Genomic DNA, 52,323 nt, shown 5'->3' on the forward strand with positions numbered 1-52,323 from the left:
CCGGCGCAACGATGGAGCGAGGGAAGTTTGGCGAAGCCAAACCCGGATGCAGGGGCAAGCGTTCTTGGTTACTTCTTTGGCGTTTGAAAGAAGTGACTCGCCGGGAGGCGAAACAGAGATTCGAAGCCCGCTCGATAAGCAGCTTGGCTCAGGACGTTCTAGCAACACTTAATGCAGACATAGCCAATTCATTCGCTGAGGGTTGCGAAGCAGCCCCATTCGAGCTCCGTAGGGCAGACCTGCGGCCTGCTTAGCGAATGAATTCGCCCCCACAGGAGAAGCCCAAGCTGAGTGGCTCGGGCAGGTAAACGATCAGAGACCGTCCTTCTCCAGATGGTCTAGGTTCACCGCTTCGCCTGGCTTGGCGCCGAGTACGCGACGGATGTCCTCGAAGATCAGGTCGTACTCCTTGTGGTTTCGCATGATCAGCGTCTGGTTGGGATTCAGCCCGTTCTTCGCGGCGACCTTGGAGACCACGGCGGCGAAGTTGAACGCCGTGTCGCGGTGCATCTCGAATTCCTCCTCGAAATGCTTGCCGCCGATCTCGCCCACCATGCGGAAGTGCAGCATGGTCCCCTCCTTGGCGTCGGGGCGGGCCTGGTAATAAAGGTCGATGGAGAATTCCTGCTGCCCCGGAATTCCGGGCACATTGGCCCGATGTACATGGCCTGGCTCGAACATGATGGCGCTCCCTGTTGATGAACAACGTAAAAGAAGGTGGATTCAGTCTAGCTCGCCCCACCGCCTTTGCCGTTGCCCGGGATCAGTGCCAGCCCGGACCGGCGGCACGCAACTGGATCAGTTCCCTGGCGCTCTGGGGCGCCTCTTTCAATGCCGGGTCGGCGCTTCGTCCCGCTCCTGGATAAGCACCCAGGGCGCCACCACCACCGCCCAGAGTTTCGGGTCGCGGGCCAGCAGGTCCTGGGCGCGATCCTCCTCCACCTTGCCGAGCGTGCCGGCGGCCAGCAGGGCCGCGACCTGGGCCTTGTCGTCCTCGGCCACGGCCAGGGCCACGCCCACCAGGTCGGCGGCGCCGTCCACCCAGAGCAGGGCGCCACGGGCGAAGAAGGGCTGCAGCTCCTCCCAGGAAATTGCGGCGGTTTCGCCGAGCAGCTTGGCATAGAGGGTGCTAGCGTTATCGTTCATGGCCTGTTTCGTGTTGGTTGGTAACAAAGGGATTGGGGGGCGCAATGATAGCGTCGGTCAACATTCAGACAAGCCCGGCTCGACGACGCCTGCCACGCCCGAGACACGCCGTATTTCTGTACGTTTGTTTCGATTTAGCGACACAAGATCATTCCGCCATCAAAACCCGACTTTTCAAGCCGCAAACCGGCAATCTACACTGTTCCGGTACAGTTGCCGGGGGGTGTTGGCGGGGTGCAATTCCCTGTCCCGTAGCTTCGGCAAACAGGACAACAACAATGAAAAACACAAGAGTGGAGCACTATGAATAAGGCTACCAAGCAGATTTCCAAACTGTTCGCCGCCATGGCTCTCGCCGGTGTCGCCAGCTATTCCGTAGCGGCCGATACCATCAAGATCGCCCTGGCCGGCCCGGTGACCGGTGCGGTTGCCCAGTACGGCGAGATGCAGTTCATCGGCGCCAAGATGGCGATCGAGCAGATCAACAAGGCCGGCGGGGTGAACGGCGCTCAGCTCGAAGGCGTGGTCTACGACGACGCGTGCGACCCGAAACAGGCCGTTGCCGTAGCCAACAAGATCGTCAACGACGGTATTCACTACGTGGTTGGCCACCTCTGCTCCAGCTCCACCCAGCCCGCGTCCGACATCTATGAAGACGAAGGCATCCTGATGATCACCGCGGCTTCCACCAGCCCGGACATCACCTCCCGTGGCTACCAGCTGGTCTTCCGCACCATCGGCCTGGACAGCCTGCAAGGCCCGACCGCCGGCAACTTCATCGCTGACCACATCAAGCCGAAAAGCGTAGCGGTCATCCACGACAAGCAGCAGTACGGCGAAGGCATCGCCACTGCCGTGAAGCAGACCCTGGAAGGCAAGGGCGTCAAGGTGCCGCTGTTCGAAGGCATCAACGCCGGCGACAAGGACTTCTCCACCATCGTCGCCAAGATCAAACAGTCGGGCGTGGACTTCGTCTACTACGGCGGCTACCACCCGGAACTCGGCCTGCTGCTGCGCCAGTCGGCTGAGAAAGGCCTGAAAGTCCGCTTCATGGGCCCGGAAGGCGTGGGCAACAAAGAGCTCTCCGCCATCGCTGGCCCGGCTTCCGAAGGCCTGCTGGTAACCCTGCCGAAGTCCTTCGACCAGGATCCGAAGAACCAGGCCCTGGTAGACGCCTTCAAGGCCAAGAACGAAGACCCGAGCGGTCCGTTCGTGTTCCCGGCCTACGCCGCTGTGCAAGTCATCGCCGAAGGCATCAAGAAAGCCGGCGAAGACGACACCGCCAAGGTTGCTGCCGCCCTGCGCGCCAACAGCTTCCCCACCCCGACCGGCAACCTGGCCTTCGACGAGAAGGGCGATCTGAAGGACTTCAGCTTCGTGGTGTACGAGTGGCACAAGGACGGCACCAAGACCGAAGCTAAATAAGCTTCCCGCCTGAACGCAAAGCCCACTGCACACGCAGTGGGCTTTGTTTATCCGTGTTTTACGGGCTCCGCTGCGCCACAAGCGCCGCTTTTCGTGATGCCCGAGGAGTTAGGGAATGCCTGATCTCTACCACTATCTGCAACAGCTGGTTAACGGGCTGACCGTTGGCAGCACTTATGCCCTGATCGCCATCGGCTACACCATGGTCTACGGCATCATCGGCATGATCAACTTCGCCCACGGCGAGGTTTACATGCTTGGCTCGTACGTAGCCTTCATCGTAATCGCCGGGCTTACCATGCTCGGTCTGGAAAGCCTGCCGATCGTCATAGTCGCGGCCTTCGCCGCGAGCATCATCGTTGCAAGCGCGTACGGTTACAGCATCGAGCGGGTCGCCTATCGTCCCCTTCGCGGCAGCAACCGTCTGATCCCGCTGATCTCCGCGATCGGCATGTCGATCTTCCTGCAGAACGAAGTACTGCTGACCCAGGACTCCAAGGACAAGGCCATCCCCAACCTGATCCCGGGGAACTTCATCCTGGGTGAAAGCAGCATGAACGGCGTCGTGATCTCCTACATGCAGATCCTCATCTTCGTCGTCACCTTCCTGGTCATGTACGGCCTCACCCTGTTCATCTCCCGCTCGCGCCTGGGCCGTGCCTGCCGCGCCTGCGCCGAAGATATCCGGATGGCGAACCTGCTGGGCATCAACACCAACAACATCATCGCCCTGACCTTCGTCATCGGCGCCACCCTGGCCGCCGTGGCCGCGGTGCTGCTGGGCATGCAATACGGCGTGATCAACCCGCATATCGGCTTCCTCGCCGGTATCAAGGCCTTCACCGCGGCCGTGCTCGGCGGCATCGGCAGCATTCCGGGCGCCATGCTCGGCGGCCTGGTGCTGGGCGTGGCCGAAGCCATCGGCGCCGACGTCTTCGGCGACCAGTACAAGGACGTCGTGGCCTTCAGCCTGCTGGTTCTGGTCCTGTTGTTCCGGCCGACCGGCATCCTTGGCCGTCCGGAGGTGGAGAAGGTATGAACACTCGACTCAAAACGGCGTTCTTCAGCGCCCTCCTGGTGCTGGCCGTCGCCTACCCCGTGCTCGGCCTGAAACTCAGCGTGGTTGGCGTAGGCCTGGTGGTCACCGGCGCCAACACCCCCACGCTGCTGGCCATCGCAGCCTGCGCCGTGGCCATGTTCATCTGGCAGATGTTCCGTGAGCAGGTCAGCAGTGCCTGGGCCGGTGCGCCCAAGGTGCCGCACCTGTCGAGCAAGACCAGCCACTTCCTCACCCTGCCCTCGACTCAGCGCTGGGCCGTGATGGGGCTGATCGTGGTCGCCCTGGTCTGGCCGTTCTTCGGCTCGCGTGGGGCGGTGGACATCGCCACCCTGATCCTGATCTACGTGCTGCTCGGCCTCGGCCTGAACATCGTGGTCGGCCTGGCGGGCCTGCTGGACCTGGGTTACGTCGGCTTCTACGCCGTCGGCGCCTACAGCTACGCCTTGCTCTCGCACTACTACGGCCTGGGTTTCTGGATCTGCCTGCCGATCGCCGGCCTGATGGCGGCCTTCTTCGGCTTCATCCTCGGCTTCCCGGTGCTGCGCCTGCGCGGTGACTACCTGGCCATCGTGACCCTGGGCTTCGGCGAGATCATCCGCATCCTGCTGCGCAACCTCACCTGGCTCACCGGCGGCCCCAACGGCATCAGCAACATCGACAAGCCGACCCTGTTCGGACTGACCTTCGAGCGCCGCGCCGAAGAAGGCATGCAGACCTTCCACGAGTACTTCGGCATCGCCTACAACTCGGTGAACAAGGTGGTCTTCCTCTACCTGGTCGCCCTGTTGCTGGCCCTGCTCGCCCTGTTCGTGATCAACCGCCTGCTGCGCATGCCGCTGGGTCGCGCCTGGGAAGCCCTGCGCGAAGACGAGATCGCCTGCCGCGCCCTGGGCCTCAACCCGACCATCATCAAGCTCTCCGCCTTCACCCTGGGCGCCTGCTTCGCGGGTTTTGCCGGCAGCTTCTTCGCCGCGCGCCAGGGCCTGGTGACGCCCGAGTCCTTCACCTTCATCGAGTCGGCGACCATTCTCGCCATCGTCGTGCTGGGTGGCCTGGGCTCGCAGCTGGGCGTGATCCTCGCCGCGGTGGTGATGATCCTGCTGCCCGAACTCATGCGTGAGTTCAGCGAGTACCGCATGCTGATGTTCGGCGCCCTGATGGTGCTGATGATGATCTGGCGTCCGCAGGGCCTGATGCCGATGCAACGTCCCCACCTGGAGCTGAAACAATGAGCCGCGCGATCCTCGAAGTAAGCGGTCTCTCCATGCGCTTCGGCGGCCTGCTGGCCGTCAACGGGGTGGGGCTGACCGTGCATGAAAAGCAAGTGGTCTCCATGATCGGCCCGAACGGCGCCGGCAAGACCACCGTGTTCAACTGCCTGACCGGCTTCTACCAGCCGACTTCGGGCAGCATCCGCCTGGATGGCGAGCAGATCGAGGCCCTGCCCGGCCACAAGATCGCTCACCGCGGCGTGGTCCGGACCTTCCAGAACGTCCGTCTGTTCAAGGAAATGACTGCGGTGGAAAACCTGCTGGTCGCCCAGCATCGCCACCTCAATACCAACTTCCTCGCCGGCCTGCTGAAGACCCCGGGCTTCCGCAAGAGTGAACGCGAGGCCATGGAATACGCCGCCCACTGGCTGGAGAAGGTCAACCTCTCCGACTTCGCCAACCGTCCCGCCGGCACCCTGGCCTATGGTCAGCAGCGTCGCCTGGAGATCGCCCGCTGCATGATGACGCGCCCGCGCATCCTCATGCTCGACGAGCCGGCCGCCGGCCTCAACCCGCGTGAGACCGACGACCTCAAGGCGCTGATCGCCATGCTGCGCAACGAGCACAACGTGACCGTGCTGCTGATCGAACACGACATGAAGCTGGTGATGAGCATTTCCGACCACATCTATGTGATCAACCAGGGCACTCCCCTGGCCGACGGCACGCCGGAGCAGATCCGCAGCAACCCCGACGTGATCAAAGCCTATCTGGGGGAGGCCTGAGCCATGCTTAGTTTCGACAAGGTTTCCACCTTCTACGGCAAGATCCAGGCGCTGCACGGCGTCAGCATGGAAGTCAAGAAAGGCGAGATCGTCACCCTCATCGGTGCCAACGGCGCCGGCAAGTCGACCCTGCTGATGACCCTCTGCGGCTCGCCGCGGGCGGCCAGCGGCAGCATTCGCTATGAGGGTGACGAGCTGGTGGGCCAGGAGTCCTGCGACATCATGCGCAAGAGCATCGCCGTCGTGCCGGAAGGCCGTCGCGTGTTCTCCCGCCTGACCGTCGAAGAGAACCTGGCCATGGGCGGTTTCTTCACCGACAAGGGCGACTACCAGGAGCAGATGGACAAGGTGCTGCACCTGTTCCCCCGCCTGAAGGAGCGTTTCGAGCAGCGCGCCGGCACCATGTCCGGCGGCGAACAGCAGATGCTCGCCATCGGCCGCGCGCTGATGAGCAAGCCCAAGCTGCTGCTGCTCGACGAACCGTCCCTGGGTCTCGCGCCCATCATCATCCAGCAGATCTTCGACATCATCGAACAGCTGCGCAGGGACGGCGTGACCGTGTTCCTGGTGGAGCAGAACGCCAACCAGGCGCTCAAGCTGGCCGACCGCGGCTACGTGCTGGAGAACGGACGGATCGTCATGCAAGGCACCGGCGACGACCTGCTCAACGACCCGAAGGTGCGTGACGCCTACCTCGGCGGCTAAGCGCCCCGCTCCAAAAGAAACGGCCCTCGCGGGCCGTTTTTTTTGGTTCCCTGTGGGATGGGTCGGGCCCTTTCGTAGGATGGGTCGGGCGGCGTTCCGCGAGCTTGCGATACCCATCGACCATCGCTGATGGGTATCGCTTCGCTCCACGCCATCCTACGTAACCGTCGCTCGAACTGGGCCAGCTCCTACAGCCCGGTCTTGAGCCATCGCAAGGCAATTCCTGCGTACAGGCACTACCCTATGCCGGTACCTGCAAACAAGGAGTCCGCATGAGCCTTTCACTGTTGAGCCGCTACGCCTTCTTCGCCTTCTGCGTGCTGTTCACCCTCTTCAGCCTGCCCTTCACCGGTCACGACTGGATCTGGCCCTTTACCCTGCTCACCGGAGCGCTGAGCCTGCTGGGTCTCTTCGACCTGCTGCAGGAGCCTCACGCGGTGCGGCGGAACTACCCCATACTCGGCAACATCCGCTACCTGGTGGAAGGCATCCGCCCGGAGATCCGCCAGTACCTGCTGGAGGCCGACGACGACCGCCTGCCCTTCTCCCGCGCCCAGCGCTCGCTGGTCTACGCACGGGCCAAGAACGAGGGCGGCGACAAGCCCTTCGGCACCCTGATCGACGTCTACAGGGCCGGCTACGAATTCATCGGCCACTCCATGCGCCCGGCGCCGCTCAGCGACCCGTGCAGCTTCCGCGTGGTGGTGGGCGGACCGCAGTGCACCCAGCCCTACTCGGCCTCGGTGTTCAACGTCTCGGCCATGAGCTTCGGCTCCCTCAGCGCCAACGCCATCCGCGCGCTGAACCGCGGCGCCAAGCTCGGCAACTTCTATCACGACACCGGCGAAGGCAGCATCAGCCCCTACCACCGCGAAAACGGCGGCGACCTGGTCTGGGAACTGGGCAGCGGCTACTTCGGCTGCCGCACCAGCGACGGCCAGTTCGACCCGGAGCGCTTCGCCACCCAGGCGCGCAGCCCGCAGATGCGGATGATCGAAATCAAGCTCAGCCAGGGCGCCAAGCCCGGGCACGGCGGCATCCTGCCCAAGCACAAGGTCACCGAGGAAATCTCCCTCACCCGTGGCGTGCCCATGGGCGAGGACTGCATCTCCCCTTCTCGCCACAGCGCTTTCTCCACGCCCATCGAGATGCTGCAGTTCATCGCCAGGCTGCGTACGCTTTCCGGCGGCAAGCCGGTGGGCTTCAAATTCTGCCTGGGCCACCCCTGGGAGTTCATGGGCATCGCCAAGGCCATGCTGGAAACCGGCATCCTCCCCGACTTCATAGTCATCGACGGCAAGGAAGGCGGCACCGGTGCGGCGCCGCTGGAGTTCACCGACCATATCGGCGTGCCCCTGCGCGAAGGCCTGCTGTTCGTGCACAACACCCTGGTAGGCCTGAACCTGCGGGACAAGATCAAGCTCGGCGCCAGCGGCAAGATCATCAGCGCCTTCGACATCGCCAGCGTGCTGGCCATCGGCGCCGACTGGGCCAACTCCGCGCGCGGTTTCATGTTCGCCATCGGCTGCATCCAGTCCCAGTCGTGCCACACCAACAAGTGCCCGACCGGTGTCGCCACCCAGGACAAACTGCGCCAGCGCGCCTTGGTAGTGCCGGACAAGGCCCAACGGGTGCAGATGTTCCACCGCAACACCCTCAAGGCGCTGGCGGAAATGCTCGCCGCCGCCGGCCTCGAGCATCCCAACCAGCTGGAACCCCGGCACGTGGTGAGGCGCGTCTCGGACAAGGAAATCCGCCTGTTCTCGCAGATCCACGTCTTCCTCAAGCCGGGGGATCTGCTCAAGGACAAGATCGAGGCGGACTTCTACGAGCGCATGTGGGCAATGGCGCGGGCGGACAGCTTCGAGCCGTCGTGCGCGTGGTGAACCCTTAGGGGCCGCTGCGCGGCCCTTCGCGATTGAAATCGCCCCCACAGGAGCCGCACGAACCGCTCTTGTGGGGGCGAATTCATTCGCGAAGCAGCCCGCAGGGCTGCCCTACCGAATTCAGCCCTTTAACACCCCACCATCCACCGGAATCAGCGCCCCGGTAACGTAGCTCGCCAGCGGGCTGGCCAGGAAGGCCGCCACCGCGCCGAACTCCTCGGTCGCGCCGTAGCGCCCCACCGGAATCGCCGCCTGCTCCTTGGCCATCAGGCTCGCCACCGGCGTGCCGCTGCGTTCGGCGGCGCGCAGCGTCAGGGTTTCGGTGCGCTCGGTCCAGAAGGAGCCGGGCATCAGGGTATTCACCGTCACCCCGTCGGCGGCCACTTCGGCCGAGAGCGTCTTGGCCCAGTTGGCCAGGGCCGCGCGCAGGGCGCTGGAAAGCACCAGGCCGGGGATCGGCTCCACCACGCTGGTGGACGAAATCATCAGGATGCGGCCGAAGCGGCGCTGGCGCATGCCGGGCAGGAAGGCATTGGTCAGGGCCATGGTGCCGAGCAGCATGGCGTCCAGCTGGCGGTGCCAGAGCTGTGGGTCGAAGTCCACCGCGTTGATCGGCGGCGGCCCACCATTGTTCGCGACCAGAATGTCCGGCGCGCCGATTGCCGCGACCACCTGCTCGATGACCATGTCCACCGCGCCCAGGTCGCTCAGGTCCACCGCCACCGCCTGGGCCTCGCCGCCCTCGCGGCGAATGCGCTCCACCGCCAGATCCAGCTTCGACAGGTTGCGCGCCAGCAGGCAGACCCGCACACCTTCCCTGGCCAAGGCTTCGGCCACGCCGAAACCCAACCCGGAGCTGCCGCCGCACACCAGGGCACTGCGGTTTTCAAGTTGAAGGTCCATGATCAGCACTCCATTTCCATGTTCACCCGCCAGTGTGCGCCTGGCGGGAGAGAAGGCCAATGTGCAATCGGCCCGTCATCGTCACGCCGAGAGCACCCGGCAGGCATGTTCCGGAATGGTCACCGACACCGGGTTGCCGATGGCCAGGCCGATGTCCTGGCTGGGCGTGGTCAGCGCGGTGAGGGAAACGCCTGAGCACTCCACCGTGGTCTCGATGGTGGCGCCGATATCCCGCACGAAGGTCACCGTGCCCGGCACGCTGTTGGCGCCGCCGGCCTGGGGCGCGGACAGCTGCAGGTCCTCCGGACGCACCAGCAGCTTGATCGGCTTGCCGGCCTGGATGCTGGAGCAGATCGGCGCCTGGATCGCCGCGCCGCCGGGCAGGCCCACACGGCCACTGCCCAGGGCGGTGGCCGGGAAGATATTGCCGGTGCCGATGAAGTCGGCGACGAACTCGTTGGCCGGATTGCGGTAGATCTCGATCGGCGTGCCAACCTGCTGCACCCGGTGCTCGCCCAGCACCACCACTATGTCGGCCATGGTCATGGCCTCGCGCTGGTCATGGGTGACCATGATGGTGGTGATGTTCAGGCGCTGCTGCAGCTGGCGGATCTCGATCTGCATCGACTCGCGCAGCTTGGCATCCAGCGCCGACAGTGGCTCGTCCAGCAACAGCAGCTTGGGGTGCGAGGCGATGGCGCGGGCAATGGCCACGCGCTGGCGCTGGCCACCGGAAAGCCGTGACACCGGCCGGTCGACCATTTCCTGCAGCTGGATCAGCTGCAGCAGCTCGGCCACCCGCGCCTGCTGCTCGGCCTTGCCCACGTTACGCAGGCGCAACGGATAGGCGATGTTCTCGCCCACTGTCATGTGCGGGAACAGCGCCAGCGACTGGAACACCATGCCGAAGTTGCGCTGGTGCGCCGGGGTGTAGCTGATGTTCTTGCCATCCAGGAGGATCTGCCCGGAGCTCAGGCTCTCCAGGCCGGCGATCATCCGCAGCAGGGTGGTCTTGCCGCAGCCCGAAGGGCCGAGGAAGCACACCAGCTTGCCCTCCGGCAGATGCAGGTTGACGTCCGTCACGGCGCAGATGGAGCCGTAGCGTTTTTCGACATTTTGCAGAATCAGTCCAGACATGCTTCACCTCGAATCAGAAGGACACGCCGCCATCGCCCACCAGCTTCTCCAGCGCCCAGATCAGGGCGAAGTCGATCAGCACGATCAGCACGGCAAAGGAAAATACGGTGGGATCGAGGGACGACACGGTGCGGCTGTACATCCAGATCGGCACGGTCATCACATCGATGTTGTAGAGGAAGTAGGTAACGGTGAACTCGTTGAACGAGACGATGAAAGCCAGCAGCATCCCGGCCAGGATGCCCGAGCGCATCAGCGGCACCACCACATCCAGGATCGCCCTCGTCGGCGAAGCGCCGAGCATCTGCGCGGCCTCCTCCACCTCGGTGCCGATGGACACCATGGCCGCCGTGCAGTTCTTCACCACGAAGGGCAGCGCCAGGATCACGTGGGCGATCACCAGGCGCGAGGTGTCCATGTGGAACGGCAGGCTGTCGAACACCAGCAACAGCGCCAGGCCCAGCACCACCATGGGAAACACCAGCGGCAGCGACATCAGTTGCAGCGCCACCGCCTTGCCCCGGAACTCGCAACGGGTCAGCGCGTAGGACGCCGGCACCGCCACCAGGGTGGCCAGCACCATGGTCAGGCAGGACACCAGCAGGCTAGTGCCCAGCGCCTGGCCCAGGCTCAGCACATCGCTGGCGTCCGGCGAGACGAAGGTGCGCCAGGCCGCCTCGTACCACTGCAGGCTGAAGCTCGACGGCGGGAAATCGAGGTTCGATGCACCGCTGAAGGACATCACGATCATGGTCAGGATCGGCAGCACCGCCAGCAGCAGGATCACCCCGGAGAGGATCATCGCGAAGCGGCCGGTTTCCCCTGGCAGGGCCGCGTGGGAACGGAACGGATTGCTCATTGCGAAGCCTCCAGCATGCGGCGGCGACGGCCGGTGACGTATTCGGAGAAGGCCATGATCGCCAGGGTGGTGACGATCAGCACCACGCCGGCGGCGGAAGCCGCGGGCCAGTTCATCAGCGGGGCGATCTGGTCATGCACCATCACCGCCAGCATCGGCACGCGCCGGCCACCGAGCAGCAGCGGCACCACGAAGCTGCTGGCGTTGTAGGCGAACACCAGGGTCGCGCCGGTGAAGATGCCCGGCAGGCTCATCGGCAGCACCACCTGGCGGAACACCTGCAAGCGGCTGGCGCCCAGGGTGGCGGCGGCTTCTTCATAGGTGCGCGCCACGCCGCGCATGGCACTGGCGATCGGCAGCACCGCCAGGGGGAAGGCCGTCTGCACCAGGCCCATCAGCACGCCGGTCTGGTTGTAGAGCAGCATCACCGGCCGGTCGATCAGCCCCAGCCCCATCAGGGCCTGGTTGAGCATGCCCGCAGGACCGAGGATCACCAGCCAGCCATAGCTTTGCAGCAGCAGGTTGACCAACAGCGGCAACAGCACGGCGGCCAGGAACACCCGGCGCAGGAAGGGCGACTGCAGGCGTGACATGCAATACCCCACCGGGATCGCCAGGGCCACTGCGATCAGCGCGCTGAAGAAGGCCAGGCGCAAGGTCAGCAGCAGGGATTTCAGGTAATAGGGCTCGGCCAGTTGGGCATAGCTGGCCAGGCTGAAGCCGCTCCACTCGGCGCCCTTCTCGCCGATGCTCATGCGCAGCACCAGCAGGCTGGCGGCCACCAGCACGGCGAGGAAAAGCATCGACGGGGTGAGGAAGAGCCAGGCGCGCGCGGTGGGGGACACCGCCCGGGCCGGGCGCAGGGGCGCCTCGCCGACCGGCTGGGTCAGATCAATGTGTTCCATATCGCTCGTCTCGTCAGAACAGGGAAACCACGCGCCGGACGGCCAACCGCCCGGCGCGAATCACGGCAAGCGCCGTGGCTGCATCAGGAAGAGAAGATTTCCGTGTAGCGGCGAATCCACTGGTCGTGGACCGTGGCGAGGAAGGCGTTGTCGTGCATGATCGCCTTCTCCGCGATCTGCTCCGGCGTGAGGATGAAGGGGCTCTTGCGCGCCTCGGCGGAGATGATCGCCTTGGCGTTGACCGGACCGTTGAAGATGTCTTCGGCCATCTTGCCCTGCACCAGCGGGTCCAGCGAATGGTCGAGGAAGGCGTAGGCCAGGTCGGTGTCGCCCGGACGGTGCTTGGGCATGACCGAGAGCATCAGGTCGGTGTAGAAGCCTTCCTTCATGCCGAAGGTGGCGCCCAGGCTGTAGGCGGGGTCGCGGATCTGCTTGGGGAAGAACGCCGGGGCGTAGAGGCCGCCCATGTCCAGCGAATTGGTGCGGAACAGCTCGGCGATCTGGTTGGGGTTTTCCCCCAGGGTCATCACGCGGTCCTTCAGCTCTTCCAGCTTCTTGAAGCCCGGCTCGATGTTGTGAATGTCACCACCGGCCAGCTTGGCGGCGATGATGATCAGGTCCATGGCCTCGGTCCAGTTCGGCGGCGGCAGGAACAGGCGGCCTTCGTAGGCCGGGTCCCAGAGCGCAGCGTAGCTGTCCGGCACGTCCTTCACGGTGCGGGTGTTGTAGACCAGGCTGTTGCACCACAGCAGGTAGCCGATGCCGTGGCCGTTGGCGCCGGTCTGGTACTGGGCAGGGACGTCCTTGAGGTTGGGAATGCGGTTGAGGTCGGGCTTTTCCAACAGGCCGGCACTGGCCAGGCCTTCGGCGCCCACCCCGGCGAGGGTGATGATGTCGTACTGCGGGCGGTCACCACCGGCCTTCAGCTTGGCGACCATTTCCGAGGTGCTGCCGGTGCGGTCGGCAATCACCTTGGCGCCGGTCTTGGCCTCGAAGGTGGCCGCGATATTGCGCAACGCCGCCAGCCCGGTGTCGTCCGACCAGGTCAGCAGGCGCAGGGTCTTGCCCTGGAACCGCGTATCACTGGCGCTGGCCCGGATGAAGGGCATCGACAGGGTGGCGGCCGCCACCGAAGCGACGCCGACCGTCTTGATGAAATTTCTTCTGCTCAGATCATGCTCGCCCATTGAGGACTCCTCTTGTTCTTGTATGGAGCTGCGGCAGCGAAGTGCCCGGCGCGGTCATCCTGCGGCGCACCGGGGGGAGCAACAATCGAAAATTCGTCATTGGAGCCATGTCTTCAGCGCATGGCTTGAACCCAGGCATGACAAAGCCGCCAGAAGGCGGCCTTGTCGGGTTCATGCTGTTTTTTGTGGGGCGAATTCATTCGCCAAGGGACTCGCAGCGGCCCCAATGCTCCGTCGGGCAGGCCTGCGGCCTGCTTGGCGATTAAAATCGCCCCCACATGGTGGATCGGTGAAGCATCAGCGCTCTTTGTGGGGGCGAATTCATTCGCTAAGGGGCGCACAGCGGCCCCAATGCTCCGTCGGGCAGGCCTACGGCCTGCTTAGCGATTGAAATCGCCCCCACAGGTGAAGCACCTCCCGTACCAGCCCCCGCTTGTGCCGTCAGACCGCCCTTACCACATGCTTGATCTCCTGGAAGGCCGAGAGCCCCCAGGGACCGAGCTCACGGCCGATGCTGCTCTTCTTGTAACCACCCCAGGAGGTCTGCGGGAAGATCACCTGCGGCGAGTTGATCCACACCATGCCGGCCTGCAGGGCATTGGCCACGCGCTCGGCGGCATCAAGGTTGCGGCTCACCACGCTGGCCACCAGGCCGAACTCGCTGTCGTTGGCCAGTTCGATGGCCTCTGCCTCGCTGGCGAAGCTGCGTACGCAGAGCACCGGCCCAAAGATTTCCTCGTTCCACAGGGCACTGTCCGTGGGCACATCCGCGAACACCGTCGGCTGGAGGAAATAACCCCGCTCCAGCTCCGCCGGACGCTCGCCACCACACACCAGGCGCGCGCCCTGGGCCAGGCCACGGTCGATATGGCCACGCACCCGCTGGTACTGCGCCTGGTTCACCAGGGCGCCCATCTCCACGCCTTCGACGAAGGGGTCACCCACGCGGATGGCCGCGGCACGGGCCTGCACACGCGCCAGGAAGTCCGCCACCAGCGGCGCTGCCACCAGCACGCGGCTGGTGGCGGAGCACATCTGCCCGGCGTTGAAGAACGCGCCACCGCAGGCCAGTTCCACGGCCAGCTCCAGGTCGGCATCCTCCAGCACCAGCAGCGACGACTTGCCGCCCAGCTCCAGGCTCACGCCCTTCACGGTTTCCGCCGCGCGCTGCATCACCTGCACCCCCACCGCGTTGCTGCCGGTAAAGGACATCTTCGCCACCTTGGGGTGGGCCGACAGCGGCGCACCCACCGCCAGACCGGTGCCGCACACCAGGTTGAACACGCCGGCCGGCAGGCCGCTGTCGTGGATGATGCGGGCCAGTTCCAGCTCCGGCAGCGGGGTCACCTCGGACGGTTTGAGCACCACGGCGCAGCCGGCGGCCAGGGCCGGCGCGAGTTTCCAGGCGGTGGTCACCATGGGGAAGTTCCACGGCACGATCAGCCCCACCACACCGCAGGGCTCGCGGCGCAGGCGTGCGGCGAAGTCCTCGCTGGGCAGCTCCACCGGCCGGTCCTGCTGGGCGTCCAGGCCTTCGGCGAGGCCCGCGTAGTACTCGAAGGTGCCGATCACGTCGTCCACATCGATGGCCGCCTCGAACAGCGGCTTGCCGTTGTTGGCCGACTGCAGCTGGATCAGCGTCTCGCGGCGCTGGCGCACACCCTCGGCAATGCGGCGCAGGCAGGCGCCACGTTCGGCACCGCTGCTGCGGGCCCAGGCCGGGAAGGCGACACTGGCGGCCTGCACGGCCTGGTCGACGCGGGCGGCATCACCGCTGCCGACAGTCGCCAGTTGGGCCTCGGTGGCGGGATTGATCACCGCAAGCTCGGCGCCGCCGGCCAGCCACTGGCCGCCGATGTATACGCCTGCGAGGGTTTCGGTGAAGGTCGGGAGCATGTTCTGCATTGCGTGATTCCGTAGATTCAGGGCGGCCGAACCTGCAGTCGGCGCGGATGACGATGGAGCACCCTGCCGCTCGATGCGCGGCAGCAAGAGCCGGGGCAGGTAGGATGCGCAATTGGACCCGCCGGGCGGCGACCATGACAAGGCAAAAATCGTCATACTTGCCATGTCCTCACGTCATGGCTGCCCTGATGAAACGCCTCCCGCCCTTGCCTGCGTTGCACACCTTCCTGGTCACCGCCCAATGCTGCAACTTCACCCGCGCCGCCGAGCTGCTGCACCTCACCCAGGGCGCCGTGAGCCGGCAGATCGCCGGGCTGGAAAGCCACCTAGGCTACCCGCTGTTCCAGCGCCAGGCGCGGGGCCTCAGCCTCACCGCCCAGGGCCGCGAGCTGCTGCCGCGCATCCAGCATGTCTTCACCCTGATCGATGAGGCCGTCGAACAGGTGGGTGCAAAGCGCGAAGCGCTGCAACTCAAGGCCCCCACCTGCGTGATGCGCTGGCTCCTGCCGCGGCTGATGCAATGGCAGGCCGAACGCCCGGACGTACCGGTGGAACTCACCACCACCGTGCAATACGGCGTGGATTTTCGCCGCGAAGAGTTCGACGCTGCGGTGATCTACGGCACCCAGCCCGGCAGTGCCCAGGTCGCCCACCACCTGTTCGATGAGCAGCTCACCCCCGTGTGCTCCCAGCAGTTGATGACCGGCCCCGTGCCGCTGACCAGCACCGTCGACCTGGCCCGGCACACCCTGCTGCACCCCACCCGCGACGAACAGGACTGGAAAACCTGGCTCCTGGCCGCCGGCGTCACCCTCGGCAAGCTTGGCAGCGGGCACCACTTCGACACCCTCGACCTCGCCCTTTCCGTCGCTGCCCAGGGCAATGGCGTGGCCCTGGGCGACTGGGCGCTGATCGGCGAAGACCTCGCCACCGGCCGCCTGGTGGCGCCCTTCGACCTCAAGGTGCCCACTGGCGGCGCCTACTTCCTCGTCTACCCGGAGCGCCCCGCACCCAGCCCGCAACTGCGCGAACTGGTGGACTGGCTGATAGCCCAGACCCACACCGGGCAAATGTAACCATCCGCTGCCCCGAGCATGGCGAACTCGCCGAACGTCTCCACGCCCAGGTCCGCCACTTCAACCTGGGCCGTTCCTAACCCGGCGCCAGACCCTAGGGTCGGGGCGAGACGGATGCAGGGGCGACTTCATTCGCCAACCGGTCCGCAAGGCCGGCCGACAATCCCCCCCACACACACCTCCCACCAGACAAATAGCCTTGAATCACCCACCGATTCCGCTAGGCTCAGCAACCTCAATTGAAAGGAGTTACCCCACCATGGCCCGAGCCACTGCCCGCCACATCCTGGTTGCCACCGAAGCCAAGTGCAACGAACTCAAAGCCGCCATCGAAGCCGGCGCCGATTTCGCTGAAATCGCCAAACAACACTCCACCTGCCCCTCCAGCCGCGACGGCGGCAACCTCGGCTCCTTCGGCCGCGGCCAGATGGTCAAGGAATTCGACGCCGTCGTTTTCAGCGCCCCGCTGAACGTCGTGCAAGGCCCGGTGAAAACCCAGTTCGGCTACCACCTGCTGGAAGTCACCAGCCGCCAGGACTGATAGTCCCAAGGCGCCGCCGCCCGGCGGCGCCTGCTTCCTCCCCCGCTCTGCCCCGCCTCGTAAATCCCCCGTCCAACGTACAACGCCAGGTACTGGCCACTTGGCATTACCCCGGCTAGTCTCGTACCCAGACATAGGGCTTTTCATACAACCCGCACGGACTCAGGCAGAAGGATTGCCATGGCCGACAGAGACGACTGAAATGCCGGAGTTCCCATGGGTAAATTCTGTTCTGCCAGTTTCGTGCTCTTGCTTGTTTTATGCGGAACTAAAGTAGCTTGCGCTGAACCAACATTCTCCTTCGAATCAGTCGGAACGCTCGATGACATGTCGTCGCTGATCAGGTCGCAAGCCCCGCTTGGATCTTCTCGCGAAAATGTCCGGCACATATTTGTAGAAGAAGGGAGCGCAACACTAAAGGTCAAGGAAGGCGATTCCAGTATCGAGAAATACATCTACGATATTGATTTATGCCATTACTACATTTGGCGCTGGAACATATCGGTCGATTTCGATGCCAGTGACCAATTGCTCCAAGCATACGTGAACGGAAACATTGTCTTCCCGAACGGCAACCCAAAGAAATTCGTTCCGAAGGTTGCGGAAGAAGGAGAAAAGGCATCGATATATCGGAAGCAACGCCCCAGGCCAGAAGCTTACAAGGGCGAGAGATCGCTGGGATTCCTGCTCTTTGATCGCGACAGCGATCCGAGTACCACCGATGATCAAGCACTCATTGGTGCCGGTCCTAGCCGAGCCGACCCAATGAACCTGGGCAAAATAGTTATTTATGAAGACGTAGAACCCTGGCGCTCTATTTTCGACTTCGATTCCGCTGACCACATAGTGCCTTATCAAGGTAATTGCAACACAGCGATTTAGGATGGTTATCCCCATCGCGGAAGACCGCTCAACCTGGATGGCCAAAACAAATGGGGGACAGACCACGATTTCACTCTTTCGGTAGAGTTAACCGTGGTCTGTCCCCTATTACCCTCGCTCAGCCATTGCGGAACAAGAAGCTGTATGCATTCAGCGCAGGCACCCCGCCCAGGTGCGCGTATAGCACCCTGGAACCTTCGGGGAACTCGCCCTGGCGGACCATTTCGATCATTGCATGCATGGATTTGCCCTCGTAGACCGGGTCCGTCAGCACACCCTCGAGGCGCCCGCAGAGTCGGATGGCTTCCAGCGTACCCTCGTTGGGCAGGCCGTATTCCGGGTAGGCAAAGCGGGTATCGAGAACCACGTCCTCTTCCGTGATCTCGCGGCCCAGCTCGACCAGTTCGGCAGTGCTGCGGGCGATGCGCAGAATCTGCGCCCTGGTCTTCTCTGGCGTGGCCGAGCCGTCGACGCCGATGACGCGCTGCGAGCGGCCGTCTGCGGCGAAGCCGACCACCATGCCGGCCTGGGTGCTGCCGGTAACCGAGCAGACCACTATGTAGTCGAACGTGAAGCCCAGTTCCGCTTCCTGCTGCCGCACTTCCTCGGCAAAGCCGACGTACCCCAGGCCGCCGTAGGGATGCTCCGAACAACCCGCCGGAATCGGAAACGGTTTACCGCCTTGCTCGGCCACATCGGCCATGGCCTTCTCCCAGCTGGGCCGGATGCCTATGTCAAAGCCCGCCGCATCCAGCCGCACCTCAGCGCCCATGATGCGCGACATCTCGATGTTGCCAACCCGGTCGTACACAGCATCCGAATAGTTCACCCAGTTCTCCTGTACCAGCACGCACTTCATGCCCAAGTGGGCGGCGACGGCGGCTACCTGGCGGGTATGGTTCGACTGGATACCGCCGATGGAAACCAGGGTGTCGCACCCCTGGTCGATGGCTTCAGGGACCAGGTATTCGAGCTTGCGCGTCTTGTTCCCGCCAAAGGCCAGGCCACTGTTGCAGTCGTCGCGCTTGGCATACAACTCCACCTTCCCGCCCAAGTGAGCACTGAGGCGTTTCAACGGCATTATGGGAGAAGGACCGAACGTCAGCGGATAGCGCTTAAAGCGACTCAGGTTCATGGCTGTTCTCCTCGTTATTGGGATATCCAAGCGCCAAAATCGAAATGGGAAGACTGTTTCCAACCTTTTTCAGGGTGCTTCGATAAATTTAATGATAAGTAGAATCCGAAAGATGTGTGTTGCAGGCTTTCGTCATTAGGCGAACTACTGTTATTTCCAAAAGAAAAGGGGACAGATTTGAATGGCACTTAATTGGCCTTTCTGGGATGACCGCTCCTCTGGATTTCTGTGCAACTTGCGCCGGCCCAGGTCCAGCGGCTGGACGACAGGGACCTGCTGAAAGTCGAGGCCACCTCGCGCGTATGAGGATGGCGACTCCGGTGGAGATGAACGCCGGAACCGCCTCCTGTGCTGCCGGTAAATCGACCCGGTTCCGGCAACGAGCCTGAGCCGCAGGGGCCGCCCCCCCTTCCCCGCACCACTCGCCCCGCATTACCCCGACCAAAGACCAACCCCGGATACCGGCCACTTAGCATTAGCCCGGTTATTCTCCTGGCCATATGTAGGGCTTTTCATACAAAGCTCCCTCCATATGGATTCAGGCAAAAAAAGTGTTGCCATGGCCAACAGGGACGACTGGAACGCCAACCGCTGGAACGATGCCCCGGAGCCCATCCGTAAACGCACCCTGCGCCCCGGTTCCCGCCACTTCGCGCCCCCTCCTCCTTGCTCAATATCGCCGGCGTCTTCTTTGTTACCCGCACTTTTCCTTATTTGCAGATCTGGATTAGTTCGCTCATCCGCAGAAATTGGATAAGTGTCGTGAATAAAAATATTTCCTATATATGCCCCCCTTTGCCAACGACAGCCTGGACCCAAAGGTGCCGGTCGCATCGGGCAGAAACCGGCCAAGAGCAGCCATAGGGCAGCCCCAGCGCAATGACTACGCTCGGCCGAATGGACTTGCCACCGGTAGCCGCTCGGTGCGCGGCTAAACTCGGGCGCTTGAGGTGCCGCGAGCGTACTTCTTCTGCAGGATCATCGACGCTTCGTTGTAGGCAGTCTGGAAGGCATCGCCGCCGACCCAACTCACTGCCGTGTCTTCGTCTTCATCGTGGAAGATCCCGCGATAGGCGATCAGTAGGCCCATCATGAAGTCGATGGCAGCGTCTTCCGCTTCCTCAGCAACCACCAGCTCCAACACCGGGTACTGCAGGAACACCAGGCACATCGCTAGTAGGCTGATGCCTTCGCTGACTTTCATCGCCTGGAACAAATCGTCGAAGTGCGCCGGATCGAAACCGTTCTCTTCAATGTCTTTGAAGTCGAAGGTGCTCAGGTCGATTTCGACATCATCGAATGGCTCGTTGACCAGCGGATTGGCCAGAAGCGGATGTACGACATTGGCCTTGGCTTTGCCCGAACGGTTCTGCTTGGCCTTGGCTTTGGCCCGCTGGGCGCGTTTTTGCTGTTTATCAGAGGAGGCCATGGAGGCGAGTTCCTTGTTCGATGCAGCCATGTTCATGGCCTAGGGTAATCGGGCACAAAGTGTATTCAGTCTTGGCCAGGTTCGTCGGCCAAAGGGGCAGATTTTTCGTGCTCTAAACATTTGCTTTCGGCCAGAAGCGGACTTCAAAGCGCTCCCCGTGCACGACTCAGGTAAGCTCCCTTCCACGCAGAGCAACCACCATGGAGGGTAACGATGCATTCGTTAAGCAACGAGCAAGTGCTGACAATTGCCCAGGAAAATCCCTTCAACCGCTCGTTACTCACACTCTTGCCGACGCTGGACATTCCACACTGCATGCTGACAGCGGGTTGTCTGTTCCAGACTGTCTGGAACCATCGCTCCGGAAAACCCGCTGATTGGGGAATCAAGGATTACGACATCGCGTACTTCGATGAGAACCTGTCATGGGAAGCTGAGGATCGAGTCATCAATCGGGTTCGCCAAGCCTGCGCCCATCTCGACGTCAACGTGGAGATACGGAATCAGGCACGTGTTCACCTCTGGTATGAATCGAAATTCGGCGCCGCCTATCCGCAATTGAGAGCAGTGACAGATGGCATAGACCGCTATCTGATCAAGTCGACCTGCCTCGGAGTGGATGTCTACACAGGAAAGCTATACAGCACACACGGTCTGGATGATCTGCAAAACAACCTTCTCAGCCTGAACGAGTTGAATCCGCAGCCTGACCTGTTCAGAGCAAAGGCTGCTAGCTATCGGGAACGTTGGCCCTGGCTAACCATAGCCAGCTAAGCGTCCGCTTTAGGTCGACTTCTGCCCATCGCTTCGGGCAGAGATCGGCCAGAAGCGGACCCTGCCGAGGCCTGTGATAGTTCAGACGGCAGACCAAGGGGCAAACAGGAAGGGCGGATGTAGCCCCTCAATGCAGGCCGGTTGGCGAAGACTGTACTTTGCAGGTCGTCAGTGCTGTCCGGACTGCGAGGGTTCACGGGAAAACACGCCTGACTGCCTTGAAGAACCATCACAGAAGTGCTGCAACCTGCTCAGCTGTCGCTCTGGCTGACTGCGGATTCTGACCGGTCACCAACCGGGCATCGACAACGACCTTGGTTGTGAACGGTATCAGGGCTTTCTCGTACAACGCTCCTCGCCGTTTCATCTCTTTCTCAGCGTTGTAAGGCACCTTCTTCGCGACACCAGCCAACACTTCCTCTACCCAGGAATAGCCAGTGACGCGGCGGCCGGCGACCAGCAGCGTACCGTCCGACAGCTTCGTGTTCAGCAGTCCGCAGTAGCCATGACAGACGGAAGCGACGATCCCTCCACGCTCGTAGATCTCTCGAGTGAGCCGTTGCAGGACGGCGTCATCGGGAAAGTCCCACATGACAGCATGACCGCCAGTGAAGTAGATCGCATTGAAGTCCCCAGGATCGACCTCGTCGGGCCTGGCCGTGGTCGACAACAATGCCAGGCGCGCCTTGTCGGCTAACCAGGCTTTTGCGGTGCTATCAGCATGCGGCCATTTAAGGGAGCGGGGCTCCAGCGGAGAGACTCCTCCCTTTGGACTCACGAGGTGTTGCTCGTACCCTTTCGCGGCAAACACGTGGTAGGCGTGGGTCAGTTCCGCCAACCACAAGCCAGTGGGCTCGGAAGGATCTGCATAGTGAGCGACGTTGCTTACGACGTGAAGTATGCGCTTGGTCATGTTGAGATCACCTAACCGTCGGCCTCGCAGATGCCGAAGATGTGTCGCTGTCAGGAAACTTGCTTTCGGCCGCGCCACATTAGCCAGAGGCGACCATAACCTTAAAGTTAAAATTAAGGTCAAGCCCGAACCTTCTGCCCACTGCTGATCCCTTTCCCCGCACGAGCCCATCCCACGGTACGTCACGGCATCTTGATGGCGTGGCTATCGATCACCGCAGCGGCAGTCAGGTGATGTGCTGCTCCGCGTGCAGTTGCCTGCCCGCATCGTTCTGCTGGGGGCGCCTCTGCCTCCCGCCGACAGGCACGAATCCGCTAGGCAGTGGAGGCCAAGGGTCTTGCACAGAAAAGCTTGACCTTAAAGTTAAGTTGAAAGTTAGGGTGCTGTTGGCGGGCAAACAGGGCATGCCCAGGCAGATGGAAATTGGCTCAAGACTGGGTCAAGGAACATGAAAGGACAGCTTCGACCGAATTCCAATCTGACAAAGCGGATTTCCCTGAACGCAAAACATTGGCAATAACCCACTTGGCGGAGACTTCAGCAAATGAAAGGCGGCAGTTTTGCAGTAATAGCGGGAATACTCATGAATACCGTTTCGGCGTTCGCATGGGCAGAAAATTCAGCCGAAGTCAAAGAGACTGGGAGTACCATAATCAATATTGCCGGCCATGAAGTTCCTGTGGCCGCAGGTGGTCTGTATGACCGTTTCCGCTCCAATCCTCCTCTTGCCACGATAGAATCCGAAGCCCCTGGCGTTGACCTGAGTTGGTTCAAGGGACTCAAGAAGGCAAGGGTCGACATGGGGTTTGAATCCTACTCGCCAAACTTCTACTACAAGAACAATAGAATTACCGCGGTCTTCACGGCGGACATAGATAAGCTGAGAGAGCTGATGCCTGCTGAAGTTCTGGATAAAGTCCAACCCCTTCAGGTCTGGCCGGGCAGAGGTCTGGTCGCCTTTACCGCTTACTCTTATGAGTACTGCGACAATGACAGGTATAACGAAATTGCCCTGTCCATCGTCACGAACAAGCCTGGATCGTCAAACCTGGGTCCCATCTCCCTGATTGGTCAGTCGACGTCTAAGGATTTCTGGGGGTACGTACTGAAACTCCCGGTAAATACCGAGCTTGCAAGGGTAAGGGGCGTGGTCGGATATAACCTGCCGAAGTGGTTGACTGGTATCAATCGCCGGGACAATGACAAGTCCGTAATCTTCGAGATTGTCGATAACGAAACAGGCAAGGTTGACGTTGTCTTTGAAGGAGAGAAACTGAGTGATCCTTCAAATGAAATTGAACTGGTGACAAATAGCTTTGCAAATATCGGTCATAGCGGAGAGTTGACCTACGGCTATGCGGTATCACGTCAACTGAGTCACGCCTCCAGCACGAGTGCAGAATCGGTCAACCTCACGTTGAATGAAGGCAGCCTTTCCACGTTCATGAAGTCCCTGAAATTGGGGAAAATGATGAAGTATGAGTACGTGCCACAGTTCCAAAGCGCGCTCTATGCTCCCGAACCCCTGAAATCCATCTTGGACAACGAGTAGTTGTTTCCGGGAAAGGTAAAACACCGGCACGCAATACAAACTTGCGCCAATTTCGGCTTCTGGATTCTCCGGGTAGGTCGATGAGGCTACTTCGTTCAAGTCGGGCCTTCATGGCCTGACTTGCTTTATTCGGAAGAGTTTTGCCTCAACCTTCCCGAGCTGGATGTAGCCGACTGGACCCAGAAACCACATTCGTTTCTTCGCGGAGGCGGTTCAGTACCCGCTGCGTGTTTTCCACGCATGGCATGCCTTCCGGCTTGTTCTCGATGCTTTCGATAGCGACGAGCAGCTGCGCCTTGTTCTGCTCCAGGCGCTTCTGCATGACCTCGATCTCGGCCACCTTGCGCTTGAGACTGTCCTGTAGCTCCCCGTGCTGCCAAGTGTTCTGGCCGACCGGCAGTAGGTGGCGGATCTCTTCCAGCGAGAAGCCTGCGGCCTGGGCCCCGGCAATGATCTCCAAAATCCAGACCGCCTCGGGGCCGTAGTCGCGATAGCCGTTTGCCTTGCGCTCAACCGAACTGATCAATCCACTGGACTCGTAAAAGCGGATGCGGGAGGCCGCCAGGCCGCTGAGCTTCGCCAGTTCACCAATTTTCATGCAGCACCTCGGAAGAAGCATTGACCTTAAAGCTTACTTTAATCCTAGAGTGCAATAGCGGCTAACCGACTCAACGGCTCACTGCAAGCATTCACAAGCAAAGCCAGGCGTGTATATCCGGCCGCATTTCCAGGCATCGCCCGTCGAGAAAGGTGCGGGACTCTCGCCATGAACGGTAGCTATTGGCGAACACATCGCCAGTTGCCGACCTCCACATCACACAGGAGAAGCGAACATGGGATACGTCACAACGAAGGATGGAGTAGAAATCTTCTACAAAGACTGGGGGCCGCGCGACGCCCAGGTGATCTACTTCCATCACGGCTGGCCGCTCAGTTCGGACGACTGGGATGCGCAGATGCTTTTCTTCCTGGCCCATGGCTTTCGCGTAGTCGCCCATGATCGCCGCGGCCATGGACGATCCAGCCAGATCTGGGATGGCCACGACATGGATCATTACGCCGATGACGTGGCAGCGGTCGTCAACCACCTCGGAGTGCAGGGAGCCATCCATGCAGGGCACTCCACGGGCGGTGGTGAGGTCGTCCACTACATCGCACGGCATCGTGAAGACCCTGTTCCCAAGGCGGTCATCATCAGTGCGGTTCCGCCGCTGATGGTGAAGACCGCGAGCAACCCTGGCGGTCTCCCCAAAGATATATTCGACGATCTGCAAGCCCAGCTCGCGGCCAACCGCGCGCAGTTTTATCACGATATTCCGGCGGGTCCCTTCTACGGCTACAACCGCCCTGGAGCGAAGCCGTCGGAGGGTATCATCCGGAACTGGTGGCGGCAGGGCATGATGGGCAGCGCCAAGGCTCACTACGACGGCATCGTCGCCTTCTCCCAGACCGACTTCACCGAAGACCTTAAAAGCATCACGATCCCCGTTCTGGTGATGCATGGCGACGACGACCAGATCGTTCCCTATGAGAACTCTGGCGTGCTGTCGGCGAAGCTGCTCAAGAACAGCACACTCAAGATCTACCCGGGGTTCTCGCACGGAATGCCCACAATCAACGCCGATACGATCAACGCCGACCTGCTTGCCTTCGTGCGAAGCTGAGTTTCGTGGGAGCCAGGGAGTTCTCCTCTGGCTCCCGCTTTTCACGTCGGAGAATCAAACGGGAGCCGGTCGAAACGAGCGGTCAGAGCATTCAGCAACCTGGCGCACCTTTTCTGGCAACTGGCGGTTGTGGCCAGCAGGGCAAGGAGGGGCTACGCAACGGCAGCTATGGGTCGACTTCTGCCGGTCACGACCGGCAGAGATCGGCCATAAGTGGACCTTCGGGGCCGGCAATTTTCGATAGCAATGTACCGGGCGCCTGATGGCGCCCGGTTCACATCAGCCCCTATCAAACTCCGACACGGCATCGAGGACACGTGTGGAATAGACAAGTGCGGCCCCTGCATTCAGCGAGATGGCTACACCGAGCGCTTCAGTGCTTCTTTGGAGGGGGTGTTCCAGCGCCCGTGCTGATAGCGCTGGCTTCCGGCTCTCATCGTTTCCACGTCAGGAAACACCACAGTGGATCCGCGGTAGATCGGCGGACTCACGAAGCCGTGGTGATCTTCTGGGTGGGGGCCCGCGTGGGCCAGAATCGTGTCGGATCCCAGGTTCTTGAAATCAGTCTTCATAGCCATGTTCCGATATCTGCGGAGGTCAGTTCAGCAAGGAGCGCTTGCGGGCGTAAGCGAAGTAGACCGCCAAGCCAATAAGCAGCCAGGCACCGAAGGCGATCCAGGTGGCGGCCTGGAGGAAGGTCATCAGCGTGAGGCAGAAGCCGATGGCCAGCAGCGGCACGACGGGGACGGCCGGGCAACGGAAGGCGCGCGGGAGGTCCGGGCGGCTCTTGCGCAGCACCATGACCGCGACGGCGATCAGGCAGAAGGCGGCCAGGGTACCGATGTTGATCAGCTCGGCGAGGACGTTCAGGGGAACGAGGGCGGCCACCAGGCCGAAGACGATGCCGACCATCCAGGTGGCGAAGAACGGCGTACCGAAGCCGGGGTGAACGCTGGACAGGCGCTGGGGCAGAAGACCATCGCGAGACATGGCGAAGATGATGCGGGTCTGACCGTAGGCCATCACCAGGATCACGGTGGTCATGCCGAGGATGGCGCCCAGGTCGATGAAGCCGGCGAACCAGTTTTCGTTGGCACGTTGAAGCGCCAGGGATACCGGGTGGTCCACGCCGAGGAATTCGCGGTAGGGAACGATGCCCGTCATGATCATGGACACCGCGACGTAGAGAATGGCGCAGACCGCCAGCGAACCGATGATGCCGATGGGCAGGTCCCGATCCGGCCGTTTGACTTCTTCGGCCGTCGACGACACGGCATCGAATCCGATGAAGGCGAAGAACACCAGGGCCGCTGCGCTGAAGACGCCGCTGTAGCCGTAAGGTGCGAACGGCTGCCAGTTGGCCGGCTGCACATGGTTGGCGCCCACCACGATGAACAGCAGGACCACGGCAATCTTGATCGCCACCATCAGGTTGTTGACCCGCGCCGATTCGCGAATGCCGAACGACAGCATGGCGGTCAGGCCGATCATGATCAGCAGTGCGGGCAGGTTGATCCAGGTCTCGACGCCGGGGACCGAACCCGGGGCCGCCGTGAGTTCAACGGGCAGGGAAATTCCGAAGCCGCTCAGCAGTGACTGGAAGTACCCGGACCAGCCGACGGATACCGCCGAACTGGCCAGGCCATATTCGAGCATCAGATCCCAGCCGATGATCCAGGCGACCAGTTCGCCCAGGGTGGCGTAGCTGTAGGTGTAGATGGAGCCGGCAACGGGAACCGAAGAAGCGAATTCGGCGTAGCAGAGCGCGGCGAAGGCGCAGGCCATGGCTGCGATAACGAAGGAAATGGTCAGGGCGGGACCAGCGGTCAGTGCTCCGGTTCCTGTCAGCACGAAGATCCCTGTACCGACGATTGCACCGATGCCGATCAACACGAGATCGAAGGGGCCAAGGACCTTCTTCAATCCGCCAGGTGCCTGGCTGCTCATGATCATTGCGTCGAGGTTTTTGGTTCTGAATAGGCTCACAGCTGCCTCCGGGGCTACTTGTTTTTGTTGGGCTGCAGGCGGCCTGTCTCCGTGCCGAAGACGTGGGGTAAAGGCGACATCAGCACTGTGGAGAAAGCTCGGGCCGTGATTGAATGTTATTTTTTTGATCAAGAAATGTTCTTTCCTTTTGTTTTGTTTTTTCTCGATTTTGGTTAATAAAATTATCCAATCGCCACAAAGGACAGCTTCTGACACGGCTGAGGCGGACCATGACCAATTACGGGAGAGCAAGGCATGACAGAACTGGACAGCGTCGATCGCGCGATCCTGGAGATACTTCAGATCAACGGCCGGCTGACGAACGCGGAGGTGGCATCCAGGATCAACCTGTCTCCACCAGCCTGCTGGAAGCGGCTGAAACGCCTGGAAGAAGAAGTCATCGTCGGTTATCACGCCACCTTGAACCAGGAGGCCTTGGGGCTTGGCCTTTTTGCCTTCATCAGCATCACGCTGGATTCTCACTCAGAGGATGCGATGCACAAGTTCGAAGAGGGCATCCTGAAGCTGCCGAACGTAGTGGCCTGCCACACCGTCTCGGGACGTTACGATTACCTGTTGCAGGTAGTGGTGAAGGACATGGCCGCCTTCCATGAGCTCGCCATGCATCGCATTCGGACATTGGGCAACGTCAAGGAGATGTATACCGGCTTCTCACTCAAGGAGATCAAGCGCTCGACCTGCCTGCCCATTTAGCTTCGCTGCAAGCGGCTGCCGGCCAAAGGTAGCCGTCCTTGAAGGGCACCTTCTGGCCGGTTTCTGCCGGTTCCCTCCGGCAGCTATGGGGCGGTTTCTGCCGGTCGCGGCAGGCTCCAACCGGCCAGAAGCGGCCATATGGCAAGGGGGCACACGCTCAGAAGAGCCGAGTGGCGGCACGATCAACGCAGTGCCAGTGGCAAAACCGATTACCTCGCTGCGCTATTGCATGACTTGGGGCTCACCAACGAGTTCTCCGCCGACCAACGCTTTGAAGTCGATAGCGCTGAGGCGGCCAGCCGATTCCCGCTATCGAACGGTTACTCGGAATCGAAAGCGGGGCTTGTCTGGGATGCGATCTCTCGTCATTCCAGCGCTGGCATCGCAGACCGCAAGCAACCAGAAATCGACCTGATCGACAACGCTCCATTCGATAGCTGAGAGGCAGCGCTGCGTTGTTTTGCAGCTACCAGATTCTTCAACCCGCCGAGCGGTCGTTGGAGTCCGTTGACAATGGGAGCATATGCTCTTACGGTAAATCACATAGGAGTATATGCTCCTATTTTGATTCATATGAGAGCATATGCTCCAATTAATTGAGAGGAACACGATCATGGGCGAAGCAGAAATTCTTGTAAGCGGTGCAACCGGGCGTACTGGTGGGGCCGCCATCGATGAGCTGCTCAAGATGGGCAGGCGCGTGCGAGCTTACGTGCGCTCGGACGACGAGAGGGCTGCGGCTCTGCGCGAGCGTGGGGTTGAAACTGCTATAGGCGACTTCACCGATGTCGATGACATCCGTGCGGCGATGGAAGGAATCCGCTCGGCCTATTTCCTTTATCCGTTAGCACCGGGAATCATCGACGGTGCGGCCTATTTTTCCCAGGCAGCGAAGGAGGCCGGCGTACAGGCAATCGTGAACATGTCGCAGATCTCCGCGCGGCGCGAGTCCAAGAGTCATTTGGCACAGGATCACTGGATCTCCGAGCGCGTTTTCGACTGGTCGGGCGTACCGACAACGCATCTCCGCCCTACATTCTTCGCGGACTGGCTCGTATACCCTCACTTCGCGAAGGAGATCTGGGCGAAGAAAAAAATCGAGTTCCCCTTCGAGAATGGTCGTCACGCGCCAATCGCTACCGACGACCAAGGTCGGGTGATCGCCCACATCCTGGCCAACCCTGCGGGGCACGAGGGCAAGATTTACAGCCTTCATGGCCCGGTCGAGATGAACCATACCGAGATCGCTGCTGCCATGAGCGAGGTGCTTGGTGTGGAAATCCAGTACGCGCCAACATCGATCGAGGAGTTCAAGCTTAAGATGGAGCAGCAGTACAAGTTTCCGCCGTCCTTGGTGCAACACCTGGTCGAAGTCGCTCAGAACTACCGAGAGGGAGTCTTCGCGGGTGTGAATGACGTAGTGGAGAAGGTCACCGGCACGCCCGCGTTGTCCGTGCAGGCATTCATCGAAAAATACCGCGACGTCTATGCGTGACCAGTACGCCCGGGGCTTGAGTAATCATCAGTGGTAGAGAGGAAATATAGAGATGCTGCCGGGTAACCAACCGCTAGGGATCGACCAATGCAATTGTTCCGCAATAAGGAAGGCGAGCCGGCAGATCTCTCGCTTCTACGATGCGCACCTTGAGCCATCGGGGCTCCGAATAACCCAGTTCCTTACCTTGGCAGCTCTCAACGAATTGGGGAGTGCTGCAATCAATACCCTTGCTGAGCGGCTCGATATCGAGCGGACGGCGATGGGAAAAATGGCCGGCTTTTTGGAGCGCGGCGGATTGATCTCGATCAGTCCCTCGCCATCTGACGGTAGAAGTCGCCTTGTAGCACTAACCGAGGAAGGTCGGAGCTTGTTCAAAAGGGCTGCTCCTCTCTGGGAAGAGGCTCAACGACAGTTTGAGCAATTGAACGGCACTGAAAAAGTAACCGCGCTGCGGCGGGACCTGGCTTGTGTGATAGTCGGCGATATAGCGAGCGGTTTATCTGATGACTGAGCGACTTCGCCACTTTCCTCGGCAATCCAACTGCAACCACAGGCTGAGCCAGAAAGGAGCAAAAATACTTCATGAACTCCATCTTGGAATTGCACGGTGCGCCCACGGGCAATTGCATCCGGGCAGCAATCGCCCTTGAAGAGGCGGGGCTGGCGTACACCGTCCGACTTGTGGATCTATCAAAAGGCCAGCATCAAGGGGCGGATCATTTGTCCCTGAATTCGGCTGGAAAGGTCCCGGTATTGGTCGAACGAAAGGGCGATGAGTCTCTCTTTGTGCTCACTCAGTCGAACGCAATCATCTTCTACGCTGCCGAAAAGGCTCCAGAACGGCTCTTGCCCACTGCCGCTGGCCCCAGAGCTACTGTGTACGAGCGCTTCTTCTTCTTTTTGACTGACGTAATCGCACCTAGCCAGTCTGCGTTCTTCCTTCGCGGCCAAGGTCTTTCCGATGGCTCCGCGCTTCTGGTCAAGCGCATGCTTTCGACAATTGAGATGGCTGAGCAGTTCGTCAGTGCTGATGCTTACATGGGAGGGAGCTGTTTCTCGATCGCGGATATCGCGGCTTACAGCATCATGTCGTCAGTGGAGACAGACATCTCGTGGGATCGCTTGCCCAACCTTCGCCGCTGGTACGAGAGGGTCGCCGTTCGACCAGCCGTGGTCAGAGGATTTCAGGCATTCAGCCTGCGGTGAACTGACCACATTTGCGTCCAGAAGCGGCCGTTCAGGCCTCTGGCCGATGCTCGATTGCGGATCAATGACGTCGGCCAGCCTCAACAGTCGGTCACGACTTCACTTCGGTACTCACTGAATCTCGCAGCCTTTTGCTCAAGGGGCAGATCGAGGCCATTGGCGACGTACGCTAGCGTACGGTAGAACCCAGCGAGCATGAGCACCTCCAGAATCTGATTGTCATCGAAGTGCTTCTTGATGCTCGAGAACTCCTCGTCACTTAGCGTCGCTCGATCATGAAGCGCATCGACAGTAGCAAGGAGAGCGGCCTCTTCCTCCGTCCACTGATCTGGACGAAGGGGAACATCCAAAGTGGCCGCGACGTCTTCTCTGGTCAGCCCGGCGGCCTGAGCGAAGGCCATTACGTGGACACCCCACTCGTACTCGCATCCAGTGCGGGCACAAGCTCTGTCGATGACGAGCTCCCTTTGACGTAGCGTCAGCAAATTTCCATCCAACAGCGACCCACCTCTGAACTTGCGCCACGCACGATCGCTACTTGCCATCGTCGTGAATAGCACGAGAGGCGGAACACCCGCCCCCATGATCTTATCGAAAGCCGCCTGGATTTCTTCGGGGTAGGGTTTGCTGAGTGCCTGGATTCGGGCCATGGTGTACTCTCCGCTATTGAATGTGTAGCACCCATAATCGCTACACAATATGTAGCAGACAAGGCTGATAAACATGCGTGATAGCCAGGGTGTGGATTCGTCGATGCTCAAGGGGCGGCGCCCGATCATGGCGCTTCTCGATCTACTCGGCCAAAAATGGGCGTTGAGAATCCTTTGGGAGCTGCGGGATGGAGCCCTGAGTTCCAGGGCTCTGAGAAGTGCATCGGGAGATATCTCCCCGACGGTATTGCAAAGCAGAATCAATGAACTGCGCGAGGCGGGCATCCTGGAGTCAGGTGACAGCGGTTACTCACTCACGCCACTGGGTATCGAGCTATCGGAATCGTTCGCACCGCTCTATCGCTTTGCGGGCAAATGGGCAGACCATCTGGAACGGAAGTCTCGATAACCGCCCAGCAGACACGACGCTGCGAAGACGGCCGACAGTCATTGTCAGCAGAACGCGTCGATCCGATTACCAGCACGTCCCGTCAAGATACGTCCGTTTTGAAAGCAGACGCCCCCCATCCCCGGGGCTGACTCCAAGAGCCAGCCCCTTCCACCCTTCCCCTCAATAATCCCTAATCTCCGACCCCACAAATATCCCAAGCCTCGGATCGTAGAACTGAATCACGACGCGCGGGCTGCGGTAGTAGTGGCGGTAGTAGTACGGCTGCGGGCCGACGATGATGCCGCCGTAGTACCTGGGGGTGACGATGAAGTGCGGGCGGTGGCCGTAGAAGTGGTCGTGGCGGCGGAAGTGTCTGTGCTTGAAGCCGTGGTGGTGGTGTCTGTGGAAATGGCGGCCGCCGTGGTTGCCATTGTTCCAGGCGAGCAGGAGCGGGTCGCTGCTGCCGGTGGTGGGCATGGGTTGGCCGGCGAGGGCCTGGCCGCCTGCGGCGCAGGCGAGGAGGAGAATGAGTAGCTTGAGGATGCGCATGGCGAGCCCTCCTGCATGGTCCCCCCAGCTTTACCCCCGCATTTTCAGTATAGTTTTTGAGCAGTTTCAGCTGGGTTCCGAGGCTACCTTGCGTCGGCTGGCTGAGGTCGCGTCGACGCACGGTGAAGGCCTTTTCCTACGGCGTTTTCTGTACTCCTTTCAAACAGTCCTACAGAGAGATTTCCCACACCTCTTTAGCCTTGAGGGCCTACAAGCGCCCTCGATAGAGTCCGGCCCGGTCACGGTCAATTCCGTGACCCGGGCGTAGCAACCCGGACTCACACGAGCGCGGTAGCGCCACTGCCTTGAGCACCTGCGTTTTTCTGCTTGCTGCTTTCGAGCATCTATGGCGGACCGTGCGGGGAAGGCCTCGTGCCTTGCCGGATGGGGTTTCCCTCGTGTGACCGGTTTGCTACCCCCGCATGGCTCCGCCACCCATTTCGTGTAGCAACGAGCGGGTTGGCGGCATCCCCCAAGCACACGAGGGAGCAACGGACATGCGTTTCCCGCCTTTTACCCACGCGCGCCTCCGCGCCAGCTTCGGCCTCGCCGTCACCTCCGCCCCGGAGGTGCCCCATGCGTGACTTCAAAGCCTTCCCCTCCCCCGCCCAGCCCTACCACGATGTGATGTTCTTCAATGCGCGGGCCTGCCCCAGTCACCTGTTCGAAACCGCCCAGCAGCGCATGCATGCGGTACTGGACCTGTTGCAGATGATCGAGCAGAGCGAGAACGCGGACTTCGCGCAGCGGGAGGCCGCGTGCCTGTCCTTCGTGGTCCGCCTGTTGCTGGCCGATGCCCGCACGCTCTACGAGGCGGCCCACGACCGGGCGATGGAATCGCAAGGTCCGGGAGGCCTGGCATGAGGCGTACAGCGCGTTTTCCCAGGCTGTCGGACTTCCCCGAGCAGGTGCAGGAGGTGAATGCCAGTTCGCCGCCTGCGGCCTTTCGTGACCTGGGCAGATTTCGGCTGGTGCAGACCGTGGAGGTGATCAGCAACTTGAGCGCGGCGCTGACCCCCGAGAGCCGGGAAGATGCGAACGACTGGCTGGTGCAGGTGGAGCATCTGCTGGTGGATGCGTACCTGATGTTCGAGTTGGCGGCGCAGGCCGCGCAGGACGATGAGGAGCTGCTGAAAGCACTGCAGCGACCCGTCGGGAACTGCGTGCCGGCTACGGAGCATTGCCGCGCCCTGCCCTTGTACGGCTGGCGTTTGCAGCATCTGGAGGATGTGGCGGCGGGGATGGAAGCCGCGGAGTTGAGCCTGGCCAATGGGGCGGCGGCGTCGCCCTGGGCGGCCTTTGTCGAGGGGCGTAGCCGGTTGCGTGGCGAGCGGTCGCGGGACGCCTTCGAGATGGGGTTTCTGATACGGATGTATCAGCGGGTGGTAGAGGCTGGCGATCGTGGTTGAGTTCGTTCCCGTAGGGAGTTAGCGAGCTGGCGGGTGCCCCTGTGGGGCACTTGGCGAACGGATTCGCCCCTACAGGGGTGAGCCGCGGCGCGGGGAAGCGCGATCCCCGGCAAGGCATGAGCATGGTGGTTGGGTTTGTTGGGCTTCGCAGGCTCAGCCCAACCTACGGGGCTGCTTTACAGCCCTTCGCGAATGAATTCGCTTGTACAGGAAGTGGGTTGGCCGGTGGCAGATCGAAAGCAAGGGCTTCACGGATTATCGAGAAGCTCGTTGCCCTTTGTCCGTCTCCGAAAACTCGAGCCAACTCAGGATTCCTTTCCGGTAGCCCGTCGAATCCAGCATTTCCCCAGCGGCCACCCAGCCGTCATCGTGTTCCCGCTGCCACTGCTCACCCCAACTGTTCTTTATCCGCAGGGCGTCGTAACACTCGATTTCATCATCGGCACACATGCGTCGATAGCCGTAGATGACCACGGAGTGGCCATTCTCATCCCCCTTGAAGCAACTCTCGCCCTCTTCCTTGACGCAGACATTCTGAAGCAGCACAGGGTTGTTCGCCCTGATGGACTTCTTTATGGCCGCCATTACCGACGCATAGTTTCGCTGCTTCTCGGCCCTCGGGTAGAACTTGAAAACCATGGAGTCCTTGAACTCGAAATGGGCTCTGCCTTCGGTTTCACTGCAGGGCTCGGGGAAGATGGCTCGCTCCAGGAAGGCTCCGAACGAAGCCTCGCCAAGTGCCCGATACAGTTGCTCCGCGGTGGGCTGCGCGTTGCTCAGCTGGCTGAATTCCAGAATCGGATCGGCGTCGTCCAGAGGACAATCGGCACAAGGCGGAACGATACCCCGGTAGACCTCATAGAACTCTTTCAGGCGTTCGAGATTGTTCCGCTGCATGAGCAGTTGTTTCTGGGTAAGCGTCTGGTCGGTAGCGACCATGTCTTTGTACAGGGTCTCCGAGGGGAAGCAGGCTTCGCTGGCAACCGTGCCGATGAGGACAGTCGAAATATGCAAGGCCAACGCTCCTGAGCCGCCCTCATCGATTCTGCTGTAGGAAGACGGATAGTCCGGCTCGCCATCGGGCATGGAACCGAAACGGGTCATATCGAGGGTCGATGCCAGCTGGTCCGTTGGCGCGCTTGGGCAATCGATCCCCTGGGACCTGCATGCGTAAAAGTTGAAGATCATGGCCGCAGAATGCGCGAAGCAATTGCCGAAGCCTTGCTGGTTGGTGGTCCTGGGCATGTTTTCAATCTGTAGCTCACTGCCCTCAAGGACGTGGAAATGGTCCTCGAATACCAGGAACGGCCAAGGCGTAGCTTGTGCGAAGCCCGGCAGCAATATGCCGACAGCGCAAGCACAGAACGCATAGAGGAGCGCCTTCATCATCGCTGCTTCCCTTCCTCGGCTGACTGCCCGCTCAGGTGCATGCGCTGCCACAGCACTAATGGCACAACGCGACTACCCAACACTTTAGATGCCCCTGAACCGGTTCCCCAGGCGGGGATCTCCCTCTCGTCGGGCAGCGGTTACCAATCGGCAGCCAAGGGGGTTGGCTGACCAAGCGGAATCATTGGAAGGCTATCTGCACGGGCGCTGGGGATTTATGTGAGGGTGCCCCTGCGGGGCACTTCGCGAATGAATTCGCCCCCACAGGGGGAGTGTGCAGCCTGGGGACAGTGATGCCGGGGTCGGAGGCTGCCCCGGGCTACGGTTGTTGGCGTGTTGGGGTTTGTAGAGTCGGACCTGCGTGGCTCGCACCAGCCTACGGGGCTGCTTTGCAGCCCTTCGCGAATGAATTCGCTCCTGCAGGGGGGGGTGATTTCGTGAGGGATGGAGGCCGGATTCAGATGGATTTCGTGGTCTGGGTCACCAGGGAAAACCTCCATCGCCGCATGTATACCAGTGGCAAATCGGCCACTCAATGGCTGATTTGCCAGCTCGCGATACCCGAAATTTTCGGGGTGCGTGGAAGGGGGTGAGGCCTTCCGGAAACCACCGGTTTAGAGGCGATCCCACACATTTTGCAGGGCTGTTATAACCATCGACGGCAGTGCCACTGGTCGGGGTTTTGATCGTTTTTTGAGCAAAATCCACATGTTGCGATTATTATGGCCCGGCGATTCAGTCGTGCCCTGTCATTAACACCATCGATAGCGCGACTACCATTTTTGGAAAACCCGGAACGACTCCGCATGCACAAGTTCATGTGCACGGGCTTTCTCGTTTCGAAAAAAGGCCAATGGCAGATGTACGCCCTGCAACCCAGGTGTCGCATCTCTCGAACAGGGCCTTTCGTTCGCGGCTAATGGCGAACAGACAAACTCATAATTCCAATGCCGCTGTTGCATCAGTACAGCCGCTTAAATTGTTAGAAAGAGGTAAATCATGGAGCTTTTTCACGTTATCGCTTCCGTGCTTCAACAGCCCGTAACCATGGAGCTGACCCGGATGGGGGTTGTTTACGCCCACCTCATCGCCTGCTGCGTGGCCATCGGCCTGGTCCTGACCAGCGATATCGCCATGATCAAGCAACTGTTCCAGGGCACGGATTCGACCGCTGCCGACAAGGAACACCTGCACATGCTGAAGAAGACCGTGCTGCTCGCGCTGGCCGCACTCTGGGTGACCGGTATCGGCATCCTGGCGCTGGACTACTCGCAAAAGGGCGCGATGTACTTCCTCAACCCCAAGCTGCAGGCCAAGATCCTGGTCGTCGTACTCCTGACCATCAACGGTTGGGTGCTGCACAGCGTGGTAATGCCTGCGATGGACAAGGCCGGCAGCCTGCTCAAGCTTGATATCAATGCCCGCACCATCGCGCTGTTCTCGGGCGTCGTTTCCGGGGTGTCCTGGTTCTACGGTGCGATGCTGGGTATCGCCCGTCCGCTGAGCTGGAAGTACTCCCTGGGCGAAATCATGGTCGCCTACCCGGTGCTGATCTGCCTTGGTTTCGCCGCCATGACCCTGCTGGTCAAGTGGGCCGCCAACCGGGCTGAAGCCAAGGCTCCTGCCCGTCTGAATCCCGCGCTCGCCTCCTGGTAAGCGTGGGCGGGCAAGGAAGCCCGACCTTATCCAGAAAAGCCGCAGGGTGCCCATGGCCCCTGCGGCTTTTTCGTTGAGGCCGGGTTGATGGGTTTCGCTTCGCTCTACCACATCCTACGTGATCACTCGCGCAACTCTTGGCGTGCTCACAACTGACCGTAGGATGGCGTGGAGCGCAGCGATACCCATCGGCAGAGGTCGATAGGTATCGCGTAGCCCGTTTCCGCGATCACGAGTCGGGCGCGCCCTGGGTCTGGATTTCATCCCAGCTGCTGTCGGGATCGAAGGTCTTCATGGCTTTGGCGACCTTTTCGCTGTCGGGGCCGAGGTCCTTCTGAAAGATCTCGCCTTCGTGGCTGATCATGAAGCTCATCACGCCGCTGTCGCCGTACTGGGCAGGCCAGGCGACGAGGGCGAAGCCCCGGCTCATGGCCTTGCCCAGCATGTAGTCGTAGGCGCCACCGGGTGCTGAAGGGCCCTGGGCGGTGAGGATGCGGAAGTGGTAGCCGTGCCAGTCGTCGCCGCGCTTCTCGTCACCGAACAGCGGGCCCAAGGGGCTTTCCTCCAGGCCCTCCTCTTCCGGCCAATAGAGGCCGTCGAATTGCCCATCGCTGCTGATGAATTTCTGTGCGTACTCGAGCACGCCGTCGCCGTTGCGGTCGACTTCGGCGTAGTCCATCTGCGCGTCGTGGTAGGCCTCGGCGGCCCCGATGGCGGCCAGTTCGTTACGTCCGATCCGGCGCAGGCGGATTTCCTCGCCGGCCGCCCTGGCGTCGAAGCTCCAGCCATCCTTGCCCTGGACCAGGGGGATGGGCAGGGTCCAGGGGTCGTTGCCGACCACTATGTGCGCGCGCCCCTTGGGACCGGCCTGGATGCCGTGCTTGTCACGGTAATGGGAGAGGAAGGCGTCCACGTCCCCGCGCTCGATGCCCTTGATGGGGATGAAGTCCTTCCAGTCGGCGCCCAGCAGGGCGGCCAGGCGACCTTCGTCGGCCTTTTCCGTGCCCAGGGCGGCGACGAAGGCTTCGGCGGCGGCCTCCGGGGTGGGATAGGCCTGTTGCGCCCAGCACAGCGGGGTCAGTAGGGCCAGCAAGGCAAGGGCGAAGCTGCGGATAAGCACTGTCATGTCGAGTTCCTCTCAACGCCGGCGGCCGCCGCCGCCCCGTGACGGCGAGTGGGCGGGTCTTTGCACTTGTCGGCCAGCGGATGCCTTCTGGGGGCGCGCGGCGGATTGCCGACTGGCCTCGCCCCGGCTGGCGGACATCCGGGACTGTGACGGCTGGCGGGCGCCGGCGAAGGCGTTGTTGCGCGGCCCCTGCCGGGCAGCCGTTTGCTGCTGGCGGGCCTGCTGCCGCACTTGCTGGTTGTTCTGCGTGCGCGGGCGTTGCTGGGCGCTGGCCTGGGCACGCTGGCGCTGCTGGGTGGTGGCTTGGGCACGCTGGCGTGCCTGGGGCTCATTGCGCAGATCGCGGGTGGCGGCCTGGGCCCTCTCGCGGGCCTGCTGGTTGCTCGCGGCCGGGGCCTGGATGCCGCGCTGCTGCAGGCTCTGACTGGCACGCTGGCGCTCGGCGGTGCGCTGGGCATCATAGCCACGCAGGGCCTGGCGCTGTTCGCCGCCGGACATGCGCAGGCCGTTCTGCTGGCGGTTGCGGTTATCGCGGTAGGGCACGCCATCACGGTTGACCGGGTTGTGGACGAACTTGTTCTGGCTGCGGTCGATCTGCCGGTTGCTGTTGATGTTGTTGTACTTGTTGACGTCGATATCGACGTCGCCGCCGCCCCAGTCGCAGTCGCCCCAGAGGGAGTTGACGATGCCCACGCCGACGCCGAAGGCCAGGCCCGCTGCCAGGCCGGTGGCGATGGGGTAGCCGTAGCTGGGCGGCGGCGGGTAGTAAGGCGGCGGATAGGACGGGTAGGCCCAGGTGCCATAGACCACCGTGGGGTTGTAGCTGGGCACGTAGACCACCTGCGGGTCAGCGGGCTCGATAATGATGGTCTGGGTGCTGGCGGCCGGTTGCACTACGGTGGTGGTAGAGCTGGGCGGCGGCGCCTCTTGCACCGTGACCTTCTGCTGTTCGTTGGATTGCAGGTTGCCGGCGGCCTGGGCCTGGCGCCGCAGGCGCTGGACGGAGTCCATCACGTCGTTGGGCTGGGCGAGGAAGGCATCGCCCACGCGCTGCACCCAGGCCGGGTCCTGGCCGAGGGTGGCGAGCACCGCCGGGAAGGCCACGAGCGATTGCACGCTGGGGTCCCAGGGCTGGTTGGCCACCTGCTTCACGGCAGCGTCGCCACTGACATCCGGGTGCGCCTTGGACCAGGCCACGGCGTCGGCCACGTTGCCGGGATAGGTGGCGGCCATCAGCACCTGGGCCAGGAGGGAGTCCGGGTAGAGGGCCAGTGGCGCCATCATCTGGTCGAGCTCTTCGGGCTTGAACACGGCCTGGGTCGCCGGGGGCTGGGCGGTGGGCGCCGGAGCGGCTTCGGGCGCGGCGGAGACACCGGCGGTAGGGCCAGTGTCGTCTTCGGCAGCTGAGATGCCGGCATCCGTGGCGGCCATGGACGGGGCGCCGCTACAGGCCAGCAAAGCAAGCAAAAAGGCACTGAAACGGTTGCGGATGGGCATGGTGCTTCTCCCGCAGAAAGGTGGTTGTCCTGAACCAGGCAAAGGCGCGCGCCCTACCGCTGCCGTCTGGAAACGATAGTTCAGGAAGGCAGCGCCGGCAGGAAATGTCGTCGGCTTGGGAGGCTGGGTTGCGCGGGGCGACTAGCTTGTCTAAGGGGATTCGGCTTGCCAGCGCTTACGGGCGTGGAGGTAGGCGGCGAGATCACTGTAGCCGAGCTGGAAGGCGATTTCGGAGCGGGTTTCGCCCTGCAGTTCCAGTTGCTGTTCCAGTTCGGCGCGGACCTGGTCGAGCAGTTGGCGAAAGGTCAGCCCCTGCTCTTCAAGGCGGCGACGCAGGGTGCGGGGGCTCTGGTGCAGGGCCTCGGCCTGGCTTTCCAGGCTTGGCACCTGGCCGCGCGCCAGTTGCTGCCGGGCGCTGGCGGCCACCTTGCCGGCCCAGCCACTGAGCTGGTGATGGCGGGCCATGCGGCGATCCAACTCCTGGCAGAGCAGTTCGAGCATGCCGGCGTGCCGGCCCTGCATGGGCAGCCTGAGGGTATCGGCAGCGTAGTAGAGGCGATTGTGGCCGCAGCCGAACTCGACCCGCTCGCCGAACCATTGCCGGTACTCGGCGTGGTAGCTGGGCCGGGCGTGGGCGAACTGGGCCAGGGCGGGCAGTACGTGCTTGTTGGTACCCCGGCGCAGCTGGGTGATGGCCATCACGCTGTAGTGCTCCACCATGAACTGGCCGAGGCGTGGCGGAGCGTCGATGCTGATTTGCATCCCCAGGCCGCTGGCATCCTCGATCAGCTGCAGGTTGTCCATGTTGGAAGCCAGCCGTGAGTAACGCTGCCAGCAATGGATGGCGCCGGCCACGTCCGCGCAGTACAGGCAGGTGTGCGCCAGGACGTGCCAATCCTGCGGGGTGAACTGGGCGAAGAGGTGCAGGCCGATGGCCGGGTCCACCTCTGCGGCGGCCAGCCAGAGTTGCTCCAGCTCCACTGCGCTGTAGTCGGCCAGGCCATTGCGGCGATGGTTGTCCAGGTAACGCTCGAGCACTTGTCCGAGCGGGCCACGGTGGACGCGCTGGGTGGTGCGATTGGCCACTTCTCGGGTGTTTCTGTCCGTTTCGCGCATGGGGGGCGCACCGCTTCTGGTTTCTTATTGGTCGGGCAATGCCCATGTCGGGCCTGATCGAGATTGCCATGAATACAACAATGCTCGCCAATAACCCTGTGATCGTCGTCGCCGGGATTTTCCTCGGCTTCGTCCTGCTGGAAATCGCCTGTTCCAGCTTCCGCCAGACTAAAGCGCAACGGCGCGATGCCTTGATCGAGGTATTCGGTTCCGCCGTGCTGCTGGGGCTTACCTTCCCATTGGTCCTATTCCTCACCGATGCGCTGATGGATCGTTTCGCCCCCGAGCTGAAGGGCAGCATCGCCGGGCTGCACTGGCTGGCGGGCCTGGGTCTGTTCCTGCTGCTGGACGACATGACCCAGTACTGGTGGCACCGCCTGGCGCACAAGGTGCCCTTCCTCTACGCCTTGCACCGCGCGCACCATTCGGCGCCGTACATGAGCATCCGCATCGTGTACCGCAACAACAGTTTCTATTACCTGCTGATGCCGGGTATCTGGCTCTCGGGACTGCTGATCTACCTCGGCCTGGCACCGGTCTACTACGTCTACCTGATCGTGAAGATGCTGGTGATCTTCGGCGCCCACAGCAGCGTGGCCTGGGACTGCAAGCTCTACCGCATTCGAGCCCTGCGTCCGCTGATGTGGCTGCTGGAACGCACCATCTCCACCCCGGCCACCCATTCGGCTCACCACGGCCTCAGTGCCGATGACGGGGTGACCAACTACAAGGGCAACTTCGGCAACCTGCTGTTCTTCTGGGATGTGCTGTTCGGCACCGCAAAGATCACCCGCCGCCGCCCGCAAAGCTACGGCATCGAAAACCTCAGGCCGGTGAGCTGGCAGGAAGAAGTGTTCTGGCCCCTGGTGCGTACCCGGAAGGTGCGGCCCCAACAAGCGAAGCAGGAGCTGGCGCAATGAGCCTGAAGATTGCCCTGGTGGCCGGTTCCAGCCGCAAGCAAAGCCAATCCGCCAAGGTGGCGGACTACCTCGGCCAGCGCCTGCGGGCGCTGGGCCTGTGCGGGTCAGCCAGCGTCATCGACCTGGGCTCGGCGCCACTGCCGCTGTGGCCCGAAAAGGATGCCAACGGCCTGTGGGCGGACCATTCGGCCATCCTGCGCGAAGCGGACGCGCTGGTGATGGTCGTGCCGGAATGGCACGGCATGGCCAGCCCGGCAATGAAGAACTTCTTCGTCCACACCGGCTACCGCGAGCTGGGCCACAAGCCGGCATTGCTGGTGGGCGTTTCCGCCGGCCAGGGCGGCGCCTACCCTCTCTCTGAACTGCGCGCCTCCAGCTACAAGAACTGCCGGGTGTGCTACCTGCCGGAGCAACTGATCGTGCGCCAGGTGGAGGCTGTGATGAATGGCGAAGCTGCCGCCGATGCCGACGACCAGCGCATCCGCGAACGCGCGGACTGGGCGCTGAAGGTGCTGGCCAGCTACGGGCTGGCGATGCGTGGCGTGCGCCAGGAGGTGGATATGAGCCGCGCGGATTTTGCCAACGGGATGTGAGCTGGGCTCCCCTTCAGATTCCCTTCTGTGGGGGGCTTTGGGTCCCGTAGGGTGCGCCATGCGCACCGGAAATTCCGCGCAATGGTTCCGGTGCGCACAGCGCACCCTACGCGTCTCCACGTCTGGCACTCCCCCTCCCAAGCTGACAGAAATGTAATCACCCGCCGGCGCCGGATATGAGAGTTTTGCTCTCGAACCGCGCAGCCACAGGGCTGCGCGGTGCCTCTTTCGACTGACTGGATTGAAACGGCATGCAGTGCAAAACCTCGCGGCGGACCTTCGTCAAAGGCCTGGCCGCTGGCGGCATACTCGGGGGCCTGGGAATGTGGCGCACGCCCGTCTGGGCCGTGACCAGCCCAGGCGCGCCCGCGGTGCTCAGCGGCACCGAATTCGACCTGTTCATTGGCGAGACGCCGGTGAACCTCACCGGCAAGGCGCGACTCGCCAAGACCATCAACGGCACCCTGCCCGGCCCGCTGCTGCGCTGGCGCGAGGGCGACACCGTGACCCTGCGGGTGCGCAATCGCCTGGACGAGGACACCTCCATCCACTGGCACGGCATCATCCTGCCGGCCAACATGGACGGCGTGCCGGGCTTCAGCTTCGCCGGCATCGCCCCGGATGGCATGTACGAGTACCGCTTCCAGGTGAAGCAGCACGGCACCTACTGGTACCACAGCCATTCCGGCTTCCAGGAACAGGTGGGCGTGTACGGCCCCCTGGTGATCGACCCGAAGGAGCCGGAACCCTTCCAGTACGACCGCGACTACGTGGTGATGCTGAGCGACTGGACCGACGAAGACCCGGCCCGCGTCATGGCCAAGCTGAAGAAGCAGTCCGACTACTACAACCAGCACAGGCGCACCGTCGGCGACTTCATCGATGACGTCAGCGAGCAGGGCTGGGCCGCTGCCATGGCCGACCGCAAGATGTGGGCGGAGATGAAGATGAGCCCTACCGATCTCGCGGACGTCAGCGGCGCCACCTACACCTACCTGCTCAACGGCCAGGCGCCGAACGGCAACTGGACGGGACTGTTCCAGCCGGGAGAGAAGATCCGCCTGCGCTTCATCAACGGCTCGGCCATGAGCTACTTCGATGTGCGCATCCCCGGCCTGAAGATGACGGTGGTGGCTGCCGACGGCCAGCCAGTGGAGCCGGTGAGCGTGGACGAATTCCGCATCGCCGTGGCCGAAACCTATGACGTGCTGGTGGAACCCGCGGGCGATGAGGCCTACACGATTTTCGCCCAGTCCATGGACCGCTCCGGTTACGCCCGCGGCACCCTGGCCGTGCGCGAGGGGCTGAGCGCGCCAGTGCCGGAGCCTGACCCGCGCCCGCTGATCGACATGGCCGACATGGGCATGGACCACGGCGCCATGGGGCACGGTGACATGGCGGGCATGGACCACTCCGGCATGGCCGGCATGGATCATTCGCAGATGGCCGGCATGGACCATTCCAAGATGGCCGGTATGGACCACTCCGGCATGGCAGGCATGGACCATTCCAAGATGGCCGGTATGGACCACTCCGGCACGGCAGGCATGGACCATTCCAAGATGGCCGGCATGGGCGGCCAGATGCAGTCCCATCCCGCCTCGGAAACCGACAACCCGCTGGTGGACATGCAGACCATGACGCCCGTGCCCAAGCTGGCCGACCCCGGCATCGGCCTGCGTGACAATGGCCGCCGGGTACTGACCTACGCCGACCTGCGCAGCACCTTCCCCGACCCGGACGGCCGCGAGCCGAGCCGCACCATCGAACTGCACCTCACGGGGCACATGGAGCGCTTCTCCTGGTCCTTCAACGGCATTCCCTTTGCCGACGCAGAACCGCTGGTTCTGAAGTACGGCGAGCGCCTGCGCATCACCCTGGTCAATGACACCATGATGACCCACCCCATCCACCTCCACGGTATGTGGAGCGACCTGGAGGACGAGGCGGGCAACTTCCTGGTGCGCAAGCACACCGTCGATATTCCGCCCGGCTCGAAACGCAGCTACCGCGTCACGGCTGACGCCCTGGGCCGCTGGGCCTACCACTGCCACCTGCTCTTCCACATGGAAATGGGCATGTTCCGCGAAGTCCGCGTGGACGAATGAAGGAGAGACCAATGAACAAAGCCATGCAGACCCTCACCGCCGCCGCCCTGGCCTTCGCCCTGCTGGCACCCGCCGCCTGGGCCGGTGACAAGCAGAAAACCAATGCCGCCGACGCGCAGTCGATGAACCATGGCCAGATGAGCCATGGACAGATGGACCACGGGCAGATGGACCACGGGCAGATGGACCACAGCCAGATGCAGAACATGGATCACAGCAAGATGCAGGGCATGGACCACAGCAAGATGGACCACGGCGCCATGCAACAGGGCCACGACGGCAAGCCCAAGACGGATCGCAAAGATGACCAGTAGTCTCAAGCGCCCTGCCCTGCTCGCCCTGGCCGTGGCCCTTGCCGCGGCCGGTAGCGCGAGGGCAGCCGAAACCATGGATCACGGCTCCATGGATCACAGCCAGATGAACCACGGCCAGATGGATCACGGCGACAGGGACCAGGCACAGCCGTCCGGCCATGGCAGCCGCACACCCATCCCCGTACCGTCCGAGGCCGACCGCGCCGCCGCCTTCCCGCAGCTGCCTCCCCACCAGATGCACACCGGTAGCATCAACAGCCTCTTCCTGATGGATAAGCTGGAGTACCAGGACGCCGACGACGCCAGCGTGCTGAGTTGGGATGCTTCGGGCTGGATAGGCCGCGACATCAACCGTTTCTGGTTCCGCACGGAAGGCGAGCGCGCCAACGGCAAGACCGAGGAAGCCGAAGTGCAGGCGCTCTACGGTCGCGCCGTCAGCCCCTGGTGGGAGCTGGTGGCTGGTGTCCGCCAGGACTTCAAGCCAGGATCAAAGCAGACCTGGGCGGCCTTCGGTGTGCAAGGCATGCCCCTGTACGGCCTGGAAACCGAAGCCACGGCCTTTTTCGGCGAGAACGGCCAGAGCGCCCTGCGGCTGGAAGGCGACTACGACATCCTGCTGACCAACCGGCTGATCCTGCAGCCCACCGCAGAGGTGAACCTGTACGGCCGCAACGACCACGAACGCGGCGTGGGTTCCGGGCTGGGCAACACCGAGGTGGGCCTGCGCCTGCGCTATGAGATCGTCCGCGAGTTCGCGCCCTACATCGGCGTGACCTGGAACCGCAATTACGGCAACACCGCCGACTTCGCCCGCGAGGAAGGTGAGGACAACGACGAGGCGCGCTTCGTCGCCGGTATCCGCTTCTGGTTCTGAGACCCCTTCAATGAAAAGAACAATAAAGACCCTGGCCCTCGCTGGCCTGGTGGCCGCCGCCGGCGTGGGCGGCGTGGTCTACAGCGGCATGGTGAACGTCGCCGCCGACGACCCGCACTATTCCCTGGTGCACGCCTTCCTCACCGCCGCGCGGGACCGCTCCATCGAAGTGCGGGCGCGAGATATCCAGGTGCCGCCGCTGGATGACGCAGCGCTGGTCCGCGCCGGCGCCGGCAATTACGACTCCATGTGCGTGGGCTGCCACCTGGCCCCCGGTGTGGACGCCAGCGAGCTCAGCCAGGCGCTCTATCCCGCGCCGCCGAACTTCGCCCGCCAGGGTGCGGACGGCGACCCGGCGGCGGCCTTCTGGGTGATCAAGCACGGCATCAAGGCCACCGGCATGCCGGCCTGGGGCAAGAGCATGGGTGATGAGCACATCTGGGGCATGGTGGCCTTCCTGCAGCGGTTACCGGCAATGAATGCGTCCGAATACCGCCAATGGGTGACCGGCAGTGGGGGGCACCAGCACGGCGGCGGGGAAAGTCCCGTGCATGGGCATGAGGGGGATGTGGTGGAGGATGAAGGGCATGCGCATTAAGGCTTGGGGCGGAGCCAGGCAACCTGCGTTACGGGCGGATCCGATCTCGTAGGTTGGCGCAGAGCGAAGCGAAGCCCAACGGCCCGGGCTCCGAAGTCTGGACCGTTGGGCTTCGCAGAACTCAGCCCAACCTACGGAGAGATGACGCGTGCATGGGGCGTTCGCGCTAGCCGGGCTCGGTGGAGACCGCGAAGCGATTTCCACCGAGCCCGGCCCCTCATCCCCGACCCTCTACCCTACTTCGCCACTCCGATATCCCCGCTCTCCCAGCGCGATTCGCTGCTTTCCAGCGCGCCGGCGATGGTGCTGAGGTTGCTGTCCGGCAGGGTTTCCGGCAGCGGATCGACGCCGGCGCTGACGAAGAGCTGGGCGTAGGCGTTGCGCAATTCGGCGTAGGAGAGGTCGCGCTGGAGCTGGGCATTGAGGGTGTTGAGTTCGCCCTGGATCAGGTCCAGTTCGCCGATACTCTGGGTCTTGTAGCGGTTGCGCAGTTGCTCGGCGATCTGGCCATCCAGGTCGGCCAGTTGCTGGTTGGTCTGGAACTGGCGTTGGGCTTCGTGGAAGTTGGCGTTGGCCACGTAGAGCTGCGCCAGCACGGCCATGGACATGGCCTGGCGGCGGGCAGCGGCGACGGACTCGCCGGCCTTGGCGACGTCGATGGCGGCTGGTGCGGAAATGGCGTTGAACAGGTTCCAGGTGACCTTCACGCCGTAGTCGGCCCAGCTCTGGTTCACCAGGAAGGAGTTGCTGTCGTAGTGGCCGCCAGCGGAGAACTCCAGGCCCGGCAGCAAGCGCAGCATGGCCTTGCGGGTTTCCGCGGCGCTGATGCGTGCCTGGTAGTCCTGCTCGCGCAGTTCGGGGCGGCTGGCCAGGGCTTCTTCTTCGAGACGGCCGATGTCCACCTTGAGCTCCGGCACTGGGTAGCCGTCGGCAGCGGCCAGGGTAAAGTCGGTGTTCAGCGGCAGATTGATCAGTGCGGCCAGCTCGGTCTTGGCCAGGGACAGGGCGCGGCGCTGTTCCTCCAACTGGCGGGTGGCGTCGATCAGGGCGCGCTGGTAGCCCAGCGCCTGCACCGGGTCGCCGATGCGTTCCCGGCTCATGCGCTGGCTGCTGTCGCGGGCTTCATCGACCCGCGCCATCAGGCTGTCGATCTGCTTCAGCAGGCGGTCGGCGGCCACCGCTCGCCAGTAGGCCGAGCGCACGTCCTGGATGATGGTGTGGACCACCTTGCGGCGGCGCTCCTGGACGATCAGACGCTGGTCGGCCTGCTGCTTGGCGCTGACGTAGGCGACGCCGAAGTCCAGCACGTTCCACACCATGGTCAGGTCGGCGACGTTACGGTCGCGGTCCTGGGAGGTGGACGGTTCGAGGGACTGGGTGCCGGTGCGCACGCTCTGGCTGCTCGAGGCGCTGACATTGTTGCGCCCGGCGTAGCCGGCTTCCATGGCCATGCGCGGCAGCATGTCGAAGCTGGCGAGGTCCACCTGGCGCTTGGCCAGGGCCTCTTCCATCACCTTCAGGCGCGCTTCGAGGTTGTACTTCACCGCACGGGCCATGGCCTCGTGGAGGGTCAGCGGCCCGCTCACGGGTTCCTGGTCCTTGAACATCGTCTGCAGGTCCTGGCGCGCCCGCTGCTCGCTGACGCTACGGTCGATGGGCTGGCTGGTCACCGCGCAACCGCTGATGGCCAGCGCCAGCACGCTGACACTGAAGAATTTCCCTGTTCTGCTCATCCTTGGTCCGCCCCCTAATCGCGGCACATACATTTTTATGATTCGAGTCCGATCACGCCTGGGGCCGGTTGCTACCGACCTGCCCCAGTGCCCAGGCCAGCTCCCCGAGCTGGCGTTGTTCGTTGTCCTTGATGTCCTGCAGTTGCTGGCCCAGCGTCGGCGCGCCGAAGCCGCCCCGCTGGCCCTGGCCGCTCTCCCCCGAGCCACGCCATTGCTTGCCGTCGAAAATGTTCATCTCGGCGGAATCCTGCGGCACGTCCTTGTCGAAGAAGCTGGACAGGTTGCTGGTGCCGAATACCCCGGCGTCGCCCCCGCCGAAACCGAGGAAGCTGCTGTCCATGCCCTCGCCTCCACCGGCCCCGCCGCCGGCGAATACCTGGGCGATGAAGCTGGGCGCCACTGCGCCGTTGTGGCTGAACAGGCTGCCCAGGGTCGGGAAGCCGCTGCCCAGGGTCTGCACTTCGAACAGCGGCAGCGGCAGCAGCGGCGAGCTGAAGGGCGGCGGCGGTGGCCCCGGCAGGAGCATGTCGATCGGCACATTGGGTGTTTCCGGGATGCTCACCGGCGATTCGACGCGGAACTGCGGGTCACCGTCGTTCTGGCTGAGTACATAGCTCTCGCCCACCAGGCTGCCTACCAGCAGGTTCCCGGCGGCATCCCTGATGCCGGTGCCAGGGCTTTCCAGGCTGATGCCCAGCGAACCGTTGCCGGCGACATTGCCGACGATGACCTGGTAGGTCCGCGCGTCCACCTGCACCAGCGATTGCAGGGTGCCGACGGCATTGCCGGTGGTGTTCAGGCTGAAGTAGTCGAGCTCCAGGCCGGAGACGTCTTCGCTGAAGGTCAGGGTGAAACGCAGGGTGCGGGCCGCGGTGGGCGAGGCGTCGGCGCGAACCAGGCTGTCGGCGCTGGGCGCCGTGGTGTCGACGATCACCCCGCTGGTGTCGCCTATGCCGTTCAGGCTCAGGGGCATGGCGTTGCCGGCCGCATCGCGCAGGGTCGCGCCATTGCCGGCGAGGCCGGTCACATGGATGCCGTCGGCGTCGTTGTCGCCGGGCTGCACGACATACTGGAACACCAGGGTGCTGCTGCCGGAGCCGGCGACGTAGTCGGCGAACACAGGATTGCCGCCTATCTCCAGGGCCAGGCGTGGCATTCCATTGACGCTGACCGCCTCGCTGGCGTTGACCACGAAGGTCAGCACATCGCCGGCGTTGTATTGCACGCCCACCGGCACGCTGACGCTGCCCACGGTGGGCACTACCGCGTCCACCCGCACACCCGTGGTGCTGCCCACACCGTTGAGGGTGGTGACTGCGTCGTTGCCCACGCCGTCGCGCAGGGTCGCGCCGTTGGCCAGGATGGCGCTGCCGACGCTGATGCCATTGCTGTCGAACTGGCCACTGGCGACGGTCAGGCGGAACACCAACGCAGTGGTGCCGGAACCGCCGAAATAGTCGGCGAAGACGGTGCCGCCGCCCTCCAGGGTGATGGCGAGGCGCGGGGTACCACCGCTGGTGTCGACCGTCACCGCTTCGCTGAGGTTGACGGTGAAGTCCAGGTGCTGACCGGCAACATAGGTGCCGTTTGCCGGCACATCCACGCGGGTAACCGTTGGCGTATCGCGGTCCAGGCTGTACAGGGCGCCCACCAGTCCGCCGCCGAGGGGGTTGCGGGCGCCGTCGATAATGCCGGTGCCGCTGGCATTCAGGTCGAGGCCGAGGGTACCAGTGCCGGACAAGCCATTGACGGTCAGGGTATAGGTGCGGGCATCCACCTGGACCAGGCTGTCCAGGCTGCCGCTGGCAGTCCCGGTGGTCACCAGGCTGAAGTCGGCCAGGTCGACGCCGCTCACGTCCTCGTCGAAGGTGACGGTGTAGCGCACGCTGCCCGCATTGGTCGGGCTGGCATCGACTCGCGCTATGCCACTGGCGCTCGGCAACCGGGTGTCGATTACCACGCCGCGGGTATCGCCCACGTTATTCAGGCTCAGGGTCATGTCATTGCCGGCGGCATCGCGCAGGGTCGCGCCATTGCTGGCCAGGCCGGTCACGGTGATGCCGTCGGCGTCGTTGTCGCCGGGCTGCACGACATACTGGAACACCAGGGCGCTGCTGCCGGAACCGGACAGGTAGTCGGCGAAGGCCGTGCTGCCGCCGATGTCCAGGGCCAGGCGCGGGCTGCCGTTGACGAACACTGCCTCGCTGGCGTTGACCACGAAGGTCTGCAGGTCGCCGGCCCTGTATTGAAGCCAGGTCGGTACGGTGACGCTGGCCACACCCGGCGCCACGGCATCCACCCGCACACCGGCGGTGCTGGCGACGTTGTTCAGGCTGGGGTCGGCGTCATTGCCCAGCGCATCGCGCAGGGTCGCACCATTGGCGAGGATGGCGCTGCTGAGGCTGATGCCGTTAACGTCGAACTGCCCGCTGGCGACGGTCAGGCGGAACACCAGCGCGGTGCTGCCGGAGCCGCTGAGGTAGTCGGCGAAGACGGTGCCGCCGAAGTCCAGGGTGACGGCCAGGCGCGGCGTACCGCCCGTAGTGTCGATGGTCACCGCTTCGCTGAGGTTGACGGTGAAATCGAGGTTCTGCCCGGCCACGTAGGTACCGTTGGCCGGTACGTTGACTGAGGTCACCGTGGGGGCCACGACATCGATGACGTAGTTGTTGGAATCCGTGGTGCCGGTTCCGCTATTGCCAGCCAGGTCGGTGACCCCGGTGTTGTTCAGGGTGATCAGATTGCTGGCGTCGGCAATACCGACTGTCGGGGTAAAGGTCGCGGTCCAGGTGATGCCGCCGTCGCTGCTGCTGACCGCGCTCAGCGTGCCGTTGGCAATGGTCAGGTCGGCGTTGCTGAAGCCGCTCACGGCTTCAGTGAAGGTGATGGTCACCAGCGAGGTTTCGCCGGCCTTCAACGCCGTATCGGCCACCACGATGCTGGCGGTGGGCCGTACGGTGTCGATCGCGTAGTTGTTGGAGCTGGTGGCACCGCTGCCGGCATTGCCGGACAGGTCCTGGACCCCGCTGTTGTCCAGCTGGATGAGGTTGCTGGTATCGGTGATGCCTGCTGCCGGGGTGAGGGTGGCGGTCCAGGTGATACCGCCATCGCTGCTGCTGACGGCACTCAAGGTGCCGTTGTCGATTGTCAGGTCCGCGTTGGTAAAACCGCTGACCGCCTCACTGAAGGTGATGGTCACCAGCGAAGTCTGGCCCACTCCCAGGGCGCTGTCCGTGACCACGATAGTCGCGGTCGGACGGGCCGTGTCGATGGCGTAGTTGTTCGAGTCGGTGGTGCCGCTGCCGGCGTTGCCGGAGGCGTTGGTCACGCCGCTGTTGTCCAGGCTGATGACGTTGCTGGTGTCGGTGATGCCCGTCGTCGGGGTGAAGGTGGCGGTCCAGGTGACACCGCCGTCGCTGCTGCTCACCGCGCTCAGGGTGCCGTTGGCCACCGTCAGGTCGGAGTTGCTGAAGCCGCTCACGGCTTCGCTGAAAGTGATGGTCACCAGGGTGCTTTCACCCGCCCTCAACGCCGTGTCGGCAATCACGAGGGTAGCCGTCGGTACCACGGTTTCGATGGTGTAGTTGGCTGAGTTGGTGGTCCCGGTACCGCTGTTGCCGGCCAGGTCGGTGATGCCGGTGTTGTTCAGGGTGATGAGGTTGCTCAGGTCGGTGATACCCGCTGTCGGGGTGAAGGTGGCGGTCCAGGTGATACCGCCGTCGCCGCTGCTGACCGCGCTCAAGCTGCCGTTGGCGATGGTCAGGTCAGCGTTGGTGAAGCCGCTCACCGCCTCGGAGAAGGTGATGGTCACCAGCGAGGTTTCGCCAGCCTTGAGGGTCGAGTCGGCCAGGACGATGGTGGCGGTCGGACGCTGGCTGTCGACCGCGTAATTGTTGGAATCGGTGGTGCCGCTGCCGGCATTGCCGGACAGGTCCTGGATCCCGCTGTTGTTCAGCTGAATGATGTTGCTGGTATCGGTGATGCCTGCCGCCGGGGTCAGGGTGGCGGTCCAGGTGATGCCGCCGTCGCTGCTGCTCACCGCACTCAAGGTGCCGTTGGCGACGGTCAGGTCGGCGTTGGTGAAACCGCTCACCGCCTCGCTGAAGGTGATGGTCACCAACGAGGTCTGGCCCACGCCCAGGGCACTGTCGGCGACCACTATGGTCGCGGTCGGACGGACAGTGTCGATGGCGTAGTTGTTGGAGTCGGTGGTGCCGCTGCCAGCGTTGCCGGAGGCATTGGTCACACCGCTGTTATCCAGGGTAATCAGGTTGGTGGTATCGGTGATGCCCGCCGTCGGGGTGAAGGTAGCGGTCCAGGTGATGCCACCGTCGCTGCTGCTCACCGCGCTCAAGGTACCGTTGGCGATCGTCAGGTCGGCATTGCTGAAGCCGGTCACCGCCTCGCTGAAGGTGATGGTCACCAGCGAGGTCTCGCCGACCTTCAAGGCGTTGTCCGCTATCACTATGGTCGCGGTCGGCAGGACGGTGTCGATGCTGTAGTTGTTGGAGTTGGTGGTGCCGCTGCCGGTGTTGCCGGCCAGGTCGGTGACTCCGGTGTTGTTCAGGGTGATCAGGTTGCTGGCGTCACTGATGCCGACGGTCGGGGTGAAGGTGGCGGTCCAGGTGATGCCGCCATCGCTGCTGCTGACCGCGGTCAGGGTACCGTTGGCGATGGTCAGGTCGGCGTTGGTGAAGCCGCTCACCGCCTCGCTGAAGGTAATGGTCACCAGCGAGGTTTCACCGGCACTGAGGGCGCTGTCGGCGACCACGATGGTCGCGGTCGGCCGCACGGTGTCGATGGCGTAGTTGTTGGAGTCGGTGGTGCCGCTGCCAGTGTTGCCGGCCAGATCGGCGATGCCGGTGTTGTCCAGGGTGATCAGGTTGCTGGTGTCGCTGATGCTGGCGCTCGGGGTG

Annotated in this window: 48 protein-coding genes and 2 pseudogenes; 27 read left to right on the forward strand and 23 right to left on the reverse strand. The window is 62.7% G+C overall.

The annotated features are described in order from the left end of the window. Positions 1–312: 312 nt before the first annotated feature. On the reverse strand, positions 313–681 hold the full coding sequence (locus E8F11_RS00555) for a DUF5064 family protein (protein WP_280286855.1): 369 nt from the start codon (positions 679–681) through the stop codon (positions 313–315). A gap of 147 nt (positions 682–828) precedes the next feature. After that, on the reverse strand, positions 829–1,146 hold the full coding sequence (locus tag E8F11_RS00560; protein ID WP_280286856.1) for a DUF2288 domain-containing protein: 318 nt from the start codon (positions 1,144–1,146) through the stop codon (positions 829–831). Positions 1,147–1,449: 303 nt separating this feature from the next. Between E8F11_RS00560 and E8F11_RS00565 the strand changes: the two genes are divergently transcribed. The 6 genes from E8F11_RS00565 (at position 1,450) to E8F11_RS00590 (ending at position 8,218) form a co-directional block, all read left to right on the forward strand. Continuing rightward, positions 1,450–2,571 (forward strand): branched-chain amino acid ABC transporter substrate-binding protein, encoded by a 1,122-nt coding sequence (locus E8F11_RS00565; RefSeq protein ID WP_280286857.1) that lies wholly within the window; start codon positions 1,450–1,452, stop codon positions 2,569–2,571. Between the two features lie 115 nt (positions 2,572–2,686). Next, complete coding sequence (gene livH, locus E8F11_RS00570; protein WP_280286858.1) at positions 2,687–3,610, forward strand: high-affinity branched-chain amino acid ABC transporter permease LivH; 924 nt, start codon at positions 2,687–2,689, stop codon at positions 3,608–3,610. After that, positions 3,607–4,863, forward strand: a complete 1,257-nt coding sequence (locus E8F11_RS00575; RefSeq protein ID WP_280286860.1) for a high-affinity branched-chain amino acid ABC transporter permease LivM — start codon at positions 3,607–3,609, stop codon at positions 4,861–4,863. Before livH ends, E8F11_RS00575 begins: the two co-directional genes overlap by 4 nt. Then, the gene (gene livG, locus E8F11_RS00580; RefSeq protein ID WP_280286861.1) at positions 4,860–5,627 is read left to right on the forward strand and encodes a high-affinity branched-chain amino acid ABC transporter ATP-binding protein LivG; all 768 of its coding nucleotides are present in this window, start codon (positions 4,860–4,862) and stop codon (positions 5,625–5,627) included. Before E8F11_RS00575 ends, livG begins: the two co-directional genes overlap by 4 nt. A gap of 3 nt (positions 5,628–5,630) precedes the next feature. Further along, the gene (locus tag E8F11_RS00585) at positions 5,631–6,332 is read left to right on the forward strand and encodes an ABC transporter ATP-binding protein (RefSeq protein WP_280286862.1); all 702 of its coding nucleotides are present in this window, start codon (positions 5,631–5,633) and stop codon (positions 6,330–6,332) included. 272 nt (positions 6,333–6,604) lie between these two features. Beyond that, entirely contained in the window at positions 6,605–8,218 is a 1,614-nt protein-coding gene (locus E8F11_RS00590; RefSeq protein WP_280286863.1) for an FMN-binding glutamate synthase family protein, read from the forward strand. A 120-nt stretch (positions 8,219–8,338) separates the two neighbouring features. Here E8F11_RS00590 and E8F11_RS00595 read toward each other — a convergent pair whose 3' ends face one another. The 6 genes from E8F11_RS00595 to E8F11_RS00620 all read right to left on the reverse strand — a co-directional run bounded on the left by E8F11_RS00595 (position 8,339) and on the right by E8F11_RS00620 (position 15,114). Next, entirely contained in the window at positions 8,339–9,121 is a 783-nt protein-coding gene (locus E8F11_RS00595) for an SDR family oxidoreductase (RefSeq protein ID WP_280286864.1), read from the reverse strand. 81 nt (positions 9,122–9,202) lie between these two features. Continuing rightward, positions 9,203–10,258, reverse strand: coding sequence for an ABC transporter ATP-binding protein (locus E8F11_RS00600; protein WP_280286865.1), 1,056 nt, complete (start codon positions 10,256–10,258; stop codon positions 9,203–9,205). A 13-nt stretch (positions 10,259–10,271) separates the two neighbouring features. Beyond that, complete coding sequence (locus E8F11_RS00605; RefSeq protein ID WP_280286866.1) at positions 10,272–11,117, reverse strand: ABC transporter permease; 846 nt, start codon at positions 11,115–11,117, stop codon at positions 10,272–10,274. After that, entirely contained in the window at positions 11,114–12,022 is a 909-nt protein-coding gene (locus tag E8F11_RS00610; RefSeq protein WP_280286867.1) for an ABC transporter permease, read from the reverse strand. The genes E8F11_RS00605 and E8F11_RS00610 overlap by 4 nt, the downstream gene beginning before the upstream one ends. Positions 12,023–12,105: 83 nt before the next feature. Next, positions 12,106–13,209 (reverse strand): extracellular solute-binding protein, encoded by a 1,104-nt coding sequence (locus E8F11_RS00615; RefSeq protein WP_190832866.1) that lies wholly within the window; start codon positions 13,207–13,209, stop codon positions 12,106–12,108. 441 nt (positions 13,210–13,650) lie between these two features. Continuing rightward, positions 13,651–15,114 (reverse strand): aldehyde dehydrogenase family protein, encoded by a 1,464-nt coding sequence (locus E8F11_RS00620; RefSeq protein WP_280286868.1) that lies wholly within the window; start codon positions 15,112–15,114, stop codon positions 13,651–13,653. Positions 15,115–15,302: 188 nt separating this feature from the next. Between E8F11_RS00620 and E8F11_RS00625 the strand changes: the two genes are divergently transcribed. The 3 genes from E8F11_RS00625 (at position 15,303) to E8F11_RS00635 (ending at position 17,613) form a co-directional block, all read left to right on the forward strand. After that, positions 15,303–16,190 carry a LysR substrate-binding domain-containing protein gene (locus E8F11_RS00625; RefSeq protein ID WP_280286869.1) on the forward strand — a complete coding sequence of 296 codons (888 nt, stop codon included), beginning with the start codon at positions 15,303–15,305 and terminating at the stop codon, positions 16,188–16,190. Positions 16,191–16,449: 259 nt separating this feature from the next. Next, the gene (locus E8F11_RS00630; RefSeq protein ID WP_280286870.1) at positions 16,450–16,731 is read left to right on the forward strand and encodes a peptidylprolyl isomerase; all 282 of its coding nucleotides are present in this window, start codon (positions 16,450–16,452) and stop codon (positions 16,729–16,731) included. 216 nt (positions 16,732–16,947) lie between these two features. Continuing rightward, positions 16,948–17,613 carry a hypothetical protein gene (locus E8F11_RS00635; protein ID WP_280286871.1) on the forward strand — a complete coding sequence of 222 codons (666 nt, stop codon included), beginning with the start codon at positions 16,948–16,950 and terminating at the stop codon, positions 17,611–17,613. A gap of 118 nt (positions 17,614–17,731) precedes the next feature. Here E8F11_RS00635 and E8F11_RS00640 read toward each other — a convergent pair whose 3' ends face one another. Both E8F11_RS00640 and E8F11_RS00645 read right to left on the reverse strand, forming a co-directional pair. Beyond that, a complete protein-coding gene (locus tag E8F11_RS00640) occupies positions 17,732–18,748 on the reverse strand; it encodes a 1-aminocyclopropane-1-carboxylate deaminase (RefSeq protein WP_280286872.1) in 1,017 nt (338 codons plus the stop codon). A 931-nt stretch (positions 18,749–19,679) separates the two neighbouring features. Continuing rightward, positions 19,680–20,177: a hypothetical protein gene (locus E8F11_RS00645; RefSeq protein ID WP_280286903.1), complete on the reverse strand. Its 498-nt coding sequence runs from the start codon at positions 20,175–20,177 to the stop codon at positions 19,680–19,682. A gap of 213 nt (positions 20,178–20,390) precedes the next feature. Here E8F11_RS00645 and E8F11_RS00650 point away from each other — a divergent pair, with 213 nt between their 5' ends. Next, positions 20,391–20,951, forward strand: coding sequence for a nucleotidyltransferase family protein (locus tag E8F11_RS00650; protein ID WP_280286874.1), 561 nt, complete (start codon positions 20,391–20,393; stop codon positions 20,949–20,951). A 229-nt stretch (positions 20,952–21,180) separates the two neighbouring features. On the opposite strand, the gene E8F11_RS00655 is transcribed toward E8F11_RS00650, so the two are convergent. Continuing rightward, positions 21,181–21,864 (reverse strand): type 1 glutamine amidotransferase domain-containing protein, encoded by a 684-nt coding sequence (locus E8F11_RS00655; RefSeq protein ID WP_280286875.1) that lies wholly within the window; start codon positions 21,862–21,864, stop codon positions 21,181–21,183. A 544-nt stretch (positions 21,865–22,408) separates the two neighbouring features. On the opposite strand from E8F11_RS00655, the gene E8F11_RS00660 reads away from it, so the two are divergent. After that, positions 22,409–23,416 (forward strand): acetoacetate decarboxylase (ADC), encoded by a 1,008-nt coding sequence (locus E8F11_RS00660; protein WP_280286876.1) that lies wholly within the window; start codon positions 22,409–22,411, stop codon positions 23,414–23,416. Between the two features lie 145 nt (positions 23,417–23,561). Here the strand turns inward: E8F11_RS00660 and E8F11_RS00665 are convergent, their stop codons facing one another. Further along, positions 23,562–24,014 carry a MerR family transcriptional regulator gene (locus E8F11_RS00665; protein WP_280286877.1) on the reverse strand — a complete coding sequence of 151 codons (453 nt, stop codon included), beginning with the start codon at positions 24,012–24,014 and terminating at the stop codon, positions 23,562–23,564. 235 nt (positions 24,015–24,249) lie between these two features. On the opposite strand from E8F11_RS00665, the gene E8F11_RS00670 reads away from it, so the two are divergent. Beyond that, entirely contained in the window at positions 24,250–25,080 is an 831-nt protein-coding gene (locus E8F11_RS00670; RefSeq protein ID WP_280286878.1) for an alpha/beta hydrolase, read from the forward strand. 279 nt (positions 25,081–25,359) lie between these two features. Here the strand turns inward: E8F11_RS00670 and E8F11_RS00675 are convergent. From E8F11_RS00675 to E8F11_RS00685, 3 genes and pseudogenes are all read right to left on the reverse strand, one after another. Beyond that, positions 25,360–25,455, reverse strand: a pseudogene (locus E8F11_RS00675) (carboxymuconolactone decarboxylase family protein); the annotation flags it as partial. Beyond that, positions 25,440–25,652 carry a PLP-dependent transferase gene (locus E8F11_RS00680; RefSeq protein ID WP_280286879.1) on the reverse strand — a complete coding sequence of 71 codons (213 nt, stop codon included), beginning with the start codon at positions 25,650–25,652 and terminating at the stop codon, positions 25,440–25,442. The pseudogene E8F11_RS00675 and the gene E8F11_RS00680, both read right to left, overlap by 16 nt. Positions 25,653–25,677: 25 nt before the next feature. After that, positions 25,678–27,066, reverse strand: a complete 1,389-nt coding sequence (locus E8F11_RS00685; RefSeq protein WP_280286880.1) for an amino acid permease — start codon at positions 27,064–27,066, stop codon at positions 25,678–25,680. 255 nt (positions 27,067–27,321) lie between these two features. Here E8F11_RS00685 and E8F11_RS00690 point away from each other — a divergent pair, with 255 nt between their 5' ends. The 5 genes from E8F11_RS00690 (at position 27,322) to E8F11_RS00710 (ending at position 30,484) form a co-directional block, all read left to right on the forward strand. Continuing rightward, positions 27,322–27,780, forward strand: coding sequence for an Lrp/AsnC family transcriptional regulator (locus E8F11_RS00690; RefSeq protein WP_280286881.1), 459 nt, complete (start codon positions 27,322–27,324; stop codon positions 27,778–27,780). A gap of 138 nt (positions 27,781–27,918) precedes the next feature. Further along, positions 27,919–28,221 (forward strand): hypothetical protein, encoded by a 303-nt coding sequence (locus tag E8F11_RS00695; protein WP_280286882.1) that lies wholly within the window; start codon positions 27,919–27,921, stop codon positions 28,219–28,221. Between the two features lie 172 nt (positions 28,222–28,393). Then, complete coding sequence (locus E8F11_RS00700; RefSeq protein WP_280286883.1) at positions 28,394–29,275, forward strand: NmrA family NAD(P)-binding protein; 882 nt, start codon at positions 28,394–28,396, stop codon at positions 29,273–29,275. 52 nt (positions 29,276–29,327) lie between these two features. Continuing rightward, positions 29,328–29,789 carry a MarR family transcriptional regulator gene (locus E8F11_RS00705; RefSeq protein WP_280286884.1) on the forward strand — a complete coding sequence of 154 codons (462 nt, stop codon included), beginning with the start codon at positions 29,328–29,330 and terminating at the stop codon, positions 29,787–29,789. A gap of 71 nt (positions 29,790–29,860) precedes the next feature. Then, positions 29,861–30,484: a glutathione S-transferase family protein gene (locus E8F11_RS00710; RefSeq protein ID WP_280286885.1), complete on the forward strand. Its 624-nt coding sequence runs from the start codon at positions 29,861–29,863 to the stop codon at positions 30,482–30,484. Positions 30,485–30,564: 80 nt separating this feature from the next. Here E8F11_RS00710 and E8F11_RS00715 read toward each other — a convergent pair whose 3' ends face one another. Then, complete coding sequence (locus tag E8F11_RS00715; protein ID WP_280286886.1) at positions 30,565–31,134, reverse strand: carboxymuconolactone decarboxylase family protein; 570 nt, start codon at positions 31,132–31,134, stop codon at positions 30,565–30,567. A 73-nt stretch (positions 31,135–31,207) separates the two neighbouring features. Between E8F11_RS00715 and E8F11_RS00720 the strand changes: the two genes are divergently transcribed. After that, entirely contained in the window at positions 31,208–31,543 is a 336-nt protein-coding gene (locus E8F11_RS00720; protein ID WP_280286887.1) for a helix-turn-helix domain-containing protein, read from the forward strand. A 162-nt stretch (positions 31,544–31,705) separates the two neighbouring features. On the opposite strand, the gene E8F11_RS00725 is transcribed toward E8F11_RS00720, so the two are convergent. Next, positions 31,706–32,074 carry a hypothetical protein gene (locus tag E8F11_RS00725; RefSeq protein WP_280286888.1) on the reverse strand — a complete coding sequence of 123 codons (369 nt, stop codon included), beginning with the start codon at positions 32,072–32,074 and terminating at the stop codon, positions 31,706–31,708. A 576-nt stretch (positions 32,075–32,650) separates the two neighbouring features. Here E8F11_RS00725 and E8F11_RS00730 point away from each other — a divergent pair. Then, positions 32,651–32,938: a hypothetical protein gene (locus E8F11_RS00730; protein ID WP_280286889.1), complete on the forward strand. Its 288-nt coding sequence runs from the start codon at positions 32,651–32,653 to the stop codon at positions 32,936–32,938. Then, on the forward strand, positions 32,935–33,483 hold the full coding sequence (locus tag E8F11_RS00735; protein WP_280286890.1) for a LasR-specific antiactivator QslA: 549 nt from the start codon (positions 32,935–32,937) through the stop codon (positions 33,481–33,483). The genes E8F11_RS00730 and E8F11_RS00735 overlap by 4 nt, the downstream gene beginning before the upstream one ends. A gap of 255 nt (positions 33,484–33,738) precedes the next feature. On the opposite strand, the gene E8F11_RS00740 is transcribed toward E8F11_RS00735, so the two are convergent. Then, on the reverse strand, positions 33,739–34,872 hold the full coding sequence (locus E8F11_RS00740) for a hypothetical protein (RefSeq protein ID WP_280286891.1): 1,134 nt from the start codon (positions 34,870–34,872) through the stop codon (positions 33,739–33,741). A 999-nt stretch (positions 34,873–35,871) separates the two neighbouring features. Between E8F11_RS00740 and E8F11_RS00745 the strand changes: the two genes are divergently transcribed. Further along, entirely contained in the window at positions 35,872–36,528 is a 657-nt protein-coding gene (locus tag E8F11_RS00745) for a hypothetical protein (protein ID WP_280286892.1), read from the forward strand. Between the two features lie 229 nt (positions 36,529–36,757). On the opposite strand, the gene E8F11_RS00750 is transcribed toward E8F11_RS00745, so the two are convergent. From E8F11_RS00750 to E8F11_RS00760, 3 genes are all read right to left on the reverse strand, one after another. Next, positions 36,758–37,654: a DUF2950 domain-containing protein gene (locus E8F11_RS00750; RefSeq protein WP_280286893.1), complete on the reverse strand. Its 897-nt coding sequence runs from the start codon at positions 37,652–37,654 to the stop codon at positions 36,758–36,760. Between the two features lie 12 nt (positions 37,655–37,666). Further along, entirely contained in the window at positions 37,667–39,151 is a 1,485-nt protein-coding gene (locus E8F11_RS00755) for a DUF3300 domain-containing protein (protein ID WP_280286894.1), read from the reverse strand. A 150-nt stretch (positions 39,152–39,301) separates the two neighbouring features. After that, on the reverse strand, positions 39,302–40,267 hold the full coding sequence (locus tag E8F11_RS00760; protein WP_280286895.1) for an AraC family transcriptional regulator ligand-binding domain-containing protein: 966 nt from the start codon (positions 40,265–40,267) through the stop codon (positions 39,302–39,304). 68 nt (positions 40,268–40,335) lie between these two features. Here E8F11_RS00760 and E8F11_RS00765 point away from each other — a divergent pair, with 68 nt between their 5' ends. The 6 genes and pseudogenes from E8F11_RS00765 to E8F11_RS00790 form a co-directional block, all read left to right on the forward strand. Next, positions 40,336–41,187: a sterol desaturase family protein gene (locus E8F11_RS00765; protein WP_280286896.1), complete on the forward strand. Its 852-nt coding sequence runs from the start codon at positions 40,336–40,338 to the stop codon at positions 41,185–41,187. Then, a complete protein-coding gene (locus tag E8F11_RS00770; protein WP_280286897.1) occupies positions 41,184–41,780 on the forward strand; it encodes an NAD(P)H-dependent oxidoreductase in 597 nt (198 codons plus the stop codon). Before E8F11_RS00765 ends, E8F11_RS00770 begins: the two co-directional genes overlap by 4 nt. 251 nt (positions 41,781–42,031) lie before the next feature. Continuing rightward, complete coding sequence (locus E8F11_RS00775; RefSeq protein ID WP_280286898.1) at positions 42,032–43,888, forward strand: copper resistance system multicopper oxidase; 1,857 nt, start codon at positions 42,032–42,034, stop codon at positions 43,886–43,888. An 11-nt stretch (positions 43,889–43,899) separates the two neighbouring features. Further along, positions 43,900–44,202 (forward strand): hypothetical protein, encoded by a 303-nt coding sequence (locus E8F11_RS00780; RefSeq protein ID WP_280286899.1) that lies wholly within the window; start codon positions 43,900–43,902, stop codon positions 44,200–44,202. Then, positions 44,192–45,076 carry a copper resistance protein B gene (locus tag E8F11_RS00785; RefSeq protein ID WP_280286900.1) on the forward strand — a complete coding sequence of 295 codons (885 nt, stop codon included), beginning with the start codon at positions 44,192–44,194 and terminating at the stop codon, positions 45,074–45,076. Before E8F11_RS00780 ends, E8F11_RS00785 begins: the two co-directional genes overlap by 11 nt. Positions 45,077–45,086: 10 nt before the next feature. Continuing rightward, a pseudogene (locus tag E8F11_RS00790) lies at positions 45,087–45,641 on the forward strand (cytochrome c); the annotation flags it as partial. 269 nt (positions 45,642–45,910) lie between these two features. Here the strand turns inward: E8F11_RS00790 and E8F11_RS00795 are convergent. Both E8F11_RS00795 and E8F11_RS00800 read right to left on the reverse strand, forming a co-directional pair. Further along, positions 45,911–47,407, reverse strand: coding sequence for a TolC family protein (locus E8F11_RS00795; RefSeq protein WP_280286901.1), 1,497 nt, complete (start codon positions 47,405–47,407; stop codon positions 45,911–45,913). Between the two features lie 52 nt (positions 47,408–47,459). After that, a partial coding sequence (locus E8F11_RS00800) for an Ig-like domain-containing protein (protein WP_280286902.1) occupies positions 47,460–52,323 on the reverse strand: 4,864 nt, incomplete at its 5' end.

The sequence above is a fragment of the Pseudomonas sp. BN417 genome (genome assembly GCF_029871205.1).
Lineage (GTDB): Bacteria > Pseudomonadota > Gammaproteobacteria > Pseudomonadales > Pseudomonadaceae > Metapseudomonas.

What these genes read in the sequence shown, in the direction of transcription:
- E8F11_RS00560 (WP_280286856.1), bottom strand. Translation starts at nt 1,146, where the DNA reads ATGAACGATAACGCTAGCACCCTCTATGCCAAGCTGCTCGGCGAAACC.
- E8F11_RS00755 (WP_280286894.1), bottom strand. Translation starts at nt 39,151, where the DNA reads ATGCCCATCCGCAACCGTTTCAGTGCCTTTTTGCTTGCTTTGCTGGCC.
- E8F11_RS00750 (WP_280286893.1), bottom strand. Translation starts at nt 37,654, where the DNA reads ATGACAGTGCTTATCCGCAGCTTCGCCCTTGCCTTGCTGGCCCTACTG.
- E8F11_RS00575 (WP_280286860.1), top strand. Translation starts at nt 3,607, where the DNA reads ATGAACACTCGACTCAAAACGGCGTTCTTCAGCGCCCTCCTGGTGCTG.
- E8F11_RS00605 (WP_280286866.1), bottom strand. Translation starts at nt 11,117, where the DNA reads ATGAGCAATCCGTTCCGTTCCCACGCGGCCCTGCCAGGGGAAACCGGC.
- E8F11_RS00760 (WP_280286895.1), bottom strand. Translation starts at nt 40,267, where the DNA reads ATGCGCGAAACGGACAGAAACACCCGAGAAGTGGCCAATCGCACCACC.
- E8F11_RS00770 (WP_280286897.1), top strand. Translation starts at nt 41,184, where the DNA reads ATGAGCCTGAAGATTGCCCTGGTGGCCGGTTCCAGCCGCAAGCAAAGC.
- E8F11_RS00585 (WP_280286862.1), top strand. Translation starts at nt 5,631, where the DNA reads ATGCTTAGTTTCGACAAGGTTTCCACCTTCTACGGCAAGATCCAGGCG.
- E8F11_RS00725 (WP_280286888.1), bottom strand. Translation starts at nt 32,074, where the DNA reads ATGCGCATCCTCAAGCTACTCATTCTCCTCCTCGCCTGCGCCGCAGGC.
- E8F11_RS00620 (WP_280286868.1), bottom strand. Translation starts at nt 15,114, where the DNA reads ATGCAGAACATGCTCCCGACCTTCACCGAAACCCTCGCAGGCGTATAC.
- E8F11_RS00740 (WP_280286891.1), bottom strand. Translation starts at nt 34,872, where the DNA reads ATGATGAAGGCGCTCCTCTATGCGTTCTGTGCTTGCGCTGTCGGCATA.
- E8F11_RS00640 (WP_280286872.1), bottom strand. Translation starts at nt 18,748, where the DNA reads ATGAACCTGAGTCGCTTTAAGCGCTATCCGCTGACGTTCGGTCCTTCT.
- E8F11_RS00700 (WP_280286883.1), top strand. Translation starts at nt 28,394, where the DNA reads ATGGGCGAAGCAGAAATTCTTGTAAGCGGTGCAACCGGGCGTACTGGT.
- E8F11_RS00775 (WP_280286898.1), top strand. Translation starts at nt 42,032, where the DNA reads ATGCAGTGCAAAACCTCGCGGCGGACCTTCGTCAAAGGCCTGGCCGCT.
- E8F11_RS00615 (WP_190832866.1), bottom strand. Translation starts at nt 13,209, where the DNA reads ATGGGCGAGCATGATCTGAGCAGAAGAAATTTCATCAAGACGGTCGGC.
- E8F11_RS00660 (WP_280286876.1), top strand. Translation starts at nt 22,409, where the DNA reads ATGAAAGGCGGCAGTTTTGCAGTAATAGCGGGAATACTCATGAATACC.
- E8F11_RS00745 (WP_280286892.1), top strand. Translation starts at nt 35,872, where the DNA reads ATGGAGCTTTTTCACGTTATCGCTTCCGTGCTTCAACAGCCCGTAACC.
- E8F11_RS00630 (WP_280286870.1), top strand. Translation starts at nt 16,450, where the DNA reads ATGGCCCGAGCCACTGCCCGCCACATCCTGGTTGCCACCGAAGCCAAG.
- E8F11_RS00730 (WP_280286889.1), top strand. Translation starts at nt 32,651, where the DNA reads ATGCGTGACTTCAAAGCCTTCCCCTCCCCCGCCCAGCCCTACCACGAT.
- E8F11_RS00690 (WP_280286881.1), top strand. Translation starts at nt 27,322, where the DNA reads ATGACAGAACTGGACAGCGTCGATCGCGCGATCCTGGAGATACTTCAG.
- E8F11_RS00680 (WP_280286879.1), bottom strand. Translation starts at nt 25,652, where the DNA reads ATGAAGACTGATTTCAAGAACCTGGGATCCGACACGATTCTGGCCCAC.
- E8F11_RS00795 (WP_280286901.1), bottom strand. Translation starts at nt 47,407, where the DNA reads ATGAGCAGAACAGGGAAATTCTTCAGTGTCAGCGTGCTGGCGCTGGCC.
- E8F11_RS00610 (WP_280286867.1), bottom strand. Translation starts at nt 12,022, where the DNA reads ATGGAACACATTGATCTGACCCAGCCGGTCGGCGAGGCGCCCCTGCGC.
- E8F11_RS00650 (WP_280286874.1), top strand. Translation starts at nt 20,391, where the DNA reads ATGCATTCGTTAAGCAACGAGCAAGTGCTGACAATTGCCCAGGAAAAT.
- E8F11_RS00735 (WP_280286890.1), top strand. Translation starts at nt 32,935, where the DNA reads ATGAGGCGTACAGCGCGTTTTCCCAGGCTGTCGGACTTCCCCGAGCAG.
- E8F11_RS00665 (WP_280286877.1), bottom strand. Translation starts at nt 24,014, where the DNA reads ATGAAAATTGGTGAACTGGCGAAGCTCAGCGGCCTGGCGGCCTCCCGC.
- livH (WP_280286858.1), top strand. Translation starts at nt 2,687, where the DNA reads ATGCCTGATCTCTACCACTATCTGCAACAGCTGGTTAACGGGCTGACC.
- E8F11_RS00670 (WP_280286878.1), top strand. Translation starts at nt 24,250, where the DNA reads ATGGGATACGTCACAACGAAGGATGGAGTAGAAATCTTCTACAAAGAC.
- E8F11_RS00635 (WP_280286871.1), top strand. Translation starts at nt 16,948, where the DNA reads ATGGGTAAATTCTGTTCTGCCAGTTTCGTGCTCTTGCTTGTTTTATGC.
- E8F11_RS00765 (WP_280286896.1), top strand. Translation starts at nt 40,336, where the DNA reads ATGAATACAACAATGCTCGCCAATAACCCTGTGATCGTCGTCGCCGGG.
- E8F11_RS00555 (WP_280286855.1), bottom strand. Translation starts at nt 681, where the DNA reads ATGTTCGAGCCAGGCCATGTACATCGGGCCAATGTGCCCGGAATTCCG.
- E8F11_RS00595 (WP_280286864.1), bottom strand. Translation starts at nt 9,121, where the DNA reads ATGGACCTTCAACTTGAAAACCGCAGTGCCCTGGTGTGCGGCGGCAGC.
- E8F11_RS00590 (WP_280286863.1), top strand. Translation starts at nt 6,605, where the DNA reads ATGAGCCTTTCACTGTTGAGCCGCTACGCCTTCTTCGCCTTCTGCGTG.
- E8F11_RS00710 (WP_280286885.1), top strand. Translation starts at nt 29,861, where the DNA reads ATGAACTCCATCTTGGAATTGCACGGTGCGCCCACGGGCAATTGCATC.
- E8F11_RS00645 (WP_280286903.1), bottom strand. Translation starts at nt 20,177, where the DNA reads ATGGCCTCCTCTGATAAACAGCAAAAACGCGCCCAGCGGGCCAAAGCC.
- E8F11_RS00715 (WP_280286886.1), bottom strand. Translation starts at nt 31,134, where the DNA reads ATGGCCCGAATCCAGGCACTCAGCAAACCCTACCCCGAAGAAATCCAG.
- E8F11_RS00565 (WP_280286857.1), top strand. Translation starts at nt 1,450, where the DNA reads ATGAATAAGGCTACCAAGCAGATTTCCAAACTGTTCGCCGCCATGGCT.
- E8F11_RS00695 (WP_280286882.1), top strand. Translation starts at nt 27,919, where the DNA reads ATGGCAAGGGGGCACACGCTCAGAAGAGCCGAGTGGCGGCACGATCAA.
- E8F11_RS00705 (WP_280286884.1), top strand. Translation starts at nt 29,328, where the DNA reads ATGCTGCCGGGTAACCAACCGCTAGGGATCGACCAATGCAATTGTTCC.
- E8F11_RS00655 (WP_280286875.1), bottom strand. Translation starts at nt 21,864, where the DNA reads ATGACCAAGCGCATACTTCACGTCGTAAGCAACGTCGCTCACTATGCA.
- livG (WP_280286861.1), top strand. Translation starts at nt 4,860, where the DNA reads ATGAGCCGCGCGATCCTCGAAGTAAGCGGTCTCTCCATGCGCTTCGGC.
- E8F11_RS00625 (WP_280286869.1), top strand. Translation starts at nt 15,303, where the DNA reads ATGAAACGCCTCCCGCCCTTGCCTGCGTTGCACACCTTCCTGGTCACC.
- E8F11_RS00600 (WP_280286865.1), bottom strand. Translation starts at nt 10,258, where the DNA reads ATGTCTGGACTGATTCTGCAAAATGTCGAAAAACGCTACGGCTCCATC.
- E8F11_RS00780 (WP_280286899.1), top strand. Translation starts at nt 43,900, where the DNA reads ATGAACAAAGCCATGCAGACCCTCACCGCCGCCGCCCTGGCCTTCGCC.
- E8F11_RS00785 (WP_280286900.1), top strand. Translation starts at nt 44,192, where the DNA reads ATGACCAGTAGTCTCAAGCGCCCTGCCCTGCTCGCCCTGGCCGTGGCC.
- E8F11_RS00720 (WP_280286887.1), top strand. Translation starts at nt 31,208, where the DNA reads ATGCGTGATAGCCAGGGTGTGGATTCGTCGATGCTCAAGGGGCGGCGC.